At 53.3% G+C, this 57,501-nt stretch carries 57 protein-coding genes and 1 pseudogene (2 of these 58 only partly in view); 16 read left to right on the top strand and 42 right to left on the bottom strand.

What is annotated here, in order from left to right; translation table 11 throughout:
* Positions 1-1,445: the 3' portion of a phosphoenolpyruvate-protein phosphotransferase PtsI gene (gene ptsI, locus BEG40_RS07870; RefSeq protein WP_000623129.1), read on the top strand. Its footprint begins 283 nt before the window's first position; only the last 1,445 of its 1,728 coding nucleotides appear in the window; its start codon lies beyond the left edge, outside the window; its stop codon occupies positions 1,443-1,445.
* 40 nt (positions 1,446-1,485) lie between these two features.
* Positions 1,486-1,995 carry a PTS glucose transporter subunit IIA gene (gene crr, locus BEG40_RS07865; protein WP_000522247.1) on the top strand — a complete coding sequence of 170 codons (510 nt, stop codon included), beginning with the start codon at positions 1,486-1,488 and terminating at the stop codon, positions 1,993-1,995.
* A 42-nt stretch (positions 1,996-2,037) separates the two neighbouring features.
* On the opposite strand, the gene pdxK is transcribed toward crr, so the two are convergent.
* A complete protein-coding gene (gene pdxK / locus BEG40_RS07860; protein ID WP_105285184.1) occupies positions 2,038-2,889 on the bottom strand; it encodes a pyridoxine/pyridoxal/pyridoxamine kinase in 852 nt (283 codons plus the stop codon).
* Between the two features lie 104 nt (positions 2,890-2,993).
* Here pdxK and BEG40_RS07855 point away from each other — a divergent pair, with 104 nt between their 5' ends.
* Positions 2,994-3,362, top strand: a complete 369-nt coding sequence (locus BEG40_RS07855) for a YfeK family protein (RefSeq protein WP_105285183.1) — start codon at positions 2,994-2,996, stop codon at positions 3,360-3,362.
* Positions 3,363-3,364: 2 nt separating this feature from the next.
* Here the strand turns inward: BEG40_RS07855 and cysM are convergent, their stop codons facing one another.
* The 6 genes from cysM to ucpA all read right to left on the bottom strand — a co-directional run bounded on the left by cysM (position 3,365) and on the right by ucpA (position 9,170).
* Entirely contained in the window at positions 3,365-4,276 is a 912-nt protein-coding gene (gene cysM / locus BEG40_RS07850; protein WP_001295461.1) for a cysteine synthase B, read from the bottom strand.
* A 133-nt stretch (positions 4,277-4,409) separates the two neighbouring features.
* Positions 4,410-5,507 carry a sulfate/thiosulfate ABC transporter ATP-binding protein CysA gene (gene cysA, locus BEG40_RS07845; protein ID WP_105285182.1) on the bottom strand — a complete coding sequence of 366 codons (1,098 nt, stop codon included), beginning with the start codon at positions 5,505-5,507 and terminating at the stop codon, positions 4,410-4,412.
* On the bottom strand, positions 5,497-6,372 hold the full coding sequence (gene cysW, locus BEG40_RS07840) for a sulfate/thiosulfate ABC transporter permease CysW (protein ID WP_064526347.1): 876 nt from the start codon (positions 6,370-6,372) through the stop codon (positions 5,497-5,499). Before cysW ends, cysA begins: the two co-directional genes overlap by 11 nt.
* Positions 6,372-7,205: a sulfate/thiosulfate ABC transporter permease CysT gene (gene cysT, locus BEG40_RS07835; RefSeq protein ID WP_000458422.1), complete on the bottom strand. Its 834-nt coding sequence runs from the start codon at positions 7,203-7,205 to the stop codon at positions 6,372-6,374. The genes cysW and cysT overlap by 1 nt, the downstream gene beginning before the upstream one ends.
* A complete protein-coding gene (gene cysP / locus BEG40_RS07830; protein WP_105285181.1) occupies positions 7,205-8,221 on the bottom strand; it encodes a thiosulfate/sulfate ABC transporter substrate-binding protein CysP in 1,017 nt (338 codons plus the stop codon). Before cysP ends, cysT begins: the two co-directional genes overlap by 1 nt.
* A gap of 157 nt (positions 8,222-8,378) precedes the next feature.
* Positions 8,379-9,170, bottom strand: a complete 792-nt coding sequence (gene ucpA, locus BEG40_RS07825) for an SDR family oxidoreductase UcpA (RefSeq protein ID WP_000517454.1) — start codon at positions 9,168-9,170, stop codon at positions 8,379-8,381.
* Between the two features lie 229 nt (positions 9,171-9,399).
* Here ucpA and murQ point away from each other — a divergent pair, with 229 nt between their 5' ends.
* Positions 9,400-10,296, top strand: coding sequence for an N-acetylmuramic acid 6-phosphate etherase (murQ, locus tag BEG40_RS07820; RefSeq protein ID WP_001175639.1), 897 nt, complete (start codon positions 9,400-9,402; stop codon positions 10,294-10,296).
* 3 nt (positions 10,297-10,299) lie between these two features.
* A complete protein-coding gene (murP, locus tag BEG40_RS07815) occupies positions 10,300-11,724 on the top strand; it encodes a PTS N-acetylmuramic acid transporter subunit IIBC (protein ID WP_105285180.1) in 1,425 nt (474 codons plus the stop codon).
* Between the two features lie 146 nt (positions 11,725-11,870).
* Here murP and yfeX read toward each other — a convergent pair whose 3' ends face one another.
* The 4 genes from yfeX to BEG40_RS07795 form a co-directional block, all read right to left on the bottom strand.
* Positions 11,871-12,770 carry a porphyrinogen peroxidase gene (gene yfeX, locus BEG40_RS07810; protein ID WP_000084590.1) on the bottom strand — a complete coding sequence of 300 codons (900 nt, stop codon included), beginning with the start codon at positions 12,768-12,770 and terminating at the stop codon, positions 11,871-11,873.
* Between the two features lie 95 nt (positions 12,771-12,865).
* Positions 12,866-13,441, bottom strand: coding sequence for an RpoE-regulated lipoprotein (locus tag BEG40_RS07805; RefSeq protein WP_000838931.1), 576 nt, complete (start codon positions 13,439-13,441; stop codon positions 12,866-12,868).
* A 206-nt stretch (positions 13,442-13,647) separates the two neighbouring features.
* The gene (locus BEG40_RS07800; protein ID WP_010356932.1) at positions 13,648-14,097 is read right to left on the bottom strand and encodes a DUF2919 domain-containing protein; all 450 of its coding nucleotides are present in this window, start codon (positions 14,095-14,097) and stop codon (positions 13,648-13,650) included.
* The gene (locus BEG40_RS07795; protein WP_000406000.1) at positions 14,084-14,509 is read right to left on the bottom strand and encodes a GNAT family acetyltransferase; all 426 of its coding nucleotides are present in this window, start codon (positions 14,507-14,509) and stop codon (positions 14,084-14,086) included. Before BEG40_RS07795 ends, BEG40_RS07800 begins: the two co-directional genes overlap by 14 nt.
* 213 nt (positions 14,510-14,722) lie before the next feature.
* On the opposite strand from BEG40_RS07795, the gene amiA reads away from it, so the two are divergent.
* Both amiA and hemF read left to right on the top strand, forming a co-directional pair.
* On the top strand, positions 14,723-15,592 hold the full coding sequence (gene amiA / locus BEG40_RS07790; RefSeq protein WP_000102902.1) for an N-acetylmuramoyl-L-alanine amidase AmiA: 870 nt from the start codon (positions 14,723-14,725) through the stop codon (positions 15,590-15,592).
* A gap of 3 nt (positions 15,593-15,595) precedes the next feature.
* The gene (hemF, locus tag BEG40_RS07785) at positions 15,596-16,495 is read left to right on the top strand and encodes an oxygen-dependent coproporphyrinogen oxidase (protein WP_000801361.1); all 900 of its coding nucleotides are present in this window, start codon (positions 15,596-15,598) and stop codon (positions 16,493-16,495) included.
* 5 nt (positions 16,496-16,500) lie between these two features.
* Here the strand turns inward: hemF and eutR are convergent, their stop codons facing one another.
* The 18 genes and pseudogenes from eutR to maeB form a co-directional block, all read right to left on the bottom strand.
* The gene (gene eutR, locus BEG40_RS07780; RefSeq protein ID WP_000753695.1) at positions 16,501-17,553 is read right to left on the bottom strand and encodes an HTH-type transcriptional regulator EutR; all 1,053 of its coding nucleotides are present in this window, start codon (positions 17,551-17,553) and stop codon (positions 16,501-16,503) included.
* Positions 17,554-17,598: 45 nt separating this feature from the next.
* The gene (eutK, locus tag BEG40_RS07775; RefSeq protein WP_105285179.1) at positions 17,599-18,087 is read right to left on the bottom strand and encodes an ethanolamine utilization microcompartment protein EutK; all 489 of its coding nucleotides are present in this window, start codon (positions 18,085-18,087) and stop codon (positions 17,599-17,601) included.
* A 12-nt stretch (positions 18,088-18,099) separates the two neighbouring features.
* Positions 18,100-18,759, bottom strand: a complete 660-nt coding sequence (gene eutL / locus BEG40_RS07770; protein ID WP_001111028.1) for an ethanolamine utilization microcompartment protein EutL — start codon at positions 18,757-18,759, stop codon at positions 18,100-18,102.
* 9 nt (positions 18,760-18,768) lie between these two features.
* On the bottom strand, positions 18,769-19,656 hold the full coding sequence (eutC, locus tag BEG40_RS07765; protein ID WP_105285178.1) for an ethanolamine ammonia-lyase subunit beta: 888 nt from the start codon (positions 19,654-19,656) through the stop codon (positions 18,769-18,771).
* Between the two features lie 20 nt (positions 19,657-19,676).
* The gene (gene eutB, locus BEG40_RS07760; protein ID WP_105285177.1) at positions 19,677-21,038 is read right to left on the bottom strand and encodes an ethanolamine ammonia-lyase subunit alpha; all 1,362 of its coding nucleotides are present in this window, start codon (positions 21,036-21,038) and stop codon (positions 19,677-19,679) included.
* A gap of 11 nt (positions 21,039-21,049) precedes the next feature.
* Positions 21,050-22,453: an ethanolamine ammonia-lyase reactivating factor EutA gene (eutA, locus tag BEG40_RS07755; RefSeq protein ID WP_000107570.1), complete on the bottom strand. Its 1,404-nt coding sequence runs from the start codon at positions 22,451-22,453 to the stop codon at positions 21,050-21,052.
* On the bottom strand, positions 22,450-23,676 hold the full coding sequence (gene eutH, locus BEG40_RS07750) for an ethanolamine utilization protein EutH (protein WP_000512383.1): 1,227 nt from the start codon (positions 23,674-23,676) through the stop codon (positions 22,450-22,452). Before eutH ends, eutA begins: the two co-directional genes overlap by 4 nt.
* Before the next feature lie 116 nt (positions 23,677-23,792).
* Positions 23,793-24,977, bottom strand: a complete 1,185-nt coding sequence (gene eutG / locus BEG40_RS07745; RefSeq protein WP_105285176.1) for an ethanolamine utilization ethanol dehydrogenase EutG — start codon at positions 24,975-24,977, stop codon at positions 23,793-23,795.
* Positions 24,970-25,803 carry an ethanolamine utilization protein EutJ gene (gene eutJ, locus BEG40_RS07740; RefSeq protein WP_105285175.1) on the bottom strand — a complete coding sequence of 278 codons (834 nt, stop codon included), beginning with the start codon at positions 25,801-25,803 and terminating at the stop codon, positions 24,970-24,972. The genes eutG and eutJ overlap by 8 nt, the downstream gene beginning before the upstream one ends.
* Before the next feature lie 10 nt (positions 25,804-25,813).
* A complete protein-coding gene (locus BEG40_RS07735) occupies positions 25,814-27,217 on the bottom strand; it encodes an aldehyde dehydrogenase family protein (protein WP_105285174.1) in 1,404 nt (467 codons plus the stop codon).
* 11 nt (positions 27,218-27,228) lie between these two features.
* Positions 27,229-27,516 carry an ethanolamine utilization microcompartment protein EutN gene (gene eutN, locus BEG40_RS07730; protein WP_105285173.1) on the bottom strand — a complete coding sequence of 96 codons (288 nt, stop codon included), beginning with the start codon at positions 27,514-27,516 and terminating at the stop codon, positions 27,229-27,231.
* Positions 27,517-27,622: 106 nt separating this feature from the next.
* A complete protein-coding gene (eutM, locus tag BEG40_RS07725) occupies positions 27,623-27,916 on the bottom strand; it encodes an ethanolamine utilization microcompartment protein EutM (RefSeq protein ID WP_042058949.1) in 294 nt (97 codons plus the stop codon).
* A 38-nt stretch (positions 27,917-27,954) separates the two neighbouring features.
* Positions 27,955-28,971 carry a phosphate acetyltransferase gene (gene pta / locus BEG40_RS07720; protein WP_105285172.1) on the bottom strand — a complete coding sequence of 339 codons (1,017 nt, stop codon included), beginning with the start codon at positions 28,969-28,971 and terminating at the stop codon, positions 27,955-27,957.
* Positions 28,968-29,771, bottom strand: coding sequence for an ethanolamine utilization cob(I)yrinic acid a,c-diamide adenosyltransferase EutT (gene eutT / locus BEG40_RS07715; RefSeq protein ID WP_105285171.1), 804 nt, complete (start codon positions 29,769-29,771; stop codon positions 28,968-28,970). Before eutT ends, pta begins: the two co-directional genes overlap by 4 nt.
* The gene (eutQ, locus tag BEG40_RS07710) at positions 29,768-30,469 is read right to left on the bottom strand and encodes an ethanolamine utilization acetate kinase EutQ (RefSeq protein WP_105285170.1); all 702 of its coding nucleotides are present in this window, start codon (positions 30,467-30,469) and stop codon (positions 29,768-29,770) included. Before eutQ ends, eutT begins: the two co-directional genes overlap by 4 nt.
* A pseudogene (gene eutP / locus BEG40_RS07705) lies at positions 30,444-30,923 on the bottom strand (ethanolamine utilization acetate kinase EutP). Before eutP ends, eutQ begins: the two are co-directional and overlap by 26 nt.
* Positions 30,924-30,935: 12 nt before the next feature.
* Positions 30,936-31,271, bottom strand: a complete 336-nt coding sequence (gene eutS, locus BEG40_RS07700; protein ID WP_000356956.1) for an ethanolamine utilization microcompartment protein EutS — start codon at positions 31,269-31,271, stop codon at positions 30,936-30,938.
* Between the two features lie 290 nt (positions 31,272-31,561).
* On the bottom strand, positions 31,562-33,841 hold the full coding sequence (gene maeB / locus BEG40_RS07695) for an NADP-dependent oxaloacetate-decarboxylating malate dehydrogenase (RefSeq protein ID WP_000342665.1): 2,280 nt from the start codon (positions 33,839-33,841) through the stop codon (positions 31,562-31,564).
* 285 nt (positions 33,842-34,126) lie between these two features.
* On the opposite strand from maeB, the gene tal reads away from it, so the two are divergent.
* Together tal and tkt are read left to right on the top strand one after the other, a co-directional pair.
* Positions 34,127-35,077: a transaldolase gene (tal, locus tag BEG40_RS07690; protein ID WP_105285169.1), complete on the top strand. Its 951-nt coding sequence runs from the start codon at positions 34,127-34,129 to the stop codon at positions 35,075-35,077.
* Positions 35,078-35,096: 19 nt separating this feature from the next.
* Positions 35,097-37,100, top strand: coding sequence for a transketolase (gene tkt / locus BEG40_RS07685; RefSeq protein WP_105285168.1), 2,004 nt, complete (start codon positions 35,097-35,099; stop codon positions 37,098-37,100).
* Positions 37,101-37,203: 103 nt separating this feature from the next.
* Here tkt and BEG40_RS07680 read toward each other — a convergent pair whose 3' ends face one another.
* The 3 genes from BEG40_RS07680 to aegA form a co-directional block, all read right to left on the bottom strand.
* Entirely contained in the window at positions 37,204-38,247 is a 1,044-nt protein-coding gene (locus BEG40_RS07680; protein WP_105285167.1) for a DUF1176 domain-containing protein, read from the bottom strand.
* Positions 38,248-38,372: 125 nt separating this feature from the next.
* Positions 38,373-38,948, bottom strand: a complete 576-nt coding sequence (nudK, locus tag BEG40_RS07675; protein ID WP_010350316.1) for a GDP-mannose pyrophosphatase NudK — start codon at positions 38,946-38,948, stop codon at positions 38,373-38,375.
* A 67-nt stretch (positions 38,949-39,015) separates the two neighbouring features.
* Entirely contained in the window at positions 39,016-40,995 is a 1,980-nt protein-coding gene (aegA, locus tag BEG40_RS07670; RefSeq protein ID WP_105285166.1) for a formate-dependent uric acid utilization protein AegA, read from the bottom strand.
* Positions 40,996-41,200: 205 nt separating this feature from the next.
* Here aegA and narQ point away from each other — a divergent pair, with 205 nt between their 5' ends.
* Together narQ and acrD are read left to right on the top strand one after the other, a co-directional pair.
* Positions 41,201-42,901, top strand: coding sequence for a nitrate/nitrite two-component system sensor histidine kinase NarQ (gene narQ, locus BEG40_RS07665; protein WP_024212552.1), 1,701 nt, complete (start codon positions 41,201-41,203; stop codon positions 42,899-42,901).
* A gap of 163 nt (positions 42,902-43,064) precedes the next feature.
* Positions 43,065-46,178, top strand: a complete 3,114-nt coding sequence (acrD, locus tag BEG40_RS07660; RefSeq protein ID WP_001263109.1) for a multidrug efflux RND transporter permease AcrD — start codon at positions 43,065-43,067, stop codon at positions 46,176-46,178.
* Positions 46,179-46,276: 98 nt separating this feature from the next.
* On the opposite strand, the gene ypfM is transcribed toward acrD, so the two are convergent.
* Positions 46,277-46,336 carry a protein YpfM gene (ypfM, locus tag BEG40_RS07655; protein WP_001386977.1) on the bottom strand — a complete coding sequence of 20 codons (60 nt, stop codon included), beginning with the start codon at positions 46,334-46,336 and terminating at the stop codon, positions 46,277-46,279.
* A gap of 378 nt (positions 46,337-46,714) precedes the next feature.
* Between ypfM and BEG40_RS07650 the strand changes: the two genes are divergently transcribed.
* The 3 genes from BEG40_RS07650 to BEG40_RS07640 are packed head-to-tail and all read left to right on the top strand — an operon-like array spanning position 46,715 to position 48,431.
* Positions 46,715-47,065, top strand: coding sequence for an ArsC family reductase (locus tag BEG40_RS07650; protein WP_000258261.1), 351 nt, complete (start codon positions 46,715-46,717; stop codon positions 47,063-47,065).
* 10 nt (positions 47,066-47,075) lie between these two features.
* Complete coding sequence (gene dapE / locus BEG40_RS07645) at positions 47,076-48,203, top strand: succinyl-diaminopimelate desuccinylase (protein WP_001277781.1); 1,128 nt, start codon at positions 47,076-47,078, stop codon at positions 48,201-48,203.
* 27 nt (positions 48,204-48,230) lie between these two features.
* Positions 48,231-48,431 (top strand): YpfN family protein, encoded by a 201-nt coding sequence (locus BEG40_RS07640; RefSeq protein ID WP_000383836.1) that lies wholly within the window; start codon positions 48,231-48,233, stop codon positions 48,429-48,431.
* 128 nt (positions 48,432-48,559) lie between these two features.
* On the opposite strand, the gene ypfH is transcribed toward BEG40_RS07640, so the two are convergent.
* The 8 genes from ypfH to dapA all read right to left on the bottom strand — a co-directional run bounded on the left by ypfH (position 48,560) and on the right by dapA (position 56,007).
* Positions 48,560-49,258, bottom strand: a complete 699-nt coding sequence (gene ypfH, locus BEG40_RS07635; protein WP_105285165.1) for an esterase — start codon at positions 49,256-49,258, stop codon at positions 48,560-48,562.
* 73 nt (positions 49,259-49,331) lie between these two features.
* Entirely contained in the window at positions 49,332-51,347 is a 2,016-nt protein-coding gene (gene tmcA / locus BEG40_RS07630; protein ID WP_105285164.1) for a tRNA cytosine(34) acetyltransferase TmcA, read from the bottom strand.
* 14 nt (positions 51,348-51,361) lie between these two features.
* On the bottom strand, positions 51,362-52,225 hold the full coding sequence (gene ypfJ, locus BEG40_RS07625; RefSeq protein ID WP_001267512.1) for a KPN_02809 family neutral zinc metallopeptidase: 864 nt from the start codon (positions 52,223-52,225) through the stop codon (positions 51,362-51,364).
* Between the two features lie 146 nt (positions 52,226-52,371).
* Positions 52,372-52,770, bottom strand: a complete 399-nt coding sequence (gene vapC / locus BEG40_RS07620) for a type II toxin-antitoxin system tRNA(fMet)-specific endonuclease VapC (RefSeq protein WP_016158766.1) — start codon at positions 52,768-52,770, stop codon at positions 52,372-52,374.
* Complete coding sequence (gene vapB, locus BEG40_RS07615) at positions 52,770-52,997, bottom strand: toxin-antitoxin system antitoxin VapB (protein ID WP_000450525.1); 228 nt, start codon at positions 52,995-52,997, stop codon at positions 52,770-52,772. Before vapB ends, vapC begins: the two co-directional genes overlap by 1 nt.
* A 154-nt stretch (positions 52,998-53,151) precedes the next feature.
* Positions 53,152-53,865, bottom strand: coding sequence for a phosphoribosylaminoimidazolesuccinocarboxamide synthase (purC, locus tag BEG40_RS07610; protein ID WP_001295467.1), 714 nt, complete (start codon positions 53,863-53,865; stop codon positions 53,152-53,154).
* A 212-nt stretch (positions 53,866-54,077) separates the two neighbouring features.
* On the bottom strand, positions 54,078-55,112 hold the full coding sequence (gene bamC, locus BEG40_RS07605; RefSeq protein ID WP_010344578.1) for an outer membrane protein assembly factor BamC: 1,035 nt from the start codon (positions 55,110-55,112) through the stop codon (positions 54,078-54,080).
* 16 nt (positions 55,113-55,128) lie between these two features.
* Positions 55,129-56,007 carry a 4-hydroxy-tetrahydrodipicolinate synthase gene (gene dapA / locus BEG40_RS07600; protein WP_010349870.1) on the bottom strand — a complete coding sequence of 293 codons (879 nt, stop codon included), beginning with the start codon at positions 56,005-56,007 and terminating at the stop codon, positions 55,129-55,131.
* A 146-nt stretch (positions 56,008-56,153) separates the two neighbouring features.
* Between dapA and BEG40_RS07595 the strand changes: the two genes are divergently transcribed.
* The gene (locus BEG40_RS07595; protein WP_000176182.1) at positions 56,154-56,726 is read left to right on the top strand and encodes a glycine cleavage system transcriptional repressor; all 573 of its coding nucleotides are present in this window, start codon (positions 56,154-56,156) and stop codon (positions 56,724-56,726) included.
* Entirely contained in the window at positions 56,726-57,196 is a 471-nt protein-coding gene (gene bcp, locus BEG40_RS07590) for a thioredoxin-dependent thiol peroxidase (protein WP_105285163.1), read from the top strand. The genes BEG40_RS07595 and bcp overlap by 1 nt, the downstream gene beginning before the upstream one ends.
* A gap of 75 nt (positions 57,197-57,271) precedes the next feature.
* Here bcp and BEG40_RS07585 read toward each other — a convergent pair whose 3' ends face one another.
* Positions 57,272-57,501 carry the end of an AI-2E family transporter gene (locus BEG40_RS07585; RefSeq protein ID WP_000892038.1) on the bottom strand. It continues 832 nt past the right edge of the window, so only the last 230 of its 1,062 coding nucleotides appear in the window; its start codon lies off the right edge, out of view; the stop codon is at positions 57,272-57,274.

Here is a 57,501-nt window from a genome sequence, read left to right as displayed (position 1 = left end):
ATAAGCACATGACGGCTGACGCAGCTGCTCATGAAGTTATTGAAGGTCAGGCTTCTGCCCTGGAAGAACTGGATGATGAATACCTGAAAGAGCGTGCGGCTGACGTGCGTGATATCGGTAAGCGCCTGCTGCGCAACATCCTGGGTCTGAAGATTATCGATCTGAGCGCCATTCAGGATGAAGTCATTCTGGTTGCCGCTGACCTGACACCGTCCGAAACCGCACAGTTGAACCTGAAGAAGGTACTGGGTTTCATCACCGACGCGGGTGGCCGTACTTCCCACACTTCTATTATGGCGCGTTCTCTGGAGCTGCCGGCCATCGTGGGTACTGGTAGCGTCACTTCGCAGGTGAAAAATGACGACTATCTGATTCTGGATGCCGTAAATAATCAGGTTTACGTCAATCCAACCAACGAAGTTATCGATAAATTGCGCGCTGTTCAGGAGCAAGTTGCTTCTGAAAAAGCAGAGCTTGCTAAACTGAAAGATCTCCCGGCTATTACGCTGGACGGTCACCAGGTAGAAGTGTGCGCTAACATCGGTACTGTTCGTGATGTTGAAGGTGCAGAACGTAACGGCGCTGAAGGCGTTGGTCTGTATCGTACCGAATTCTTGTTCATGGACCGCGACGCGCTGCCAACAGAAGAAGAACAGTTTGCTGCCTATAAAGCAGTGGCTGAAGCGTGTGGTTCGCAGGCTGTTATCGTTCGTACCATGGACATTGGCGGCGACAAAGAGCTGCCGTACATGAACTTCCCGAAAGAAGAGAACCCGTTCCTCGGCTGGCGTGCTATCCGTATCGCGATGGATCGCAAAGAGATCCTGCGCGATCAGCTCCGCGCTATCCTGCGTGCCTCTGCTTTCGGTAAATTGCGCATCATGTTCCCGATGATCATCTCTGTCGAAGAAGTACGCGCTCTGCGCAAAGAGATTGAAATCTACAAACAGGAACTGCGCGACGAAGGTAAAGCGTTTGACGAATCAATTGAAATTGGCGTGATGGTGGAAACACCGGCTGCCGCAACAATTGCGCGTCATTTAGCCAAAGAAGTTGATTTCTTTAGTATCGGCACCAATGATTTAACGCAGTACACTCTGGCAGTTGACCGTGGTAATGATATGATTTCACACCTTTACCAGCCAATGTCACCGTCCGTGCTGAACTTGATCAAGCAAGTTATTGATGCTTCTCATGCTGAAGGCAAATGGACTGGCATGTGTGGTGAGCTTGCTGGCGATGAACGTGCTACACTTCTGTTGCTGGGGATGGGTCTGGACGAATTCTCTATGAGCGCCATTTCTATCCCGCGCATTAAGAAGATTATCCGTAACACGAACTTCGAAGATGCGAAGGTGTTAGCAGAGCAGGCTCTTGCTCAACCGACAACGGACGAGTTAATGACGCTGGTTAACAAGTTCATTGAAGAAAAAACAATCTGCTAATCCACGAGATGCGGCCCAATTTACTGCTTAGGAGAAGATCATGGGTTTGTTCGATAAACTGAAATCTCTGGTTTCCGATGACAAAAAGGATACCGGAACTATTGAGATCATTGCTCCGCTCTCTGGCGAGATCGTCAATATCGAAGACGTGCCGGATGTCGTTTTTGCGGAAAAAATCGTTGGTGATGGCATTGCTATCAAACCGACTGGTAACAAAATGGTCGCTCCGGTTGACGGCACCATTGGTAAAATCTTTGAAACCAACCACGCGTTCTCTATCGAATCCGATAGCGGCGTTGAGCTGTTCGTCCACTTCGGTATCGACACCGTTGAACTGAAAGGCGAAGGCTTCAAGCGTATTGCTGAAGAAGGTCAGCGCGTGAAAGTTGGCGATACGGTTATTGAATTCGATCTGCCGCTGCTGGAAGAGAAAGCCAAGTCTACCCTGACTCCGGTTGTTATCTCCAACATGGACGAAATCAAAGAACTGATCAAACTGTCCGGTAGCGTAACTGTGGGTGAAACCCCGGTTATCCGCATCAAGAAGTAATTCTTGCCGCAATGAAAAATGGCGCCCATCGGCGCCATTTTTTTATGCTTCTAACAGCAGCGGCAAAATCAATTCATCGCTCTCATGCTGCTGTGTATAACGCATTACCTCCAGCACACGTAAGCCCGCGCTATGCACTGCGTCGGTTAACGCCTTCCCTTTCAGTAATCCACTAATAAGCTGGGCGCAAAACAGATCGCCAGTACCTTTCAGGTCGGTTTTTACCCGTGAATGGGAAATGACATTCACGCTATCGGCACTGACCACCACCACCTGCATCTCCTGATGTTCTTCATTACCGGAGGCGCTGGTAACCACCACCCATTTTAATGTCTCTGAAAGCAGGCTTTTTGCAGCAGCAATGGCGCTGTCGAGGTCACGACAATTTTTACCGGTCAGGATTTCCAGCTCAAAGATATTTGGCGTAATCCCCTGCGCCAGCGGCAGTAAATATTGCCGATACGCATCGGGAAGATCAGCTTTGACGTAAATACCGCTATCAATATCGCCAATCACCGGATCAACCATAATCAGCAAGTCAGGATGCTCTTCGCGTAAGGCTGTCAGCCATTCGGCAAGGATTTTGATTTGCGATGCTGTCCCCATATAGCCCGTGGTAACAGCGCGAAGTTGGCGCAGCGCATCACGCTCCTGAAGCGCACGCAAATAGCCGCTAAACCATTCGTCCGGAATCGCACCACCATAGAATGTGTCATAATGCGGCGTATTGCTCAGCAACACGGTCGGCACGGCAAAGACATTCAGGCCGTTCTGTTTAATCGCAGGCACGGCGATGCTGTTGCCTACGCTGCCATACACCACCTGCGACTGCACGGCGACGATATCCGCCTGCAGCGCCCTGCTCTTATCGTTAAACAACAACAAACTACTCATTTAGTTTTTTCTCCTTGCCGATGATCCCCATCGTATTCCAACCGAAACTTTACCTGATTCTGGCAGTCAAATCGGCTAACACAAAACAAGGATAAGGTAATTCAATGAAGAAAATCATTTGTCTGGTCATTACGCTGTTAATGGCACTCCCCGCTTACGCGAAGTTAACAGCCCATGAAGAAGCCCGCATCAACGCCATGCTCGAGGGATTAGCACAGAAAAAGGATTTGATATTTGTGCGCAACGGCGATGAACACACCTGCGATGAAGCGGTTTCCCATCTGCGTCTGAAGCTGGGCAATACCCGTAATCGTATTGATACTGCCGAGCAATTTATTGATAAGGTTGCCTCGTCATCATCGATTACCGGAAAGCCTTACATTGTGAAGATCACTGGTAAGAGCGATGAAAACGCGCAACCTTTTTTACATACGTTAATTGCCCAGACGGATAAAACAGTACCTGCGCAATAAACTCAAATCCCCGCCCCCTGGCTAAAGTGCTCTTCGCCAAATACGCCAGTGGAAAGGTAGCGATCGCCGCGATCGCAGATGATCGCTACCACCACCGCGCCAGGGTTGGCTTTTGCCACGCGTAGCGCGCCTGCAACGGCACCGCCGGAGCTAACACCGCAGAAAATACCTTCCCGCACCGCCAGTTCGCGCATGGTGTTTTCCGCATCGCGCTGATGAATATCCAGCACCTCATCCACCAGCGAGGCGTTGAAAATCCCCGGCAGATATTCCGCTGGCCAGCGGCGAATCCCCGGAATGCTGCTGCCCTCTTCTGGCTGCAGGCCAACAATGGTCACCGGTTTGGATTGTTCACGCATAAACCGTGACACACCGGTAATGGTGCCGGTTGTCCCCATGCTGGAAACAAAATGGGTAATGCGCCCACCGGTCTGCTGCCAGATTTCCGGCCCGGTGGTGGTGTAATGGGCGTAGGGGTTATCGGGGTTGTTGAACTGATCAAGCAACTTGCCTTCGCCCCGGTTCGCCATTTCCAGCGCCAGATCGCGCGCACCTTCCATGCCCTGTTCTTTGGTGACAAGAATCAGCTCCGCACCGTAGGCACGCATCGCCGCTCGGCGTTCCTGGCTCATATTGTCGGGCATCAGCAATTTCATGCGATAGCCTTTTAGCGCCGCAATCATTGCCAAAGCAATGCCGGTGTTACCGCTGGTGGCTTCAATTAACACATCGCCCGGTTTAATTTCTCCGCGTTTTTCCGCCTCGACAATCATCGATAGTGCCGCGCGATCTTTCACCGAACCTGCCGGATTATTACCTTCCAGCTTTAACCAGACTTCACTGCCGTTATTCGGCCCCATTCGCTGTAATTTCACCAGAGGCGTATTGCCAATTGTTTGTTCTAATGTACTCACGATCTCTGTCCATACGTGGTGTTGCCTGATGCGACGCTTGCGTGTCTTATCAGGCCTACAGGTTACAAACCTTGCCATTAAAAAGCCCGGATCGCGGGAAGCGCCTCCGGGCGTTTAACATTCACTCAACCTATCAGGCGCTTTGTGCGAGGGCAAGTTCCTCATCGCGGGTTTCAATACGCTCGTCGCCGTTATACAGCCGCGCATGTTGCAGCCCGACGAACAAACGATCGCCGCGCTGCGGAGCATCGTCACCACGCATAACCACAGTTAGCGGGTCGTCATACCATCCCAGCGGCTGCACCACTAATTGGGTGTAGTGGCCTTTCGGGCTGGCTTCCAGTACCTGAACCGGCAGCGGCGAATCGAGGCTGGTACGGCGGCTGATATCCACTTCCCACGGGCGCAGGAAGAGATCCACCGGCCCCTGATACGCAGGCGTATATCCCAGCGGCCAGCGATGTGCGCCAACGTGGAACTGCCCGCCGCGAATGGTTCCCTGCAGGCGGTTCACTTCGCCCATAAATTCGAGCACAAAACGGGTCGCAGGTTCGCGCCATACCTGATCCGGCTCATCGGCCTGTTCGATATTGCCCTGGCTCATCACCACCACGCGGTTGGCGACTTCCATCGCCTCTTCCTGGTCGTGGGTGACGAATACGCTGGTGAATTTCAATTCTTCATGCAGTTGACGCAGCCAGCGACGTAGCTCTTTACGTACCTGCGCATCCAACGCGCCAAACGGTTCATCGAGCAGCAGAATTTGCGGTTCAACGGCAAGTGCGCGCGCCAGTGCCACACGCTGCTTCTGACCGCCGGAAAGCTGCGCCGGATAACGATCCGCCAGATGCGCAAGCTGAACCATTTCCAGCAATTTTGTCACCTTCGCTTTGATGGCTGCCGCATTCGGGCGCTCACGACGCGGCAGCACCGTCAGGCCAAAGGCGATGTTGTCGAACACGGTCATATGGCGGAACAGCGCGTAATGCTGGAACACAAAACCGACTTTACGATCGCGCGCGTGCAAGCGGCTGACGTCGGTGCCGTGGAAGCGGATATGCCCGCTGGTTTGATGTTCCAGCCCGGCAATAATACGCAGCAGCGTGGTTTTCCCGGAACCGGACGGCCCCAGCAGCGCGACCATCTGACCTGAAGGAATATCCAGTGAGATATCGTTCAGCACCTGGGTGCGACCAAACGACTTCTTAATATTGGCAATCTCAATGCTCATGATGTTCCTCCTGCTGCGCGCGTTTTTCCTGATTCTCCAGGCGCCACTGCAACATACTCTTTAAAAACAGGGTGATAATCGCCATCAGCGTCAACAGCGCAGCAGCGGTAAAGGAGCCGACGGTGTTGTAGTCCTGCTCCAGCAATTCAATCTGTAACGGCAGCGAAAGTGTTTCGCCGCGAATCGAGCCGGAAACCACCGACACCGCGCCAAACTCGCCAATCGCGCGGGCGTTGGTCAGCACCACGCCATAAAGCAGCGCCCAGCGAATATTCGGCAATGTGACGCGGCGGAACATCTGCCAGCCGGACGCGCCAAGCAAAATCGCCGCTTCGTCTTCCTGGCTGCCCTGGCTTAACATCACCGGCACCAGCTCGCGCACCACAAACGGACACGTCACGAAGATGGTGACCAGCACCATTCCCGGCCACGAGAACATAATTTGCAGGTTATGCTCGTCGAGCCAACCGCCCAGCGGGCCGTTGGAGCCGTAGAACAGCAGATACACCAGGCCTGCGACCACCGGAGAGACGGCAAACGGGATATCCAGCAGCGTCAGCAGCAACTGACGCCCAGGAAAATCAAAACGTGTCACCAACCAGGCCAGCAGAATGCCGAACACCAGATTTACCGGTACGGCAATCAGCGCAATCATCACCGTCAGCCAGATGGCGTGCAGCATGTCCGGGTCGGCCAGATTCTGTAAAACCGGCATCAACCCTTTGCTGAATGCCTGCACGAAGATGTAAATCATCGGCACCAGCAGGATGAACGCCGAAACCAGCATCCCGATGCCAATCAGAAACCATTTGCCCCAGTTAATCGGGCGCGCGTCATAACGCTTCAACTGTGTCACTTCCGCCATTAATGACCTACCACACGCCGACCAAAGCGACTTTGCAGAGTGTTAATTGAGAACAGCAGCAGCAGGGATGCCGCGAGGATCACCGAGGCAATCGCGCTCGCCGCCGGGTAATCAAACTCCTGTAATCGCACAAAAATCATCAGCGACGTCACTTCCGTCTTCCAGGCGATATTCCCGGCGATAAAAATCACCGCGCCAAACTCACCAAGACTGCGGGTAAACGACAGCGCCACGCCCGCCACCAGTGCCGGAGAAAGTTCCGGCAGCACTACTTTGCAGAAACTCTGCCAGCGCGTTGCACCGAGCGTTTCCGCCGCTTCTTCATATTCCGGGCCTAACTCTTCCAGCACTGGCTGCACCGTGCGCACCACAAACGGGATGCTGGTAAAGGCCATCGCCACCGCAATCCCCAGCCAGGTGTAGGTGACTTTGATATCAAATTTTGCCAGCCACTCGCCGTAAAAGCCGTTCACGGAAAAGAGCGAGGCCAGCGTTAAACCCGCGACCGCCGTCGGTAGCGCAAAGGGTAAATCCATCAGCGCATCAAGCAGAGTGCGCCCCGGAAAGCGGTAGCGGGTTAAGATCCACGCCATCAGCAGACCGAAAACACCGTTAAAAATCGACGCCACAAACGCCGACAGCAACGTTACTTTGTAGGCCGCGACCACCTGCGGGTTGGTGACCACCTCCCAGTACTGCGCCCAGCTCATCTCAGAAAGCTGCATCACCAGCGCGGAGAGCGGCAGCAGCAAAATCAGGCAGACAAACAGCAGACTGGTGCCGAGGCTTAAGGTAAAGCCCGGCAGCACGCGTCTGGAGGAGACGGCAAACATCAGTTACGCCCCGCCGCTAACAGCTTGTCTAACTCGCCGCCGCTGGTGAAGTGGGTTTTCATCACTTCCGGCCAGGAGCCAAATTTATCTTCCACGCGGAACAGCTCGGTCTGCGGGAATTTGTCTTTCAGTTTGTCCATGACTTCCGGGTTATTTACGCGATAGTAGTAGTCGGTGATGATGGTTTGCGCCTGCGGGCTGTAGAGCCAGTTCAGATAGGCTTTTGCTGCTTTTTCCGTGCCGTTGGCCTGCACGTTTTTATCCACCCACGCCACCGGGAATTCCGCCAGAATGTTGGTTTTCGGAATCACCACTTCAAAGCCCTGCGCTTCATACTGCTTACGGATGTTGTTCACTTCCGATTCGAAGCTGATCAGCACATCGCCCAGACCGCGCTCGGCAAAGGTGGTGGTCGCGCCACGACCGCCGGTATCGAACACTTCAACGTTCTTCAGGAACTGGGTCATAAACTGTTCGGTTTTGGCTTTATCGCCACCGTCAGCTTTATCCGCTGCGCCCCACGCGGCTAAATAGGTGTAACGCGCATTCCCTGAAGTTTTCGGATTCGGGAAAATCAGCTTCACATCAGTTCGCACCAGATCGTTCCAGTCGTGGATATTCTTCGGGTTGCCCTTACGCACCAGGAATCCCATCGTGGAGTAGAACTGCGAACTGTTATTCGGCAAACGCGACTGCCAGTCGGCCGGGATCAGCTTGCCTTTATCGTGCAGGATCTGCACGTCAGTCACCTGGTTATAAGTGACAACGTCTGCTTTTAAGCCCTGCAAAATTGCCAGCGCCTGTTTTGATGACCCGGCATGAGATTGTTTAATCGTCAGTTTGTCGCCAGCGTTATCTTTTGCCCACTGCTGTTCAAACGGGGTATTCAGGGCGGCAAACAGCTCGCGGGAGACGTCATAAGAACTGTTCAGCAGTTCCGTTGCCTGCACGTGACCAGCCAGCAGCAGAGAAGCGACCAGCGCGAGAGAGTTCTTTTTCAGTAAGTTAACGGCCATTGCGCACCCTTATATATTTAATGACTTTCTAATAGCCATCATATTTATAACGGGCATGAAAGGAGTAACGGTTTTATATACCGTTTGGTGATTTGGAAGTTGAAAAGGGAATAAGACGAAATCCTCCCCACACATGCAGGGAGGAAACAGAGGTGAATCAGATGCCGACGCTGACCGTCTCCGGCAGTGTGCTGCCACCATCGATCACATTCTGTGTACCGGTTAAATAGCTGGATTCATCCGACGCGAGGAAGGCCGCCAGCTCACCGACTTCCAGCGGATCGGCGAGGCGACGCAGCGGGATTGCTTTCGCCATTTCAGTCAGTACCGATTCCGGATCTTGCGGATTTGACTGGCGGGCAATACTTTCCGCCATTGGCGTGCGAACGTATCCAGGGCAGATTGCGTTAACGCGAATCCCCGACTGCGCGTACTCCACTGCCAGCGATTTGGTCAGCCCCACAATCGCCGCTTTCGTTAAGGCATACGCCGTTTCGCCCGGATCGGCCACCATATCGCCGGTGACCGAAGACATCATCACAATGCGACCATCTTTGCGGGCAATCATTTCCGGCAGCACCGCTTTCGTGACGTTCCACACGCCTTTAATATTGATATCAATATGGAAATCGCGATCGTCATCGCTCATTTCAAGAAAACTACCCAGACGGCAAACACCTGCGTTATTCACCAGAATATCAATGCGCCCTTCTTTTTCCTTCGCGCGCTTGATCGCTGCCGTAACTGACGCCGGGTCGCGTACATCAGCAATTACCGCCGTACAGCGATGGCCACGACCACACAGCTCATCCGCCAGCTTTTCAATCTCAGGGGAGATATCCAGCAAGATTAGGTTTGCGCCATGACGCGCAAAGGTTCTGGCAATTCCTTCACCAATGCCTTGCGATGCGCCCGTAATCAGTGCTGTCTTGCCCGTGAGTTTACCCATTTCAAGTTTCTCCTTTTGAATACAGAGCATTACGCTCTATTGTCCCTACCATACCTGAATAACAGATCAATGCTGAGGAGTGGATCTAAATTCAGGAAAATCTTAAGTAAAATCTCCCATAACCACAACTCTGTCATTGTATGCATTCCCTGCTGTACATAATCAGGCAGGGAGATATGATTCACTCCATATGAAATTATTCGAAGGCAAATATTTAAGGTGATTGTATATGCAACTTGAAAAAATGATTACTGAAGGTTCGAACAGTGCCTCGGCTGAAATCGACCGCGTATCGACGCTGGAAATGTGCCGAATTATCAATGATGAAGATAAAACCGTTCCATTGGCCGTTGAGCGAGTACTGCCGGATATCGCAGCGGCGATTGATGTCATCCACGCCCAGGTGAGCGGTGGTGGTCGTCTGATTTATCTCGGTGCCGGGACTTCCGGTCGGCTGGGGATTCTGGATGCCAGCGAGTGCCCCCCAACCTACGGCGTGAAACCGGGTCTGGTGGTTGGTTTGATTGCTGGCGGCGAATATGCCATTCAGCACGCGGTGGAAGGCGCGGAAGACAGCCGGGAAGGCGGCGTCAACGATCTGAAAAATATTGCTTTAACGGCGCAGGATGTGGTTGTCGGTATTGCTGCCAGTGGTCGCACGCCGTATGTGATTGCCGGGCTGGAATACGCTCGCCAGTTAGGCTGCCGCACGGTCGGTATTTCCTGTAATCCCGGTAGTGCTGTTTCAACAACCGCAGAGTTTGCTATTACGCCAGTCGTCGGGGCTGAAGTGGTTACCGGTTCTTCGCGGATGAAAGCAGGTACGGCGCAGAAACTGGTGCTCAACATGCTCTCCACCGGGCTGATGATTAAGTCAGGAAAAGTGTTCGGCAACCTGATGGTCGATGTGGTCGCCACCAACGAAAAACTACACGTGCGCCAGGTCAATATTGTCAAAAACGCGACCGGATGTAGCGCGGAACAGGCGGAAGCGGCGCTAATTGCCTGCGATCGCCACTGCAAAACAGCGATTGTAATGGTCTTGAAAAATCTCGATGCCGCAGAAGCGAAAAAACGCCTGGCGCAGCATGGGGGTTTTATTCGTAAGGCTCTGGAAAAGGAATAACCTATGGCTAAAGAGATCAGCAGTGAGCTTCTGAACACCATTCTTACCCGCGTCGGCGGCGCGGGTAATATCGCCAGTTGTGGTCACTGTATGACGCGTCTGCGTCTCGGTGTGCATGACAGTTCACTGGTTGATCCTGATATCAAAACGCTGGAAGGGGTGAAGGGTGTCATTTTGACCAGCGATCAAGTACAGGTGGTATTTGGGTCGGGCAAAGCGCATCGTGCCGCAAAAGCAATGAGCGAGTTGTTGGGTGAAACACCTGTGCAGGATGCCGCAGAAATCGCCGCCCAGAACAAACGTCAGTTAAAAGCCAGACAAACCTCTGGCGTGCAGCAATTTCTCGCCAAATTCGCCACTATCTTTACGCCGCTAATTCCTGGATTTATTGCCGCCGGTCTATTGCTGGGGATTGCGACGTTAATTGCTACGGTGATGCACGTTCCGGCAGATGCCCAGGGAACGCTGCCCGACGCACTGAATTTTATGAAGGTATTCAGCAAAGGCTTATTCACCTTCCTGGTGATTCTGGTGGGCTATAACGCCGCTCAGGCCTTCGGCGGCACGGGTGTAAATGGCGCAATTATCGCCGCACTCTTTCTGCTCGGTTATAACCCAGCAGCCACCACCGGTTACTACGCTGGTTTTCACGATTTCTTCGGCCTGCCTATCGATCCGCGCGGCAATATTATCGGCGTACTGATTGCCGCCTGGGTCTGCGCCCGCATTGAAGGTATGGTGCGTCAATTTATGCCGGACGATCTCGACATGCTGTTGACGTCGTTAATCACTCTGCTAATCACCGCCACGCTGGCATATCTGGTGATTATGCCGCTGGGAGGCTGGTTATTCGAAGGCATGTCCTGGCTGTTTATGCATCTGAACAGTAATCCACTTGGTTGTGCTGTACTTGCCGGGCTGTTCCTGATTGCCGTGGTGTTTGGCGTGCATCAGGGCTTTATTCCCGTTTATCTTGCCTTGATGGACAGCCAGGGTTTCAACAGTCTATTCCCGATCCTTTCAATGGCAGGCGCGGGTCAGGTGGGCGCGGCACTGGCGCTTTACTGGCGCGCGCAGCCGCACAGTGCCTTACGCAGCCAGGTGCGCGGGGCGATTATTCCTGGTTTGCTGGGCGTGGGTGAACCGTTGATTTACGGTGTAACCCTGCCCCGCATGAAACCGTTTGTTACCGCTTGTTTAGGCGGCGCAGCAGGTGGATTGTTTATTGGTCTGATCGCATGGTGGGGTCTGCCGATGGGACTAAACAGTGCCTTTGGGCCGTCTGGCCTGGTGGCGTTGCCGCTGATGACTTCGGCACAAGGTATCCTTCCGGCAATGGCGGTTTACGCTGGCGGGATTCTGGTGGCATGGATTAGCGGGTTCATTTTCACCACGCTCTTTGGCTGCCGTAACGTCAATCTGGACTAAGCCGTAACTTAGAAACAAAACAGCCCGATACGCTACGCTTATCGGGCCTGCAGGTTAACTGCAATTTATTGAATTTGAACGATCATACAAGCCGGATAAAGCATTTACGCCGCTCCGGCAAGACGCTACAGGTGCGTGAGTAAAACTTACAGCGCCATCAGTTTGTCCAGCGACGGCGCGAAGTAATAGCCGCCAGTGACCGGTTTGGTGAAACGTAACATTGCATCACGTTTGCCATCGGTATCGCCAAACATGCTCAGCAGCTGCTGCTCAATGTTGTGCAGACGTGCGCAGTAAGCGCAGAAGTACAGACCGTGCGTGCCGCTGGCGGTGCCGTATGGCAAGCTCTGGCGAACAATCTTCAGCCCTTTACCGTCTTCTTTCAGATCAACGCGGGTCAGGTGAGAAGTTTCCGGGCGTTCGTCGCCGTCAATCTCTTCGTTGGCCTCTTTGGTACGACCGATCATCATCTCCTGATCATGAACGCTCATACGGTTAAGCTGCTTCAGGTTATGTTCCCAACGCTGTACAAACACATAACTACCGCCTGCATCCACGCCGTCTTTGATAACCGCCACTTCGCGACGCGTCTCTTCACCCGCCGGGTTTTCTGTACCGTCAACAAAGCCGCTCAGGTCACGTTCCTCAACCCAACGGAAGCCGTGGATCTCCTCTTTCACTTCAATGCAGTCACCAAAGGCTTCCATCGCCGCCTGGGCGACAGAGAAGTTTACGTCATGACGCAGAGAAAGAATGTGGATCAACACATCAAACTGGGTCGTTGGCGCAAGACCTTTACCGTAACCCGGGAAATCTTTCAGCTCTTCGGCACCCACGCCGCCGCTCAGAGCACGCCAGGTGTTGTTGCCAAAGGCAACCACCGCGCCGAGATGCGCATCCGGGAATTTTGCTTCAAAGGTTGCCAGTTTATCGGCAAAGGTTTTACTGGCCGCACGCAGGGCATCAACTTCCCCTTTAACGTTGGCTTCAATCCAAATCGCTGCGCGGCAATGTTCTGGCAAAATGCCACTCTGAACCTGAGACATTGTTCCTCCTGAAAATAAGAATGCCACGCAATCCGTGGCATTGTTGGGCGCTATCTTACGTGTTTTTTTGCGGCGGCGGTTTGTTCAGACGCAAATTAACGCCGCCAGATAATTTTACTGACTTTCCAGTTTTTCAGGGTATCGTCTGAAGGCATTAACCCTTCAGGACCACTCCACTCACCGCTGAACTGGTAGCTAATATGTTGGCTGCCTTCGGCTTTACATTCCACAGCACGATTATCATCACCGTCGGCTTTTTGGCAATTGCCAAATGCTTTGCTGTAAAGGTCGCTAAACGGTGTTCCGATTTTAACACCCGTGTCAGCAGGAATATCGCTATCAAGCACATCAATGCGGCTGATTGTGCCCTGATCGCCATTAATCACCATCGCCACGTTGTCGCCTTTCATTACTTCGAAAAAGCGCACAACATTACCGTTCGCAGTTTTCATTCCGCTGCGCAGGCGATAATCACCATCAAGCGCATCGGCAATGGCTTGTTCTTGTAGCGGCGTAGACGCCGTTAACTCACCCACCCCCTGCTCGCTCACTTTGGTGGACGACCCAAACCAGTTCCACGGGTTAGCGGCAGACCAGTTAACTGACGACATGGTGGAACAGCCGGTCAGCATCAACGGCATAGCGCATAACAATAAACGCAGCGATTTCATGTCACTTCCTTTGGTTATTCAATAACGTTGCTTGGAGTGCAAATTTGCAAAAAAGTGCCGTTAGAAGCTGATGACAAACACAGAATTGCCTGATGCGCTACGCTTATCAGGCCTGTTTTTTCCTGCAATGTATTGAATTTGCGAAAATTTGTAGGCTGAATAAGCCGTTCACGCCGCATCCGGCATAAACAAAGCGCGCCTCTGCGCTATTCTTTTTCTTCATTAAAACAGGCACGTAAGCGTCGATTGGTCAAAAGCCAGATTAACGCCACAATATCTGCCACCACCAGCGCCAGACCGATACCGCTAACAGATTCACCGTTCAGCCACAGCCACGGTTGCCAGCAAAGCAAAACGAACTGCGCCAACAGCAACAGAAAATAGAGCACATGCCAGATACGGGGAAACGTAGCCCGCCGACCACTCAGCAAAAACGCCAGCACCGCCGGAATGCCGGGAATCAACCCCAGCCAGAAATTATCGTGATCGGGATAAAACAGATTCAGCAGCGCAGTCCCCTGCTCGCGCGATGCACCGGCAATCACAAACAGTACCCAGGTTCGCGCCTGTAGCAAAAGCACAATCCAGAAGAGAAAAGGTAAACGCAGGCGTCCGTGCGCATCATAATGGACAGGATGAAACTCAGTACTCTTCATCTTCAATCAAACGCTTACCCAGACTCAGCACATCGGCGTGTTCATATCCCAGACGTTCATACATCCCAAGCACCATGTCGTTATCTTCCGGCACGTTGATCTGAATTTTCGGGCAACCACGAGCAATCAGCTTTTTCTCCAGCCGATTAAGCAGCGCATTGGCAATCCCACGCCCGCGAAACTCAGGATGCACGCCAAGATAATAAGCAGATCCGCGATGCCCGTCATAACCCCCCATCACCGTTCCGACCACTTCACCGTTCACCTCAGCGACCAGAAACAAACTGACGTCATGGTTCATCTTGCGCTCGATGTCCATTTCCGGATCATTCCACGGACGCAGCAAGTCGCAACGCTCCCAAAGGGTGATGACCTCTTCGAAATCTTCCTGGCGAAATACGCGTATCTCCATGGTATTCGTTACCTTTTTGCGGGTTAAAAGGGTGATTATGGCGTGAACGGTTGAATTAGCCAATATCTGACGAAAATCGGTTGAAAAAGTGGCATAATGGGGAGTTGTCAACTATTGAAATGAAAAGTAAAACAATTCTCAACAGCAAACGGTCGTAACGGATTACGCGATACGATATAACATCTGGAACTTTATTATTACAACTCAGGCCGTATGAGCACTTTTAAACCACTAAAAACACTCACTTCGCGCCGCCAGGTGCTGAAAGCCGGATTGGCTGCCCTGACGTTGTCAGGAATGTCGCAAGCCATCGCCAAAGAAGAACCTTTAAAAACCAGTAACGGACATAGCAAGCCAAAAGCCAAAAAAGCTGGCGGCAAACGTGTCGTTGTTCTCGATCCAGGCCACGGCGGGATTGATACCGGAGCGATCGGTCGCAACGGTTCGAAAGAAAAACACGTGGTGCTGGCGATTGCTAAAAACGTCCGTTCCATTTTGCGCAATCATGGCATTGATGCGCGTTTAACGCGTTCTGGCGATACGTTTATCCCACTGTACGATCGCGTTGAAATCGCCCATAAACATGGCGCGGATCTGTTTATGTCAATTCACGCCGACGGCTTTACCAACCCAAAAGCCGCTGGTGCATCAGTCTTTGCCCTCTCTAACCGTGGCGCAAGTAGTGCGATGGCAAAATATTTGTCGGAACGCGAAAACCGTGCCGATGAAGTCGCCGGGAAAAAAGCGACTGACAGGGATCATCTATTGCAACAAGTGCTGTTTGATCTGGTGCAAACAGATACCATTAAAAACAGCCTGACGCTTGGCTCGCATATCCTGAAGAAGATTAAGCCGGTGCATAAACTTCACAGCCGCAACACTGAACAAGCCGCGTTTGTGGTGTTGAAATCACCGTCGGTTCCTTCAGTGCTGGTGGAAACTTCGTTTATCACCAACCCGGAAGAAGAGCGACTGTTAGGCACGGCGGCGTTTCGTCAGAAAATCGCCACAGCGATTGCTGAAGGCGTGATCAGTTATTTTCACTGGTTCGACAACCAGAAAGCACATTCGAAAAAGCGATAAGTTATGAAACCCGACGCACACCAGGTTAAACAGTTTCTGCTCAACCTTCAGGACACAATTTGCCAGCAGCTGACCGCCGTCGATGGCGCAGAGTTTGTCGAAGATAGCTGGCAGCGCGAAGCTGGTGGCGGCGGGCGTAGCCGGGTGTTGCGTAATGGTGGAGTTTTCGAACAGGCGGGCGTTAACTTTTCTCACGTCCACGGTGATGCGATGCCGGCTTCCGCCACCGCTCATCGCCCGGAACTTGCCGGGCGCAGTTTTGAGGCGATGGGCGTTTCGCTGGTCGTGCATCCGCATAACCCGTATGTCCCCACCAGCCACGCGAATGTGCGCTTTTTTATTGCCGAAAAACCAGGCGCCGATCCTGTCTGGTGGTTTGGCGGTGGCTTCGACTTAACCCCCTTCTATGGCTTTGAAGAAGACGCCATTCTCTGGCACCGCACCGCCCGCGACCTGTGCCTGCCATTTGGTGAAGACGTTTATCCACGTTATAAAAAGTGGTGCGACGATTACTTCTACCTCAAACATCGTAACGAACAGCGCGGCATTGGCGGGCTGTTCTTTGATGATCTGAACACGCCAGACTTCAACCACTGTTTTGCCTTTATGCAGGCGGTAGGCAAAGGCTACACCGACGCATACTTGCCTATTGTTGAGCGACGTAAAGCGATGGAATACGGCGAGCGCGAGCGTAATTTCCAGCTCTACCGTCGCGGGCGTTATGTCGAATTCAACCTGGTCTGGGATCGCGGTACGCTGTTTGGCTTGCAAACCGGCGGGCGCACCGAATCAATCCTGATGTCAATGCCGCCGCTGGTACGCTGGGAGTACGATTATCAACCGGAAGAAGGCAGCCCGGAAGCGGCGTTGAGCGAGTTTATTAAGGTCAGGGATTGGGTATGATTTCCTCACCCCAACTCCTGCATCCGCTGATGCAGCGTCAGTGACGGCTTCTCGGCAAACAGTTGCTGATAATCCGTGGCAAATTGCCCCAGATGCCAGAATCCCCACTGCATGGCGGCGTCTTTTACCGTTGTGCTTTGCGACCACGGGCTTATCAGTTCACGTCGCACGGCGTTCAGACGAATGCGTTTCAGCCACGCGTTCGGGCCAATGCCTAAAATAGCGTGAAACGCGTTTTGTAACGTACGGCGACTGACATGCAGTTGATTGCACAAGTCCAGCACCGTTACCGGTTCGGACATGTTTTCCAGCACATATTCGCGGGCGCGGGAAAGCAAACGGCGGTAACTCTGATGACTAATGCTTTCCGCCGTCACCATTGGCTGCGCTTCTTCCAGCATCGCCCCCATCGCCAGCAGCAAATTGTCACCCAGCACTTTACGCACCGCAGGCTGATGCAAATTTTCTGGATTCTCGCAAAACGTCGCCAGCGCCTGTTGCACAAAGCCCCACAGCGCGGCTTTATGCTGTTCTTTCACTTCCAGCGCCGACTGGCTACGCAGCATATGTAATACCCGATCAGGATTATGCAAAAAGTTAGCCTGCCGGGTAATGACATCTTCAGAAAGCACCACGCCAAGAATGGTGTAATCGTCCGGCGTACTTAATTCAAACTCGGTGCCACCAGGGCGTGTGGCAATTTCTGCGCTTCCCAGACATTGCGAACCGATAAATCCCTGTTCGCCACGCGTCGCCGGAATGCCAAACCAGAAAGAGTTCGGCCAGACCAAGCACGACTGACGCAGCGCCAGACCGGTGTATTCACGGAAAACCTGAATATCATCAAGCAGGATTTCCGTAAATTCACCATGAAACTTGCCCGGATGGAGCTGATCGTAAATCTGCTGCCAGGCGGTAATCGTCAAAGCATGTTCATAGACATCCGTTGTCTGTCGTTGATGAACATTATCCACTTCGACCTTCGGCGTGAGCTTCAGGTTTTCGGGTAAGGGTTCATGATAAAGATGGTGCAAATTGGCTGTACGGGTCTTTTTCATGATGTTAATGCCGGATGTTGTATGACATCCGGCACCTCCGACAGGTTAATGGGGCTTGAGACGATAACGACTACTGCGTTTACGCAACGTCCCGGCAGAAAAGAGCTGTTCGAGCGCATTTCTGGCTTTTTCCAGCGGCCAGCCAAAGTGGGCAGCCACTTCTCCTGCCGTCATTCCCTGACGTACTGATGTTAACAGCGCCAACAACTCGTCAGCAGATCCCTCGGCAATAGCGGACGCATCAGGTTGCTTCGGCTGGCGCTTAAAGCCTGTAACCAGCCACTGGGTGTCATCATCAGGCCGACCAATCTCCTTACGGCTGATGACACGCCCGGTACGCATCGCGGCGGCACAACCTGCGTCCAGCGCCGCACGACACGCCGCCAAATCGCCTTCCACCACCAGCGTTAAGCGACCAAGGTCAAGCACTTCGTGACTGAGCAGACGCACGTTAGCCGCTTTGAGCATGGCATCCGCTGCATCTATCGCGGCGACCATGCCGTCCACTTCCAGCAATCCCAGTGCATTGATCATCGGCAACCTCCGTTACGCACGCTGGATTGGATTACGCGCGATTTCCAGCACGGCATCGGTAAAGGCGTTGCAGGCCGCTTTACACGCTGCCTGGCTACCGGTTAAAAATGCCGCTGAATAGTTGGTTTCTGACGGTGGCGGTACATAGGTCACCAGTTGCACGTCAGCCGATTTCAACGCCGCATCGATGCCGTAGGTCGCTTCCAGCGGCGGTGCCACCAGATACGCCAGCGGATCGCCGAGCGTAATTCCGGCGGTTGATGAGAGATAAGAACCGGTACGCGAAACTACATGAGCGAGGAATGCCGTATCTTGCTTATCGTTCGCCCACTGGAACGCCGCGCCATTTTCAATATGCGCAACCATCGCATCCAGACCGGCACGCACTTCCGCCGGGTTTGGCCCACCAAGCATAATCAACACTTCACCGGCAGTCGGTGACGGACCGTGCGCCGCGCCGGCATACAGCGAGCGACCATACACCACTTCCACCATCGCCTGTTTGGTCGCTTCGTCAGCGGCAATGTAGGTAACATCATCAGAGTCGGCAGAAATCAACCCGAGACTACGAATATGCGGCGGTAATTTCAGTTCACGCGCAAAATCAGCGTTAACGGAGGCAATCACCCGCATGGCGGTGACCGACGGTCGAATCAAATCTAAAGCTGGCATGATGCCTCCTTATCGGGTCATGTTGATGCCGGATGCTTTCTGCTCCAGCATACGTTTCGCCAAATCCACAATGACGGCTGCGGCTTCAACCGGCGGCGTACCGCCCTGGTGAATGTTAGAGATACAGGTGCGGTCGGCCTCAACGGTGGTCGCCATACGCGGTGAGTAAACGGCGTAGCAGGAGAGGCTTTCTGACTGCCCTAACCCCGGGCGTTCGCCCACCAGCAGAATCACCACTTTCGCGCCGAGAAGTTCGCCAATCTGGTCTTCAATCTTCACGCGACCATAACGCACGAAGAACGGCGTACCGACTTTCAGTCCCGCATGTTGCAGACCCGCCATCAGCGGCGGCAGGATCTCTTCATAGTTCACGGTGATCGCGTCAGTAGACAGGCCATCGGAGACAACGACCTGTACGTCCGGATTAGCAACGCACTGTGCTTTCAGGGCTTCAACGGCTTCCGCACACAGACGACGCCCCATGTCCGGGCGAGTCAGGTAGAGATTTTTGTCGATGATTTCAGAGCGTACTTCCAGCAGCCCCTGCGCTTTCACCCACTCTTCCGGCACTTCTTTCAGGACGGTGTCTTTCGAACGTGAGTGGTCGGCCAGGAAACGCAGCAGCGCCTGAGTACGCGGACGCGGACCGGCACGACCGGTACAAACGCGAGCCACAGTGCTGCGGCGCAGTTCTGTTAATACGTCTGCGCGATGCGGATTTTCCACGCCAATCCATGCCTTCGCTTCAGCGGAACCTAAATCCAGCGCGCAGCTTTCAGAGGTCACCGGCGCAGCGCACGTTGTGGTGGCGCATTTTGTTTCCGCTGGCGCGGCATCCGCCTGTCCCATTGACGCCATCACGCTGCGTACAATTTCTTCAATCTGTTTTTGATCCATGATGTGTTATCTCCGCGTCATCAGAAGAACAGTGACGGATCGCCCGCCCGTTTGGTCAGGCGACCGTTTGCCATAATGCCCATGCTTTCCAGCCAGCGTTCAAACTCCGGTGACGGACGCAGGTTGAGTAACTGACGCACTGTGGCGGTGTCATGGAAGGCGGTGGTCTGATAGTTGAGCATGATGTCATCGCCCAGCGGCATCCCCATGATGTAGTTGCAGCCTGCGGTGGCGAGCAGGATCATCAGGTTTTCGTTGAGGTTCTGGTCAGCGTCAGCGTGGTTGGTGTAGCAGCAGTCACAGCCCATAGAGATGCCGCTCAGCTTGCCCATAAAGTGATCTTCTAAGCCCGCGCGGATAATCTGTCGGTCGTTGTAGAGATACTCCGGCCCGATAAAGCCGACCACGGTGTTGACGATAAACGGATCATAATGACGCGCCAGCCCGTAGTTACGCGCTTCCATCGTCACCTGATCTGCACCAAAGTTAGCGCCAGCGGAGAGCGCAGAACCTTGTCCGGTTTCGAAGTAGAGGCAGTTTTCCCCGGCAATACGGTTGAACTCCGCGCCCACTGCGCGCGCTTCGTCAAGCATCGCCAGTTCCACGCCAAACTCTTTCAGCCCTTTTTCGCTGCCGCAGATACTCTGGAAAATCAGCCCGCCTGGTGCGCCACGACGAATCGCTTCTATCTGGGTGGTGACATGCGCCAGCACGCAGCCCTGGGTTGGAATATTGAATTTGTCGATCACACCGTAAATGGTATCCAGCACACGGCTTAAGTTTTCCACGTCGTCCGTCACCGGGTTGACGCCAATCACCGCATCGCCTACCCCAAAGGAAAGCCCTTCGTAGATTTGCGCGGCGATACTTTGCACATCGTCACGGGTGTCGTTTGGCTGCAAACGGGCGCTAAAAGTGCCTGGGATACCGATGGTGGTATTGGCCTTTTTGATCACCGGCATTTTCTTCGCGCCGTAGATCAGATCCGCGTTGGAGCAAATCTTCGCCACCGCAGCGACCACTTCCGAGGTCAGCCCTTTGCGGGTAAAAGCAATGTCGTCCACGCTGGTCTCGTCGCTCAGCACATACTCGCGCAGCTCGCTGATACTCCAGTTTTTAATCTGGTTGTAGGCCGTTTCGTTAACGTCGTCCTGAATCAGCCGCGTGACGCAGTCCTCTTCATAAGCAATCACCGGATTATTGCGGATATCCGCCACCGTCATTTCCGACAACACCTGCTTTGCCGCCACCCGCTCCTGTGAGCTTGCCGCTGCAACGCCCGCCAGCACATCCCCCGAACGCAGTTCGTTGGCTTTAGCCAGTACCTCTTTTACATCCTTAAACTGATATACATTGCCGAACAATGTGGTCTTTAGTTTCATAAGTCGTTCCCTCAGGAAGGAAATGCGAGTGATTTCACCGTCACCGGCACAACCGATCCGCCAAAAAGAGGCGTACCAATGTCGATATAGTCCCCCGCACGGACAATCACTTCGTCAATGACTGCCAACGGGAGTTGTTGTAGCTGTGGGCGCAACAACATGCCCAGAGCTTTACCAAAGTCCTGCCCGGCTACCACCAGCAGGGGATGCGGATTCGGAAAACGCGCGACGAAATCGACCAGCGCGTTGATAACCGTCAGTACCGAGGCGTAACGCACCGGAAGTCCGGCGGGAAGCGCCAGCACGTACGCGTCAGTTTTGGGGCAAAGATCAAGCTGAATCAGCGCCTGTTGCCAGGCATTCACCAGATCCGTTTCATCAATCGGGATCGCCACCGGCAGATTGCGCAGCGGCAGTTGTACGCCCTCCAACCAGATAGTGCTGCCCGAGAGCGAAAGGGTATGCGCGCCCGCGCCAATCACCGTGGCGCGCACGGTTTGCGCCGGAAACTGCACGTTCATCTCACGCAGACGCGGATGCTCATGCAGCGCCGTTGCCAGCAACGGGCCGATATCGGCAAAACAGAACGGGTCGGCGGGCTGGTGGCGATAACATTCGCCCACGCCGCCGGAGAGCGTAATGATTTCGGGCGTAACACCTGCCGGCAGCAAACCGGTTTGCATCAATGCCTGCGCGAGCGGCGAGAGCGTTCCGTCAATCACTTCGACAATCAGTTCTGCCATCCGGCGGGTAACCTGCACCAGTTGCGCACCGGTCAGCGAACGGGCGTCGGTGCCTGCGCCGAAGCACTCATCCACAATCATCTGCCCCGGTTTATGGGCGTAAACCACGCGTCCCTGGCTGTCGGTTTCCAACAGGCGACCGCCAACGTTCAGGCAGGCAGTCCCGCTGATTTTTCCAGCTTCGAACAGGGCGTAGTTCGCGGTGCCACCGCCGATGTCGATATTCAGTACCCGACACAGCCGTTGTTCAGAGAGGGTTTGCGCCCCGGCACCGTGGCCTGCAATCACCGATTCGAGATGCGGTCCGGCGCTGGCAACCACAAAATCGCCCAGCGACCGGGAGAGCGTCATCACCGCCGGACGGGCGTTGCGGGTTTTCGCGCTTTCGCCGGTGATGATGATGGCGCCGGAATCGACGCTTTCCGGCGCGATGCCCGCAGCCTGATATTGCTCGAGGATTAAGGTTTTCAGTTCCGCTTCTTTTAAACCGCCCTGTTTATCGACAGGGGTAAAGAACACCGGGCTTTGCCAGCTAATTTCGCGTTTGATAAATTCGTAGCGCGGCACCTGCGACACCGCCGCACGGTTAACCAGTTCCAGATGGGAGAAGATCACCTGAGTGGTAGTGGTGCCGATATCGATACCGACGCTCAGTAGCTGGCGAGTGCTCACGATTGCGCCTCCGCTGCGTTTTTAGCCGTTGCTGCATCGTCTTTTGGCACCAGCATCATCGCCACGCCAATCGCCGTGACGCCGCCAATCAACTTGCCGACAATCATCGGGAAGATCATGGCGTTCATGTTGGCAGCCGCGAAGCCTAAATGGTCGCCCAGGGCGAAGGCTGCGGAAACGGCGAAGGCGCAGTTGATGACTTTGCCGCGAGTATCCATCTGCTTCATCATGCCGAACATCGGGATATTGTTGGCAAGCGTCGCCACCATGCCTGCTGCCGCGATATTGTTCATATTCAGCACCTTACCGACGCTCATCAGCGGTTTTTCAAACCAGCGGGTCAGTAGCAGTACCATCGGATACGCGCCAAGCAGGACGCAGGAGATCGAGCCGATAACTTCAATCGCGCGCATCACTTCACCAGGTTTGTCACCAGGCGCCATAAAGATCGGATCAAGACCGGGGATCAGTTCCCAACCGAGGAGGAATTTCACCACCGCAGCGGCAAGACCGAGGGTGATTAATGCAACGAGAAATTTGGCGAAGATCTGGAAGCCGTTGATCATTTTTTCCGGGATGAACTTCAGCCCCAGCGCCACCAGCACCGCAACGATAAGTACCGGGATCATGTTCATCAGGATCAGCGCGAAGGTGAACTCCACCGGCTGACCGTTGATCTGTACGCCGGAGTACATTGCCACCAGGCCACCGGCAATACAGCCAATCGGAATAGTCACAATGCCCGCCAGAACGCCGAGCGCCAGGTAACGACGATCTGAGGGTTCGATAATGCCGAGCGCCACCGGAATGGAAAACACAATCGTTGGCCCCATCATCGATCCGAGAATTAACCCAGAGTATAGCCACGCTGCTACGTCACCGCCCGCCAGCTCTTTGGCGAGGAAGAAGCCGCCCATATCACACGCCAGCAGTGTTCCGGCAAACATGGAAGGGTTTGCGCCGAGCATTTCATAAACGGGGATGATTACCGGCCCAAGTACATGCGCCAGTACCGGTGCCAGCGCGGTCATACCGACCATCGCCAGACCCAGTGCGCCCATCGCCATAAAGCCTTCTTCGAACTGCCCGCCGGATCCTTCGATGCTTTTACCGAACTTACCGAGGAAACGAGCAGAACCGCCGAACTGCGACAGGATCCTGTCTACGGCCGCTATCAGCATAAAGAACATCATGATGTACATGATGATTTCGTTAATTCCCATCGCCTTTACTCCCTGTTAGTTGTTATTTATTGTCGGATGCGGCGTAAACGCCTTATCCGCCCTACATGTGCAATCCCCCAGGCCGGATAAGACGCGGCAAGCGTCGCATCCGGCATTTATTGTGCTGCTGCGTACAGGCCGACAATCTGTTCCAGGCTGGCGGTACGCGGATTGCTGCGCAGACAAATATCTTCCAGCGCGGCCTGTGCCCATGCGCCGTAATGCGCAGATGTCGCACCAACATCGCCCAGTCGTTTACTAATCCCGACTTCTGCAATCAGCTCACTAACCGCGTTAATAGCATCACGCTCGTCGGATTTTTTAGTTCGCAGCGCCCTGCCTACCTGGCTAAAACGTTCGCGGCATACCATCCGGTTAAACTCCATCACCGTTGGCAGCAGCATGGCATTCGCCAGACCGTGCGGAATATGCAGCGCCGCCCCCGGCTGATGCGCCATCGCGTGGCATAACCCAAGCCCCGCACTGGAAAACGCCATTCCCGCCATACATGAAGCCAGCAACATGCTCTCTCGCGCGGCAAGGTCATGACCGTAACCCACCGCTTTCGGCAACGATTTACCAATCATCGCAATAGCGCCAATCGCCAGACTGTCGGTAAACGGTGTGGCGTTCAGTGCGCTATACGCTTCAATGGCATGGGTTAACGCGTCGATGCCGGTCATCGCCGTCACATGCGACGGCACGCCTTCGGTTAGCGCGGCGTCGAGGATCGCCACATCCGGCATCAGCGAGGCATGTGCTAACACCTGCTTGCGCCCGCTCACCGCGTCGATAATCACCGTTACGTTGGTCGTTTCAGAGCCGGTTCCGGCGGTAGTAGGAATGGCTATCAGCGGCAGGCGCGGTTGCAGAACGCTGGTTTCTGACATCTCTGCCAGCGTGCTATCGGGATTCGTCACCAGCAACGCCACGGCTTTCGCCGCATCGAGCACCGATCCACCGCCAAACGCAATCACCCCATCACACCCCGATTCACGCAGTTGCGCTACAGCCGCACACACGTCGGTAATGCACGGTTCGCCCACCGGACATGGCCAGAGCGTCATGGCGATACCTTTTACCGCCAGGCTACGCGTCAGCCCAGCGGTCATTCCCGCCTGATGCAAAAAGCTGTCTGCCATCACGAACAGATGTTTCAACCCGCGCGTTTGCGCTTGCTGTCCGCAACTGCTCACCGCGCCCGAACCGCAAAGCGTCACCGGTGGAACGCTAAATGTTTTTACCCGTTGCAGATTCAGGGTATCGAACGCCTGAAAGAGCGCCGTTTGCAATTCATGCATAGATCCCCTCCGCCTTCTCTCGCCCGCTACTGGCAATCGCCAACGGGGTCATAAACAGACTGTGCTGCGGTAAATGCACCTGTAATGCCGGGAATTGTTTGCGAAACAGCTCCGCCACGCCCGGTTGCATACAGGAGCCGCCCGCCAGCCATAAATCGGCAATGCCCTGCCCCGCAATGTGTCGCTCAACAATATCTGCCATTTTTTCGTACACCGGTTTCACCGCAGGCCAAATCTCTTCGCCGTGACCCCGCTTGTACTGCTCCGCCTCTTCCAGCGGAATACGACGATTTCCGGCGAGAGTCAGAGAGATGTGATGCCCGCCGGTGGCTTCATCCGCCGAGTAGGTCACTTTGCCCTGTTTCACGATGGCAATACCGGTGGTGCCGCCACCGATATCCACTACGCCGGCGTTATCCAGTTGCAGCAAATCCGCCACCGCCGTTGGCTCATCCAGCACATGGCTCACTTCCAGTCCGGCAGATTCCAGCACGTTGATGGAAATACGCGGGTCAGTACCCGGAGGAAATGACGTCGCCGCATGGCTAAAACGGCGACCGAATTGCTGCTCGAGGGCGTCGAGATGGCGACGAACAATGGTGACCGCACCGAAGAAATCCCAGACGATGCCGTCGCGAACCACATCAGCCCAGTCGAGGCATACCGCCACCGGCTGACCTTCGCGGTCAACGACCATCGACACCACATCGCAGGTGCCCAGATCCACCCCCAGCCACAGCGGAGATTTCGTCGCAGCAGGCGTCTGGTTACACAGCGTTGCCGCAGTTTGCAGTCGAGGGGTGAGCCATTGTTCGTCGTGCGCCATCTGTTACTCCTTAAACAATGCGAAACGCATCGACTAATACACAACGACGCAGACGGACAAACGTCCGTGCGCTGGTTACCCCTTCACCGGTTGGCGTGGTGATGGTCATGGTGGTCCAGCCTTCCCCACCCAACCCCAGCCCGGCAATGCACGGTCCGTTCTTGACGAAAATGCTGGTATCAATGGCGTTCGCCATCTGGTTCATATTGTCGATGTTGCGCGAGTGCATTGCCGCCGTGTGGTGGCAACCGCCTTCCAGTTTCACCGCCAGCGCAATGGCATCCGCCACGTTGGCGACACGCACCACCGGCAGCACCGGCATCATCAGTTCGGTCACGGCAAACGGATGTTCTGCGGTGGTTTCCACAAACAGTAATCGTGTTTCTTGCGGAACGTTCAGGCCGATTGCCGCCGCGATTTTCGCCGCATCGCGACCAACCCAGTCACGGCTGACGGTGCCTTTTCCGCGCTCGTCGATATTTTTCAGCAACACCGGTTGCAGCTGCTGCGCCTGTTCTGCGGTCAGTTTCACCGCGTGCTGGCCTTGCATCAGACGCATCAGTTCATCGGCTACGCTATCAACAACAATCAGTACCTTTTCGTCGGCACAAATGATGTTGTTATCGAAAGAAGCGCCTTTGACGATGGACTGAGCGGCACGGGCGAGGTCGGCGGTTTCATCCACCACTACCGGTGGGTTGCCTGCACCTGCGGCTATCAGACGTTTATTGGTGTGTTTACGCGCCGCTTCCACCACCGCCTCGCCGCCGGTCACTACCAGCAGGCCAATGCCCGGAAACTTAAACAAGCGTTGCGCGGTTTCGATATCTGGATTTGCCACAGTCACCAGTAAGTTTTCTGGCCCGCCTGCGGCGACAATCGCCTGGTTGAGCAGCGTAATCGCCCGCTGGGAGACTTTTTTCGCCGCCGGATGCGGGGCAAAAATGACGCTGTTGCCCGCAGCAATCAGGTTGATGGCGTTATTAATCACGGTTGCCGCCGGGTTTGTGGACGGCGTTACCGAAGCCACCACGCCCCAGGGCGCGTTTTCAATTAGGGTCAGGCCGTTGTCGCCAGTCAGCACCTGCGGAGAGAGGCACTCAACGCCTGGTGTGCCGCGCGCCTGAGCAACGTTTTTGGCAAATTTATCTTCAACGCGGCCCATACCGGTTTCACTGACGGCAAGTTCCGCTAACTCTCTGGCGTGTTTTTCGCCTGCTTCACGAATGGCAGCAATGGCTAACTGGCGCATCGCCACGCTTTTTAAGCCTTGCTGGGCAACTTTAGCTGCCGCAACGGCGTCATCCAGGGAAGCAAAAACGCCCATTTCATGAATGGCGGCGGACGGCGAGTCACTGCTTTGCATTTTCAGCAGTACCGCTTTCACCACCTGTTCAATATCCTGTTGATTCATGATGTTCTGCCTTATTTGTGGAAAATTACCTGACCGCCAGACACCACTTCATCGACGATGCCAATCACGCACAGATCGACCGGTGACGTTTCGCTTTTATGCGCCTGGCGGGCGGAACTGCCGCTCACCAGCAACACCCACTCCCCGGTTCCCGCACCGATATTGTCAATGGAGACGGCACACTGCCCGTCAGGATTTCCCTGTGAATCAATCATTTCCACCATCAGCAATTTGTCATGCGCCAGTCCGTGATGGCGTACGGTACAAACAATTTGTCCAGTGACGACTGCCAGTTTCATACCCGCCTCCGTGGCGTATTTCAGGTAAAAGCTCCCCCTACCCTCCGTGGAAGGTAAAATGAAAAAGGAGAGAGCGTGACGCCCGAGTCGACGTCACACAGGGTGATTACAGGTTGCTGCTGTCGCCTTTCAGGCCAATCGGGAAGACTTCTTCCAGGTCGCTGTGCGGACGCGGGATAACGTGTACAGATACCAGCTCGCCAATACGCTGTGCCGCTGCGGCACCGGCATCGGTCGCCGCTTTACAGGCTGCAACATCACCGCGAACCATTGCAGTACACAGGCCGCCGCCAATCTGCTTCACGCCGACCAGTTTGACGCGCGCAGCTTTCACCATCGCGTCAGAAGCCTCAATCAGTGCAACCAGGCCCCGGGTTTCGATCATTCCTAATGCTTCCATTGTGTTTTCCTCTTTATAAGGGTCCAGAACGGGACCGTTCATTCAACCAGTGTTTGTAAACTGCTTTCGCGGTTCACTTCTGTCTGGCGCGGTACGGCTGCCACCAGCGCCAGCTCGATAATTTCCTGCACGCTACAACCACGAGAGAGATCGTGCAGCGGCGCGGCAAGTCCTTGTATCAACGGTCCGACGGCACGATATCCGCCGAGTCGTTGTGCGATTTTGTAGCCAATATTTCCTGCCTCCAGCGACGGAAAAACCATTACATTCGCTTTGCCCTGTAACGGGCTGGCAGGCGCTTTTTGCGCCGCGACATCCGGCACGAAGGCGGCGTCAAACTGTAATTCTCCATCCACCACCAGCTGTGGCGCGCGTTCCCGGACGATTTCGGTCGCCTGCTGAACGTTAGCAACGCAAGGGTGACGGGCGCTGCCGTTACTGGAAAACGACAGCATCGCCACGCGCGGCTCTTCTCCGGTGATGGCACGCCAGGTTTCGGCGCTGGCAAGGGCGATATCCGCCAGTTGCGCTGCCGTCGGCTGTGGCACCACACTACAATCGGCAAAGCCCAACGCGGGGCCGCTGTACTGCGGCAGCATCAGGAAAATGGAGGAAAGCGTTTTACAGCCCGGCTGCAAACCAATAATGCGTAATCCGGCACGCAGCACATTCGCCGTGGAAGAGAGATTACCCGCGATACAGACATCCGCTTTACCGGCACTGACCATTGCGGCGGCGAACATCAGCGGCTCGGTGAGTTTATCCAGCGCGTCCGGCGGCGTTTTATCGCCTGCACGGGCGAGCCAGCGATGGGCAAATTCTTCTCGCATTGCGAGGTTGCCATGTGGATCAATCACCTGCAGCCCGTCCATCGCCACGCCGTGACTGAGCGCAAACTGACGAAGTTCAAACGGATTGGCGACCAGAACAGGCGACGCCAGACCTTGTTGATGTAAATATTGCGCGGCTTTCAGTACACGCGGGTCTAACGCGTCCGGAAATACCACTCTGGCGGGCGCTCGCAACGCCAGTTCACGACAACGTTCAATAATCATTGCGTTTCTCCCAGTCGTTGTTGGATCTGTTTCACCGTTAGCGGTTGTTTCGCTACGCTCAGGATCATCATCACGTAAACCGTGCTGGAAAGGCGGTTCAGCGCCTGCATGATGTCCGGGCGTAATACTTCAAAACTGCGGGTGATAAACACCTGCGCCGCTACCGTCTCGGTTTCACGCACTTTGGTGCGTAGAAGATTCAGCAACGCCGCATCGCGTCCGTGGCTGGCTTCCGGCACCAGATGATCGTGATCGAGATAACGCAGAGGCTGGTGGGAAAGCCGATGCAGGTCTTCGTCAGAAAGCCCGACAATCGCCTGGCAGCCCAGCGGTTCCCCCAGCGCATCGGCGCGCATAATGTTGCCAAGACGCGAACGGATATCCGCCAGCCACGGCTGCCACGGTTCCGCCAGTTCAATTTGCAGCCACACGGCCAGCGCAATGGTGCTGTCGAGAACAGCGCGAAAACCGAGGCGCGGATCGCTTTTAGCGACCATTTTTTCCGCCGACAGATGAGTCAGCGTGTCTGGCTTTTTCACCACCGGCTGGTGGCACAGTTCGCAGCACGCCTGCGGATGTTCATCGCTACTGGTCAGCCCGTGAACGCGTTGCGGCTGCTGCTGTTCATCGTCAACAAACAGGCTGCCCTGCTCGTCAATGAACTTGATGCGCAGATGGCGGCTTTCCAGTAACTCCCGGGCAGAGGGCGTCAGGCGACTGTGCGCAGGGAGATGGATCTCTGCGCCTTCGCTGAGCGTATGGTTCGCTCTTAGCCATGCTTCGGTAATGAAATCTTTCATAGGGATTGCCAGTTCGCCGGCCAGGCGACATACAGGAATTTCACGCTGGATGTCGTACCAAATTCGATGCTGGAACCCTTCGGGATAAACATCACGTCACCCGCTTTGGCGATCATGGTTTCGCCTTCGTGGCGAACGTGCAGTTCACCTTCCAGTACCATGTCGATTTCGTCGTAGTTCAGCTTCCACGGGAAGAAGGCGTTATCCCACTGCATAAAACCCGCAGCCATGCTGCTGCCGTCATCTCCGGTAACCAGATCGGTCAACCCGACGCATTGAGGTTCCGCGCCATCAAAGCGACCAAACTTGACACTGCCGCCATCAATAACTTTGATGCCGCCTTTGCCCGTCACCGATTTAAAACTCGGCTGCATTGCGCTCTGCTCCAGCGACTGATTTTCCTTCATCACTTTTTCCATCAGCTGCGCAACCAGGCTTTCGGTAAACTGGCCTTCCGGCAGTTGGGCGATGATAGTTTCGCGAATGCGCTGGCTTTCGGTTTTATCGGCAGGCGCGCTGGCAGGAACGGACGCCGTTACCGGTGTCAATTCATCGCATTCGTTGATGGTAAACCCCAGTAGATCCGCTACTTCGCGCGCTTCCGGGGTAATAATGCTGGCGCGCAGAACCACGGACAGTGCCTGTTCGCCGCGCGCATGTGCTTCACGAATATCATTCGCTGTGATGAGTTTTTTCACCTGCTTCCTCCTGTTCGGTGAGAGATGCCAGATAATCCACCAGTTGCTGCACGCTTTGCGGGTCGTGGCTGTTTAACTCGAAAATCGGCTCTTCAAAGCCAGTCTCGCGCAATAACTGTCGCGTTGCGGCGACGTCAGCATCCGGCATGTCCGTTTTACTGATGACGGCGATTCGCCGTTTAGTGACGCCAATATCCAGCAACCCGGCAGGTAATCGACTTTCCGGGTCATTCGCGCCATGGACATATATCAGCATGTCCACATCCTGTAGCGTGGTAATTAAGGCGTGATACCAGCGGGGATGGCTAAAATATTCACCTGGCGTATCAATATCACCCTTATTATTAAATTCCACAGCCTACGTTTTTCGCGCGAGGGTATAATCTCCCTGCAACGCATTAAATAACGTTGTCTTTCCTGCCCCGACAGCACCCACAAACGCAATTCGTTTCATGAATGCCTCGCATTAACTTTTGGTCATTTCACAAAGCGTATAATTTAATAAGCGCCCTAAACCACTGACGGTTTGTGATAACGCTTCTTCTACCGCGCCCACCGAGCCATAAATCACCAGTGCGCCGCTAAAACGGTCAAGAAAACCGATATGCACATCGGCGGCTTTCAGTGCTAAATCGCCGGCAATCATCGCTGTTTCACCGGGAGTTAGCGTCATAATGCCGATTGCGCCAGCATCGGGAACACCGATTTTCTTCGCCAGCTCCTCGCCGGGATGCGCAATTAAATGCGCCAGCGTGACCTGTTTACCGGGAACAAATTCCTGAATGATGCGTTCTTTATCCATGAGTCGCCGCCTGTGAAAAATCTGGCGCTATCGTGACAATTTTTCGTCAGAGTAAATAACAAAATTCGGCAAGGGAGTTTAAAAGGTGAGGTAGATCACTAAGAATTGAGAGATATTTTATCTAATGCATAAATTTTCATGTACAGCACATGAATATAATTAAATTGATATTGATTTATTTTTATAGGGCGCACTTTATTATTCGAAAAACAAGTAATAATCCCTTCTGATATATTGCGATAAACTGCTTACCCTGAATATTCAGGGTAAGCGTAAGAGTTAAGAAAGAATTACAGCGGCTGGGTTTGCGCTTCAACCACGGCCAGCGCCACCATGTTGACGATACGACGTACCGATGCGATTGGCGTTAATACATGAACCGGTTTCGCCACGCCCATCAGCACCGGGCCGACGGTAACACCTTCTGAGCTAGAAACGCGTAGTAAGTTGTAACTAATGCGGGCGGCTTCCATATTCGGCATCACCAGAATATTAGCGGAACCTTTCAAGGTGCTGTCCGGCATCCGGTCGTTGCGAATCGCTTCCACCAGCGCCGCATCACCGTGCATTTCGCCATCAATCATCAGTTCTGGCGCACGCTCCCTGACCAGTTCCAGAGCTTTACGCATTTTGCTGGACGACGGGCAGTTTGAAGAACCGAAGTTGGAGTGCGACAGTAAGGCAACGCGAGGCTCAATACCGAAACGACGGACAGTTTCTGCCGCCATCAGCGTGATCTCCGCCAGCTCTTCTGCGTCTGGATCATCGTTGACGTAAGTGTCAGCAATAAAGGTGTTACCACTCGGCAGCAGCAGCGCGTTCATTGCGCCAGCGGTGTGAACGCCATCGCGATAACCAAACACATTTTTCACCACGCCGAAGTGTTCGTGATAATCCCCCACCGTACCGCAGATCATCGCATCGGCTTCACCACGCTGAACCATAATCGCGCCGATCACTGTCGGGTTACCGATCAGCGCACGCTGCGCCTGTTCCTGGGTGACCCCACGACGTTTCATGATCTGGAAGTATTCGCTCCAGTACTCTTTAAAGCGCGGATCGGATTCGTTATTGACGATCTCAAAATCAACGCCTGCTTTGATCTGCAAGCCCAGTTTCTGAATACGCATTTCGATCACGTTCGGACGACCAATAAGAATCGGTTTCGCCAGTCCCAGCGTTACCAGTTCCTGAGTCGCGTGCAAAACGCGCGCCTCTTCCCCTTCCGGCAGCACCACGCGCTTCGGCGCTTTGCGAGCCTGGGAGAAGATCGGCTTCATAAACAGGTTGGTTTTGTAAACGAACTCGGTCAGTTTGTCGATGTAGACGTCAAAATCGGCAATCGGACGCGTCGCCACACCAGACTCCATTGCCGCTTTTGCCACCGCTGGCGCAATCTTGACGATCAGACGCGGATCGAACGGTTTAGGAATGATGTATTCCGGGCCAAAGCTCAGATCCTGATCGCCATAGGCAGAAGCAACCACTTCGCTCTGTTCCGCATGAGCCAGTTCAGCAATCGCACGTACCGCCGCCAGTTTCATCTCTTCATTAATAGCGGTTGCGCCAACGTCCAGTGCGCCACGGAAAATGAACGGGAAGCAAAGGACGTTGTTAACCTGGTTCGGGTAGTCGGAACGACCAGTACAGATGATGGCATCCGGGCGCACTTCTTTCGCCAGCGGCGGCAGAATTTCCGGTTCCGGATTCGCCAGCGCCAGGATCATCGGCGCGCGAGCCATTTTCTTCACCATCTCCTGTGTCAGCACTTTCGGACCGGAACAGCCAAGGAAAATATCCGCGCCTTCAATTACATCGTCGAGGGTACGTTTACCGTCATCCACCACCGCGTAAGCGGCTTTGGTTTCCGCCATGTTCGGCTCTCGCCCCTGATAGATAACGCCTTTCGAGTCACAAACCACGATGTTATGTTTTTGCAGCCCCAGTGCCACCAGCAGGTTCATACAGGCGATTGCGGCCGCCCCCGCGCCGGAAACCACCATCCGCACGTCGGAGATGTTTTTCTCTACCACGCGCAATCCGTTGAGGATAGCGGCGGTGCTGATGATTGCCGTTCCGTGCTGGTCGTCGTGGAATACCGGAATGTTCATTCGCTGGCGCAGTTTTTGCTCAATATAGAAGCATTCTGGCGCTTTAATGTCTTCGAGGTTGATGCCGCCAAAGGTCGGTTCCAGCGCAGCGACCACTTCGATAAATTTGTCCGGGTCCAACTCATCGACTTCAATGTCAAACACATCAATCCCGGCGAATTTCTTAAACAGAACGCCCTTGCCTTCCATCACCGGTTTGCCTGCCAGCGCGCCAATGTTGCCTAACCCCAGCACCGCCGTACCGTTGGAGATCACCGCCACCAGGTTACCGCGCGCAGTATATTTGTAGGCTTTTAACGGATCTTTCTCGATTTCAAGACAAGGCGCGGCGACGCCAGGTGAGTAGGCCAGCGCCAGATCGCGCTGCGTTGCCAGAGGTTTAGTAGGAGAAACCTGGATTTTTCCTGGAACTGGAAATTCATGGAAATCAAGTGCACTTTGTTTTAACTGGTCATCCATTTGGTTGTTCCTTTCACGTAACGTTCACAAAAATGAGCGGGCAACTGCCTCAGCCCACAACATGGCGCACATTATTACCTTGCCGGAGCTTTCAGACTTTGAGCAAGTCCAAACTCTCCTCATCAAAATAATATTTTGGCAATAATCCTATAACACTGATGTTACCTGCTTAATCCAGCAATACCATGCCTGTCTGCTATGCTTTTTTGATGCGATTAGCGAAATTTCTCAGAAGTGTGAATTAACGCACTCACCTAACACTTTACTTTTCAAGGAGTATTTCCTATGAACGAGTTAGACGGCATCAAACAGTTCACCACTGTCGTGGCAGACAGCGGCGATATTGAGTCCATTCGCCATTATCATCCTCAGGACGCCACCACCAATCCTTCGTTATTACTCAAGGCTGCCGGATTATCACAATATGAGCATTTAATAGACGATGCTATCGCCTGGGGTAAAAAAAATGGTCAAACGCAGGAACAACAAGTGGTAGCTGCCTGCGATAAGCTGGCGGTCAATTTCGGTACAGAAATTCTCAAAATCGTACCCGGTCGTGTATCGACAGAAGTTGACGCACGCCTCTCTTTTGATAAAGAAAAGAGTATTGAGAAAGCGCGTCATCTGGTGGATTTGTACCAGCAGCAGGGCGTTGAGAAATCACGCATTCTGATCAAACTGGCTTCAACCTGGGAAGGAATTCGCGCGGCAGAAGAGCTGGAAAAAGAAGGTATTAATTGCAATTTGACGCTGCTGTTTTCCTTTGCACAGGCGCGCGCCTGTGCAGAAGCTGGCGTTTTTCTGATTTCGCCGTTTGTCGGGCGTATTTATGACTGGTATCAGGCGCGCAAGCCGCTGGCCCCGTATGTGGTGGAAGAAGATCCGGGCGTCAAATCGGTGCGTAATATCTACGACTATTTCAAGCAGCACCGCTATGAAACCATTGTGATGGGCGCAAGTTTCCGCCGTACCGAGCAAATCCTCGCTTTAACCGGTTGCGATCGTCTGACTATCGCACCGAACTTGCTGAAAGAGTTGCAGGAAAAAGTCTCGCCAGTCGTCCGCAAATTGATCCCGCCTTCTCAGACGTTCCCACGCCCTGCCCCCATGAGCGAAGCGGAGTTCCGTTGGGAGCACAATCAGGATGCGATGGCAGTAGAAAAACTGTCTGAAGGCATCCGCCTGTTCGCCGTTGATCAACGCAAACTGGAAGATCTTCTTGCCGCCAAACTATAAACCAGCCACGGAGTGTTATATGTCCCGAAAAGACCTTGCCAATGCGATTCGCGCGCTCAGTATGGATGCGGTGCAAAAAGCCAATTCTGGTCATCCCGGCGCGCCAATGGGCATGGCCGATATTGCCGAAGTGCTGTGGAACGACTTTCTTAAACATAACCCCACCGACCCGACCTGGTATGATCGCGACCGCTTTATTCTCTCCAACGGTCACGCGTCGATGCTGCTCTACAGTTTGCTGCATCTGACCGGTTACGACCTGCCGCTGGAAGAGCTGAAGAACTTCCGTCAGTTGCATTCGAAAACCCCAGGACATCCGGAGCTTGGCTATACGCCAGGCGTAGAAACCACCACGGGACCGCTGGGGCAAGGGCTGGCGAACGCGGTCGGACTGGCGATAGCGGAGCGCACGCTGGCGGCGCAGTTTAACCAACCGGACCATGAGATTGTCGATCACTTCACTTATGTGTTTATGGGCGACGGTTGCCTGATGGAAGGTATTTCCCACGAAGTCTGTTCGCTGGCGGGAACGCTGGGGCTGGGCAAGTTGATTGGCTTTTACGACCACAACGGTATTTCCATTGATGGTGAAACCGAAGGCTGGTTTACCGACGATACGGCAAAACGCTTTGAAGCCTATCACTGGCATGTTGTCCATGAAATCGACGGTCACGATCCGCAGGCGGTGAAGCAAGCGATTCTCGAAGCGCAAAGCGTGAAAGATAAACCGTCGTTGATTATCTGCCGCACGGTAATTGGCTTTGGTTCGCCTAATAAAGCGGGTAAAGAAGAGGCGCACGGCGCACCGTTGGGTGAAGAAGAAGTGGCGCTGGCACGGCAAAAACTGGGCTGGCACCATCCGCCATTTGAGATCCCCAAAGAGATTTATCACGCCTGGGATGCCCGCGAAAAAGGCGAAAAAGCGCAGCAGAGCTGGAATGAGAAGTTTGCCGCGTATAAAAAGGCTCATCCGCAACTGGCAGAAGAGTTTACCCGCCGGATGAGTGGTGGTTTGCCGAAAGAGTGGGAGAAAACGACTCAGAAATATATCAATGAGTTGCAGGCAAATCCGGCGAAAATCGCTACCCGTAAGGCGTCGCAAAATACGCTTAACGCTTACGGCCCCATGCTGCCGGAACTGCTCGGCGGTTCGGCGGATCTGGCGCCCAGTAACCTCACCATCTGGAAAGGTTCTGTGTCGCTGAAGGAAGATCTGGCAGGGAATTATATTCACTACGGAGTGCGTGAATTTGGTATGACCGCCATCGCCAACGGTATCGCGCACCACGGTGGATTTGTACCGTATACCGCGACGTTCCTGATGTTTGTTGAATACGCCCGCAACGCCGCGCGGATGGCGGCGCTGATGAAAGCGCGGCAGATTATGGTTTATACCCATGACTCGATTGGTCTGGGCGAAGATGGCCCGACGCACCAGGCGGTTGAGCAACTGGCCAGTTTGCGCTTAACACCGAATTTCAGCACCTGGCGACCGTGCGATCAGGTGGAAGCAGCGGTGGGCTGGAAGCTGGCGGTTGAGCGCCACAACGGGCCGACGGCGCTGATCCTCTCAAGGCAGAATCTGGCGCAGGTGGAACGTACGCCGGATCAGGTAAAAGAGATTGCCCGTGGCGGTTATGTGCTGAAAGACAGCGGCGGCAAGCCGGATATTATTTTGATTGCTACCGGTTCAGAGATGGAAATCACCCTGCAAGCGGCGGAGAAATTAGCGGGAGAAGGTCGCAATGTTCGCGTGGTTTCCCTGCCCTCGACCGATATTTTCGACGCCCAGGATGAGGAATATCGGGAGTCGGTGTTGCCTTCTAACGTTGCGGCTCGCGTGGCAGTGGAAGCAGGCATCGCCGACTACTGGTACAAATACGTCGGCCTGAAAGGTGCGATTGTCGGGATGACGGGTTATGGCGAATCTGCTCCGGCGGATAAATTGTTCCCGTTCTTTGGCTTTACCGCCGAGAATATTGTGGCAAAAGCGCATAAGGTGCTGGGAGTGAAAAGTGCCTGATGCCGGTTTGCCTGATGCGACGCTAACGCGTCTTATTAGGCCTACAAACCGCGCCGGACCGTAGGGCGGATAAGGCGTTTACGCCGCATCCGCCAGATGGCACTCAACGCGTGATCCAAAGCGTAGGCCAGGCATCTGGCCCATGCCAGTTATCGCAGGTGGGTTCGGCAGCGTAACGCACCAGACGAAAACGCTGGCCGTCAAAGCGCCAGCGAGTCTGAATACCACAATCACTTAATCCACGGCCTTTCGCTAATGTCACCAGTTCACGCGATTTTTCATCAAATGTCGCGTTCATCAGCTCCAGTTCATTCGTTTCCTGACCGTTGTTGAACGGCAAACGTAACCGTACCGGACGCGAGGCCAGCGGCTTTTTACGCGACACTATCCACGCCAGATCAATGATGTTATAGGCGCCCGCCTCACAGCTAATCATCATCAATGCTTTATCATCGGTCAGCGCAGTGACATTCACCTCACGACGCAACGGATCAAGCGAACAACGCAGACCATTCATCCGCCAGTTTCCATAATCCAGCAAATCGTTACGTTCTTCGAGTGAGAGTGGTGTCGGCGTTGGGTTAACTACCGCAACCTCTTTCAGCGCAGGCGCAGGCGGCACGCTGAGTGGCGGCTCATCCCCTTTCTTGATCCACGCAGTTTCACTACCCACGCGCTTTTGCTGGGCATCAATAAACAACAACGCCGCTTTTAATCCATTAAGAGAAATGGTCTGAGCGCCGTCGCGTAAGGTAATTGCCTTCCCTTCCTGAATCATCTGCAAAAACGCGGTGATGGTCTCTGTATCATCGGTCACTAATAACCACGGCGAAATCCGCCACTTGTCCCCGCTTAACGCCAGCGGCTCACCATCTAACAGCAGTCGTGGCGCTATCGCCTCTTCCGACGCATCCGGCGACTTCAACCCGCCGCGCTCAATACGCAAAACGGCATCGGTATGCGCCCCAGCACTGCGACTGAGAGTCATCACCAGTCCATTATGATTGCCTGTGTTGCGCGCTACGCAGAAATTTTGGTTGTTACAGGTGACCTGCCAGTCAGAAAACGTCCGTTGCGCTGGTGCTGCCCACGCTAAAGACGTCGGCAACAAAGCGAAAAAAAAGAGAAGGAAAATGCGATAGCGCATGGACGGTACGACCCCAGAAGTTCAAACAAACAGCACAAGTCGTATCTTCGTTGCGCAGGTAGCGCGGCTCAATCGGATTTATCGGATTGAGCCAATAATAAACAACGAAATATTATTGTTATTTTTCAGTCCATTAAATGTGACGATTGCAAATAGTTAAGCAATAACACCGTCTTACCGTCACGTATCTCGCCGGTTTTGATCATCTCCAGCGCCTGGCTGAACGGCAGCTCGAGCACTTCAATATCTTCATCTTCGACGCCGCCCCCCGCGTTAGCACGCTGACTGTCACTGTATTCGGCGATAAAAAAGTGGATTAGCTCGGTCACACCACCAGGCGACATGTACAGTTCAAATAATTTGCGTACTTCGCCAACCTCATAGCCCGTCTCTTCAATCGCTTCTTTGCGAATGCACACTTCGGGTTCGTCGTTGTCCAGCAACCCGGCACAAGTTTCAATCAATTGCCCGCTTTCATTGCCATTAACCCAGGTAGCGACGCGGAACTGACGAATCAGAACTACAGTCTTTTTCTTCGCGTTGTACAGGAGGATCGTCGCGCCATTGCCGCGATCGTAAACTTCACGTTTATGGCGGATAACTTCGCCATCTTTGCGGGTGAGATCGTAGGTAATGTTGTGCAGGGTGAAATAGTTATCGGAGAGAATTTTGTCTTTGATGAGGGTGATTTGTTGCGTCATACCGACTCCACAGCGCGAAATGAACAATTATCTTACGCTGTGAAGTCGGGTTTGTCTGCGGATGGAATTAGTGAGATTTGACTGATTTTATCCCCAGCCAGTCAATAATTCCCTGCGCCGCATGGCGCCCTTCCGCCATTGCAGTCACCACCAGATCCGCACCGCGCACGGCATCGCCACCAGCGAAGATTTTCGGGTTCGTCGTCTGGTAACGGTACTGACTTTCAACATCAGCCACGATGCGCCCCCATTTATCCACCGTTACACCGTGTGACTGAAGCCACGGCATATCATGCGGATTAAAACCAAACGCCATAATCACCGCGTCGGCTGGCATGACAAATTCACTGCCTTCCACCGGCACCGGACGCCGACGCCCTTGTGCATCCGGCTCGCCAAGACGCGTACGCAGGAAACGAATCCCGCAGACGTGACCTTGCTCATTCAGCTCAAGCGCCACTGGCTGGACGTTAAATTCGAAGTTAGCCCCCTCTTCGCGGGCGTTCTTCACCTCTTTTTTCGAACCGGGCATGTTAGCTTCGTCACGACGATAGGCACAGGTGACGTTACTTGCGCCGTGGCGCAGTGCGGTGCGCACACAGTCCATCGCGGTGTCGCCACCGCCCAGTACCACGACATTTAGCCCGGCGGTATTGATAAACGGCTCTTCCGGTAGCTCTTCAAGCCCCATCACCTGTTTAGTGTTGGCGATGAGGAACGGCAGAGCATCATAAACGCCCGGCGCATCTTCATTGGGTAAGCCCGCTTTCATGGAACGGTAAGTGCCGACGCCAACGAAGACTGCGTCGTACTGTTCGAGCAGCGAATCCAAAGAGACATCTTTACCCACTTCACAATTGAGTTTGAAGTGAATCCCCATTGCGCTGAAGATTTCCCGACGGCGCGCCATCAGCGATTTATCCAGTTTGAAAGAAGGAATGCCAAAGGTGAGCAAGCCACCGATTTCTGGATGGCGATCGTATACCGTCACCTCCACGCCGTTGCGTGTCAGGACGTCCGCACAGGCCAGCCCTGCCGGACCCGCACCGATAATCGCCACTCGCTTGTCCACTTTGGTGACATGGCTTAAGTCAGGACGCCAGCCTTTCGCCAGCGCCTGATCTGAAATGTAGCGTTCAATATTGCCGATAGTCACCGCACCGTGTTCGTCGCGAATAGTGCAGGCACCTTCACACAAACGGTCTTGCGGACAGACGCGTCCGGTAATTTCCGGCAGGGTGTTGGTCTGGTGAGAAAGCTCGACGGCGGCGTCGATATTTCCGCCTTTCACCAGTTCTATCCACTGCGGAATATGGTTATGCAGCGGACAGGTCCATTCACAAACGCTGTGCTCGCCGCACTTCAGGCAGCGCGAGGCTTCCCGTTGTGCCTGGTCGGCGCGAAACGGCAGATAAATTTCATCAAAGCCGGTTTTGCGCGCTTCAATTGCCAGTTTATCCGGCTCGCCGCGCGCGGGCGTTGCCTGCATTTGCTCGACTTTACTCATTACCGGCATTTCTTGTGCCGCTGTACTGGTATGCCACGGTTGATGTTCCTGACGTGCAGTGCGCAAGCGGCGGGATTTCGCTATGCCGGAGAGTGCGGCGTCGGTGACCAGTTGCAGCGCATCCGCCGGGCAGTTTTCGACACAGGCGGAGCCGTTTTCTCGCCCTACGCACAGGTCGCATTTATGTGCCGTGGCTTTCACTTTACCCGCTGTGACGGGTGTCAGGACAATCTGCATGGTGCCAAACGGACAGGCCACCACACAGGATTTACAGCCAATACACTTTTGCTGATTGACCTGAATGCTGTCATCAACATGGCTGATTGCGCCATTGGGGCAGCTACGGGCACAGGGCGCATCTTCGCAATGGTGACAGGTCACTGCACTACGTTGCTGCTGATGTTTGATAACCGTAATTCGGGGATGAAAATGGTGTTGGCTCAGGACATGTTGCTCATCATTGTGAGCCATGACACAGGCAATTTCACAAGCATGACAACCCAGACATTGCTGACTGTTGGCCATAATAAAACGATTCATAACGACCTTCTTTTTTGGTTGTAAAAACCTTATTCTTTATATGAGTGTTGTTATTACCCGACTTGCAGGGGAATCGGCAATGTCCATGTGCCCAGAACAAGTAACTATTTCGCTATAAACTGTGGCAGATCAAATAATCCCATCACTGACTAAATTGCGTTTCAACAATCTGGAACATTAATGATTTTATGTGGAGAAGACGCGTGTGATTGTTAAACGACCCGTCTCGGCCAGTCTGGCCAGGGCCTTTTTTTACATTGTGCTGCTGTCGATTCTTTCCACGGGTATCGCTCTGCTAACTCTGGCGAGCAGTTTGCGCGACGCTGAGGCGATCAATATTGCCGGATCGCTGCGTATGCAGAGTTACCGCCTGGGCTACGACTTGCAAAGTGGCAGTCCACAACTCAATGCGCATCGTCAGCTGTTCCAGCAGGCACTGCATTCACCGGTATTAACCAATCTCAACGTCTGGTATGTGCCAGAGGCAGTAAAAACCCGCTATGCGCATCTGAATGCCAACTGGCTGGAGATGAATAATCGGCTCAGCAAGGGTGATTTGCCGTGGTATCAGGCCAATATCGATAATTATGTCAATCAGATAGACCTGTTCGTGCTGGCTTTACAGCACTACGCTGAGCGCAAAATGTTGCTGGTGGTGGCGATTTCGCTGGCTGGCGGCATCGGTATTTTCACACTGGTCTTTTTTACTCTGCGCCGCATACGCCATCAGGTCGTTGCCCCACTGAATCAGCTGGTTACCGCCAGTCAGCGTATTGAACACGGTCAGTTCGACTCACCGCCGCTGGATACCAGCCTGCCCAATGAGCTGGGACTGCTGGCCAAAACCTTTAACCAGATGTCGAGCGAACTGCATAAATTGTACCGTTCGCTGGAAGCGTCAGTAGAAGAAAAAACCCGCGATCTCCACGAGGCCAAGCGCCGTCTGGAGGTGTTGTATCAGTGTTCTCAGGCGCTGAACACCAGCCAGATTGATGTGCATTGTTTCCGCCATATTTTGCAGATTGTTCGCGACAATGAAGCGGCTGAATATCTGGAGTTAAATGTCGGTGAAAACTGGCGGATTAGCGAAGGAAAGCCCAACCCGCAACTGCCGATGCAGATTTTACCGGTGACGATGCAAGAGACAGTTTACGGCGAGCTGCACTGGCAAAACAGCAACGTGTCGGCCTCCGAACCGCTGCTTAATAGCGTTTCATCGATGCTGGGGCGCGGTTTGTACTTTAACCAGGCACAGAAGCATTTTCAGCAGTTGCTGCTGATGGAAGAACGCGCGACCATCGCCCGCGAATTGCACGACTCACTGGCTCAGGTGCTTTCTTATTTGCGTATCCAGTTAACATTACTGAAACGTTCGATACCGGAAGATAACGCCACCGCACAAAGTATCATGGCCGATTTTTCTCAGGCATTGAATGATGCGTATCGACAGTTACGCGAGCTGTTGACCACTTTCCGCCTGACGCTGCAGCAGGCGGATCTTCCCTCCGCGCTGCGGGAAATGCTGGATACGTTACAAAATCAAACCAGCGCCAAACTGACCCTCGACTGCCGCTTGCCAACCCTGGCACTGGATGCGCAAATGCAGGTGCATTTGTTGCAAATTATTCGCGAAGCGGTGCTGAATGCGATGAAGCACGCCAATGCCAGCGAAATCGCCGTTAGCTGCGTCACCGCGCCGGACGGCAATCACACGGTCTATATTCGTGATAACGGGATTGGCATCGGTGAACCGAAAGAACCTGAAGGCCATTATGGCTTGAATATTATGCGCGAGCGCGCGGAACGACTGGGCGGAACGCTGACTTTTTCACAACCTTCCGGTGGCGGCACGTTAGTGAGTATTAGCTTTCGCTCTGCGGCGGGTGAGGAAAGTCAACTGATGTAATACCTCTTGTTGACCAAAGAATACGGGCACTTAAGGTTCAGTATAAAAGGGAATGATAATTTACATTATCTCCTTTTTTTCTCCACGATTGGCTCGTACCTTGCCGCTACAGTGAAGCAAGTCAAGCCTACAACGATACGCAGAAACACGAGGTCCTCTTTTAATGGCGAATTTCTTTATTGATCGCCCCATTTTTGCCTGGGTACTGGCAATCCTGTTATGTCTGACAGGGACCCTGGCTATTTTTTCATTGCCCGTTGAACAATACCCGGATCTCGCGCCGCCGAACGTGCGAGTGACCGCTAACTATCCCGGCGCATCGGCCCAGACGCTGGAAAACACCGTGACCCAGGTTATCGAGCAGAATATGACTGGCCTCGATAACCTGATGTATATGTCGTCACAAAGCAGCGGCACCGGTCAGGCATCAGTCACCTTAAGTTTTAAAGCTGGCACCGACCCAGACGAGGCGGTGCAGCAGGTACAAAACCAGCTGCAATCGGCCATGCGTAAACTCCCACAGGCAGTACAAAACCAGGGCGTGACAGTACGTAAAACTGGCGATACTAACATCCTGACCATAGCCTTCGTCTCTACCGATGGTTCGATGGATAAGCAGGATATTGCCGACTACGTTGCCAGTAATATTCAGGACCCGTTAAGTCGCGTTAACGGCGTTGGTGATATCGACGCCTACGGTTCACAGTATTCGATGCGTATCTGGCTTGATCCGGCAAAACTGAACAGCTTCCAGATGACGGCTAAAGATGTAACCGACGCCATTGAATCACAGAACGCGCAGATTGCGGTCGGACAGCTTGGCGGTACACCTTCTGTCGATAAACAAGCATTGAACGCTACCATTAACGCCCAGTCGCTGTTGCAAACGCCTGAACAGTTCCGCGATATCACCTTGCGGGTAAATCAGGATGGTTCGGAAGTGAAACTGGGCGATGTTGCCACCGTCGAAATGGGGGCGGAGAAATACGATTATCTTAGCCGCTTTAATGGTAAGCCTGCCTCCGGTCTGGGGGTAAAACTGGCTTCCGGCGCGAACGAAATGGCCACAGCGAAGCTGGTACTGAACCGGCTCGACGAACTGGCGCAATACTTCCCTCCCGGGCTGGAATATAAGGTGGCGTATGAAACCACCTCGTTTGTTAAAGCCTCCATTGAAGACGTGGTGAAAACCCTGTTAGAAGCTATCGCGCTGGTTTTCCTCGTCATGTATCTGTTCCTGCAAAACTTCCGCGCTACGCTGATTCCAACTATCGCCGTGCCGGTGGTGTTGATGGGCACTTTCTCCGTGCTTTACGCCTTCGGTTACAGCGTCAACACCTTAACCATGTTCGCGATGGTGCTGGCGATTGGTCTACTGGTGGATGACGCCATTGTGGTGGTGGAAAACGTCGAACGTATTATGAGTGAGGAAGGACTCACTCCTCGCGAAGCCACACGTAAATCGATGGGGCAGATCCAGGGGGCACTAGTCGGGATTGCGATGGTTCTTTCGGCGGTATTTGTACCAATGGCTTTCTTCGGCGGCACCACCGGAGCTATCTATCGCCAGTTCTCTATTACCATTGTTGCGGCGATGGTGCTGTCGGTACTGGTGGCGATGATCCTCACTCCGGCGCTGTGTGCCACGCTACTTAAGCCACTGAAAAAAGGTGAGCATCACGGGCAGAAAGGCTTTTTTGCCTGGTTTAACCAGATGTTCAACCGTAACGCCGAACGCTACGAGAAAGGGGTGGCGAAAATTCTCCACCGCAGCCTGCGCTGGATTGTGATTTATGTCCTGCTGCTTGGCGGTATGGTGTTTCTGTTCCTGCGTCTGCCGACGTCCTTCCTGCCACTGGAAGACCGTGGCATGTTCACCACCTCGGTGCAGCTACCCAGCGGTTCGACCCAGCAACAGACGCTGAAAGTGGTGGAACAGATCGAGAAGTATTACTTCACTCATGAGAAAGACAACATCACGTCGGTGTTTGCCACGGTCGGTTCTGGCCCTGGCGGCAACGGGCAAAACGTGGCGCGAATGTTTATCCGCCTGAAAGACTGGAGTGAGCGCGACAGTAAAACCGGCACTTCGTTTGCCATTATCGAACGTGCAACGAAAGAATTTAATAAGATTAAAGAAGCCCGCGTTATCGCCAGCAGCCCGCCGGCAATCAGCGGTCTTGGCAGTTCTGCGGGTTTTGATATGGAGTTGCAGGATCACGCCGGAGCGGGTCACGATGCGCTGATGGCTGCACGTAACCAGTTGCTGGCGCTGGCGGCGGAAAATCCGGAATTAACCCGCGTGCGCCATAACGGTCTTGATGACAGTCCGCAGTTACAGATTGATATCGACCAGCGTAAAGCTCAGGCGCTGGGCGTTGCTATTGACGATATTAACGACACGCTGCAAACCGCGTGGGGTTCGAGCTATGTAAATGACTTTATGGATCGCGGTCGCGTGAAGAAAGTCTATGTGCAGGCCGCCGCGCCGTATCGGATGCTGCCGGATGATATCAACCTGTGGTATGTGCGTAACAAAGACGGTGGGATGGTGCCCTTCTCTGCCTTCGCGACCTCCCGCTGGGAGACAGGTTCGCCCCGTCTGGAACGTTATAACGGCTATTCCGCAGTGGAAATTGTCGGGGAGGCCGCACCGGGCGTCAGTACCGGTACGGCGATGGATATTATGGAATCGTTAGTGAAGCAGTTGCCAAACGGCTTTGGCCTGGAGTGGACGGCGATGTCGTATCAGGAACGGCTTTCTGGCGCGCAGGCTCCGGCGCTGTACGCCATTTCATTACTGGTGGTATTCCTGTGTCTGGCGGCGCTGTATGAAAGCTGGTCGGTGCCGTTCTCCGTAATGCTGGTCGTGCCGCTGGGGGTCATCGGCGCGCTGCTGGCAACCTGGATGCGCGGGCTGGAAAACGACGTTTACTTCCAGGTGGGTCTATTAACGGTCATTGGTTTATCGGCGAAAAACGCCATCCTCATTGTCGAGTTCGCTAACGAGATGAACCAAAAAGGTCACGACCTGTTTGAAGCGACGCTTTATGCCTGCCGCCAGCGTTTACGCCCGATACTGATGACCTCGCTGGCGTTTATCTTCGGCGTACTGCCGATGGCAATCAGCAGCGGTGCCGGTTCCGGTGGTCAACATGCAGTGGGTACTGGCGTAATGGGGGGAATGATCTCCGCCACCATTCTGGCGATTTACTTCGTGCCGCTGTTCTTTGTGCTGGTACGCCGTCGTTTCCCTCTGAAGCCACGTCCGGAATAAGCAATAAAAAAGGCGACATGCCAACGTGTCGCCTTTTTCAACTTTCTGATAAAGAACCTGTTCATCAGGTTCTTTCATTTTACCTTCTGTCCTGGCAATTACTTGCGAAGCATAACTTCGATAAAGTCTTTCCAGTTCCCCAGTTCACGTTCAATCATAACAACCTCTCTTATAATTATGGGTATTCTACGGAAACAATATACCGTGGTGAAGCTAATTTATTCGATTGCAGTGATTACTACCTCCGGGGCAAAACCTATGTAAATACTATGGCCCTGAGACAGGGATTTTTATGTGATGCAAAGCAACATTTCAACAGATTCATACGGATTCTAATACTTGCTTAATTCTGTTTGAAATACATACAGATACCTAGGGGAATATTCTTAATAATTGCATTCAAAATGCTCACAGTTATTTAATAATTGTTAAGTGAAACACCTTAATAATGTTATATTCCCTGATATTCATTTGCCGGGAAAATGTATTGACCGTTAAATGAGTATTTATTCTTATAAATCGAAAAAGGATTCATTATGGTTACACTTTACGGCATTAAAAATTGTGACACCATTAAAAAGGCTCGCCGTTGGCTGGAAACCAATAACATCGACTATCGTTTCCATGATTATCGCGTTGATGGGCTGGACAGCGAATTATTGAACGGTTTTATCAACGAATTAGGCTGGGAAGCGTTACTCAACACCCGTGGTACTACCTGGCGTAAACTGGACGATACCACGCGCAATAAAATCACCGATGCGGCTTCTGCGGCGGCATTAATGACAGAAATGCCTGCAATTATCAAACGCCCATTGCTCTGCGCGCCAGGGAAGCCTATGCTGCTGGGTTTCAGTGAATCCAGTTATCAGCAATTTTTCCTATGAGGTGTAGTCTATGTCGTGTCCGGTTATTGAGCTGACACAGCAGCTTATTCGCCGCCCATCCTTAAGTCCTGATGACGCAGGATGTCAGGCAATCATTACCGAACGTTTACAGGCGATCGGTTTTACCATCGAACGCATGGACTTTGCGGATACGCAGAATTTTTGGGCGTGGCGTGGACAGGGAGAAACGTTAGCCTTTGCCGGACATACCGACGTTGTACCGCCTGGCGATGCCGACCGTTGGATCAATCCACCATTTGAACCGACCATTCGCGACGGTATGTTATTCGGGCGCGGCGCGGCAGATATGAAAGGGTCGCTGGCGGCGATGGTGGTAGCAGCAGAACGCTTTGTCGCGCAACATCCCAACCATAAAGGTCGACTGGCGTTTCTGATCACCTCAGACGAAGAAGCCAGCGCCCACAACGGCACGGTCAAAGTGGTAGAAACCTTAATGGCACGCCGTGAACGGCTGGATTACTGCCTGGTTGGCGAACCGTCGAGTATCGAAGTGGTCGGTGATGTAGTGAAAAATGGCCGTCGCGGATCGTTGACCTGTAACCTTACTATTCATGGCGTGCAGGGGCATGTGGCCTACCCACACCTTGCAGATAACCCTGTACATCGTGCAGCCCCTTTCCTCAATGAGTTAGTGGCTATCGAGTGGGATCAGGGCAATGAATTTTTCCCGGCAACCAGTATGCAAATAGCCAATATTCAGGCAGGTACTGGCAGTAATAATGTCATTCCGGGTGAGCTGTTTGTACAGTTTAACTTCCGCTTTAGCACCGAACTTACTGATGAGATGATCAAAGCACAGGTGCTTGCCCTGCTTGAAAAACATCAACTGCGTTATACGGTCGATTGGTGGCTTTCCGGGCAGCCATTTTTGACTGCACGCGGTAAACTGGTGGATGCGGTCGTCAACGCGGTTGAGCACTATAATGAAATTAAACCGCAGCTACTGACCACTGGCGGAACGTCCGATGGGCGCTTTATTGCCCGCATGGGGGCGCAGGTGGTGGAACTTGGGCCGGTCAATGCCACTATTCATAAAATTAATGAATGTGTGAACGCTGCCGACCTGCAGCTACTTGCCCGTATGTATCAACGAATCATGGAACAGCTCGTCGCCTGATGAGTGGTTCTGCAAGAGGAAATAAGCATGGACTGGCTGGCTAAATATTGGTGGATTCTGGTGATTGTCTTTTTGGTAGGCGTCCTGCTGAATGTGATCAAAGATCTCAAGCGCGTCGACCATAAGAAATTTCTCGCCAACAAGCCGGAGCTTCCCCCACATCGTGATTTCAACGATAAATGGGACGATGACGACGACTGGCCGAAGAAGGATCAACCGAAGAAGTAAGCTGGAGGAGCCGGATAATGTCTGGCGCTCAACCGTAGGCCTGATAAGACGCGTCAGCGTCGCATCAGGCATCATAGCCGGATGCGGCGTGAACGCCTTATCCGGCCTACGCATCCGGCACCTGTCTTTTACATCATTTCAATCACATCATCATCGCCGGGCTTACCGCCGCTTAACGCTTCGTCGAAGTAATGTTTCGGAATGGTATAACGCAAGTGATCCAGGGCAAATTGCATACTGCGATTATCGATCGCATGACCTAAATCCTCCACGATATCCAGCGTCACATCTCCACCGGCGTTAATTAACGCTTCCTGTGCCGCGACCGCATGAGCCAGATTGATAACCGGATCTTCACCACCGTGGATCAGGTGAATTGTTGTAGCAGTAGAAGCTGTTTCCGGCAGGCTGGCATAGCGTCCGTTAAAGGCGATGACGCGTGAGGCAAGACCCGGTTCGGCTTTAATGCTCTCCAGCGCCATAATCGCGCCTTGTGAGAAACCGATCAGCGCCGTAGCGTTAGCCCCTACTCCGCTCTGTTTCTGCCAGTAGCGTACCGTCTCAATAAACGTCGGCATGATGGCATCCACCCGCGCCTGGCGATTCTCTTCCGTTACGCCCTGCACCGAAAACCATTGACGCCCCGCCGGATTACCGCTCGGCTCAGCACCACCGACACTTACCACCAGCGCATCTGGAAACAACGGTGCAAACCAGCTACCGATTTCCCCCATTGCCACCGGATTATCCCCGACACCGTGGAAAAGCAGTAACAACTGTTGGGCAGGTTTATCCGGGCTTTGAACAACAAAATGGTCATGTTTCATGGCGAACTCCTTAACTGATGTCATTAATTTTACGCCGCTGACTCACAATGACCATGGGAGAAAATTGAAGGAGTCAGTGAAAAAATTGCCATTGTGTTATGCAATTGCGCAGGCGTTCAGTGCGGACATCATCAAGTGCGAATAGCGCCTGCGCGGCTTCTTCGCGTTGGCGAACCAGCAATGCCTTACGGCCTGAAAGTTTAAGTGTGGTACATAACTGCGCGTCGCTGATGTTTTTCTGCAACCGTCCACGCAGCGCCGGTAATGCCAGTTCACTGGTTTGCAGCAGGCGTGTTAAACAACCTAACGACGTTAAAAGGGGGCGATGAGCGAAAGCAAAACCGGTCAGTTCAAGCCAGTCATCATCAGAAAGCATGATGTCGTTTAACGGATCAACCGGGATGCTTTCACCATTCCACTGCATGAGAATTTGCACGTCGCGGCGTAAACGATAATGCTCACGTTGTGCCAGTTGTTTACCCGCTTCGCTCATTGGTAACAGCGCCATCGCCGTATAACAGCCGCTGCTGGCTTCGCGATGATTGCCCATCCGTACCAGCACAAAACCGCAGCGTTGCCAGAAACGCCATAATTCCTCGGTGTAGCCAAAACTCACTGAAAGATAGTCGAGGCTATGCATGTATTGCACTGCGTCAGCAATAAGTTGCTGCCCTGTGCCTTCCCGCTGACGCGCCGGATGGACTGCAATGCGGCTGACACGCCGCCCGTGTAACGTCGCCGCCAGTGGATTGCTGCCGTGTGCCGCCAGCGACTGAGCTACCAGGTTGCCACGCGGGCGACGAAAACCTGCCCAGACCGCCTGACTCAGTTCTTCAGATAATCCCCCTTCATCCACCAGCCACAGCGCCCCGGCGATCTCGTTTTCGCCTGCCGCCTGTAAAAAATGTTGCCCCGGCGCGTCCATCATCCGTCGTAAATCCAGCGGCGAAGTCCGGTAGTGCGCACCAGACAATAACTGGTAAACCTTTAACGGCGTTTCTGGCTCGCTTCGCCATAAAGTCTGTTCAAATGCAGAAATGACGATGTTGCCTTGGGGTACGCGCGTGAAGGTTTCATCGTCAAAAACCAGTGCCTCGCTAACCACTTTTTCCAGAGGGCACCCCTGTGCCCAACGGATCGGCTGTTGCAATTCAAAACGCTGCAAATGCGGGAAGCGGGCGCAAAATTTCAGCAAAAAGCCACGTCCGGTGCCTTCATAGCCCTGCACCGTAGTGGTTAACAAAGTACGCGGAAAGCGTGATACCAGTTGATGTAATAGTGGGGCGGGTATTGCAGCAGCTTCATCGATGACCAGCCAGTCGGCTTTTTCTTCACTGAACAGCAATGCATCCGGCGCAACAAAACGAAACTTATCTCCGGCAAACTGGGCCAGCACATCCGTTGCGGCTCTCGCAGGCGCAGTGACTATCGCACTGCCCGCAATACGGGAAATGAGTTGCCCTGCCAGCGCCGACTTACCGCGTCCGCGCGCAGCAGTTACCGCTGCCACGCCCGGTGGCATAGTCAGAAGCTGCTGTAGTATCTGTTGTTGTTCCGGTTGCGGTGCGCCGGTAGCGGATTGCCAGTCAGAGCGGGGAACAAAATCCGCCAGCATTAGTGGCTGGTCTTGTCGCCAGAGAATAGCGTCGTCATCTGCCACAAGTACGCGTTTGAGATGCTGGACAAAATGCGGTGTAGCGATGGGACTGGCGCAATCACTCCAGCGCAGCGAATCAGCATCGGGATGGTTTTCCCATTCTTCCCATACAGGGAGTAACAAAACCAGCCAACTGCCCGCTTTCAGCGTTCCACCAAGCGCCGCAAAGGCTGCGGCATCAAAGCCCTGGCGGGCATCGAATACCGAATGCTGGAACTCGCGCCCAAGTAAAGTTTGTAGCGCCGCTGGCGTACAGTGGTTTTCAGAAGTTGGCTGCGGCGATACCCACAGCCAGTCGCCGGGTAATGCGTCACGCAATTTAAGCGCATGTTCACAACACCAGCACGCTTCCCCGCTCAACACCAACAGGCGGCGAATCCCTTCGCGTTTCATTTGCGCTGTTAATGTGTGTAGCGCGGTCAGTTCAGCCATCCCTGCCCCGAAAGTTAAATGCTTTTACCGAAAGTATTGCATTGTGCCGGATCGCCGCTGTCGAAACCACGTTTAAACCAGCTATAGCGTTGTTGGGATGTACCATGAGTAAAGCTGTCCGGCACTACCCGCCCCTGACTTTGCTGCTGTAAGCGGTCATCGCCGATGGCTTGCGCCGCATTCAGCGCCTCTTCCAGATCGCCAGTTTCCAGAACGCCTTGTTGCTGCATACTGTGCCCCCAGACACCGGCAAAGCAATCAGCCTGGAGTTCCATACGCACAGACAAGCGGTTCACTTCCGCTTGCGTCGCGTTTTGTTGCAATTGACGAACTTTCGGTTCAATGCCTAACAGTTTCTGCACATGATGACCGACTTCATGGGCGATAACGTATCCCTGAGCGAAATCACCATCCGCGCCCAGTTTGTCTTTCATGTCATCATAGAAAGAGAGATCGATATAGACCGTACCATCCGCCGGGCAATAGAACGGCCCCATAATGGACTGTCCGGCGCCGCAACCGGTGCGCGTCATTCCGCGATACATCACCAGCTTCGGTTGCTGATAAGTCTTACCCATTTTCTCGAATTGCTGCCCCCAGGTGTCTTCCGTGGTTGCCAGAATTACCGAGGTGAATTTTGCCGCTTCGTCTTCATTTGGGCTAATTGAGCGCGTTGATTGCTGTTGGGAAATCGGCTGTCCGGTCATCAACCCAGTTAAATCAACACCATAGTAGCCAGCGACCAGCACCACTACCAGTAAAATCAGCCCACCTTTACCGCTTGGCAGACGGAAACCGGGACCGCCCATTGACGGACCACCAGAGCTGTTTCGCCTGTCTTCAACATTGTCACTTTCACGACGCCCTTGCCAGCGCATAGATACCTCAACAATATATTCATTATAGTGATGATCGTAGGTGCTTCAGAGGAAGATTACCACAGAAAAACGGGAGGAAATGATGGAGGAATTAAGGCTTCATTCCTCGTTATATAATTTACGAATGTTAGAAGTAAAAGAGAATGTTAGCTCCAGTCTTCTAGTCTGATTCCCGCTACTCGCTCAAACTCTCGGGTATTGTTGGTAACCACAATCAAACCGCGACTGCGAGCATGTCCCGCTATCATCTGGTCAAAAGGTCCAACGGGCCTTCCCTGCCGGGCAAGCTCGGCTCTGATTTGCCCAGTATGCGTCGCAGCAGCACTATCATAATCAAGCACTTCCAAACGAGATACGAAACCTTCAATCACCGCTAAATTGCGTTCTGGCATCTGACTTTTTTCTGCCCCATAGATAAGCTCCATCAATGTTACAGAACTTATACACATCCGGCCAGAATTCAGGTTAAAGCGATCCCTGACATGTACTGGCTTATTCTTAATAGTGAAAATACAGATATTGGTATCCAGCATGAATTTCAGCATCAGAATGATTCCCTTTCCTGCATTGCGGGTTGATCACGGATATCCATAAAATCCGCACTCACATTTTCGCCATCAAACCAACTGTCCCAGGACTCACCAACGGGAGTAATGATTCTTGTACGACCAATCGCAATAATTTCTACTTTCTTAACGTCTTCTGGCAGAGCGACCGCTTTAGGTAATCTGACAGCCTGACTGCGATTACTTAAAAATACAGTAGTTTCCATAGCCCCCCCCTTCTTTGGGATATACGTTATGTATATACATTTTGGCTTGGTATTACTTTTCTGTCAAAGGGAGATAATGCGAAGTATTATAGCGGGAGTAACGAAGACATTTAGCCGGAGCATCCTCCGGCTGAAAAATAAGCAATCAGAAAAATCAGTCCAGCTGTACACCCAGGCGGCGGGCGACGGCTTCATAGGCTTCAATCAGGCCACCGAGGCTCTGGCGGAAACGGTCTTTGTCCATTTTCTCCAGCGTTTCTTTGTCCCACAGGCGGCTACCGTCCGGGGAGAACTCATCGCCCAGCACGACTTCGCCTTTGTACAGACCAAACTCCAGCTTGAAGTCGACCAGAATCAGACCGGCATCATCGAACAGTTTTTTCAGCACGTCGTTCGCTTTGTAAGTCAGCTCTTTCATACGCGCCAGATTCTCTTTGCTTACCCAGCCAAAAGTTTCGCAATAAGATTCGTTAACCATCGGGTCATGCATGGCGTCGTTTTTCAGGAACAGATCGAACAGCGGCGGGTTCAGCTCAATACCTTCTTCAATTCCAAGACGTTTCACCAGAGAGCCAGCAGCACGGTTACGTACGACACACTCGACCGGCACCATATCCAGCTTTTTCACCAGACATTCGGTATCGGAGAGCAGACGCTCCATTTGAGTCGGGATACCCGCTTCAGCCAGTTTGCTCATAATGAAGTAGTTGAACTTGTTGTTCACCATACCTTTGCGATCAAACTGCTCAATGCGCGCGCCATCACCTGCTGACGTATCATTGCGGAATTCGAGCACCAACAGATCCGGGTTTTCCGTGCTGTATACGGTTTTCGCTTTACCACGATACAACTCAGCTTGCTTTTGCATCTTTATCACTCCTGGGTGTGAATTAACGTTTTAAAATCTTTTGCTGTCTGGTGTGCCGGATGTTTTGCCGAATGCGGCGCGAACGCCTTACCCGACCTGTGTCCGACAAACAAATTTCGTGCGAATTAACGCTAAAATCGCGTTTTTCTGCCGACGCACACGTTTGCGTATCATATCAGAAAAAAGGGCCGGATTACTCCAGCCCTGTATTTTTACTTGCTAAACGCTGCCTGGAAGACAGATACCAGTGCGTCGTTTTGGCTTTGAGTCAGCGTATGACCTTTCGGATCGATGAACTGCAAGCTGCTGCGGTTATCTAAATCACCGACCTGCAGTTTATAGTCACCGGATGCAAGACCTGGATCGCTCGCGCCCAGTTCCTGCCAGTCGCTGTCAGACAACGGCTTATAGGTCACGGCCATACTGCCCTGCGAACGGGTGCTGTCGGTCACTTTCATGCCCACTTTTTCCAGCGCCGCTGGCAGACGTTGCCAAACCACGTTGAACGGCCCGCGAACGACCAGCATTGGTAAGCCTGTATCATCAGCAGCACTTTGTACGTCCATGGTGGTGGAAGCACGGTTTTGCGCCGCATTAGCCGCGTCGGTCACGGATTTATCCAGACCGGCGGAAATGACGTTCATCATCTCCGTGCTGTAACGCTGCATGGAAGCCGCGTCTGCAACCGGTTTGCCCGCCTGCTCCAGGTTCAGCAGTTTCACCGTTACCGCCTGCTGATAACCCTGCGGTTTAACAGAGATTTGATAACGACCGCGATACTGCTCGTCTTCGTCCAGACGGTTCCATTGCACCCAATCGGTAGTCAGCGTCTGACCAGCATCATCGCGTTGGGTAATGGTGTAGTTTTTCGCCTGCAGCACGCTAACAACCTGCGGCCACAAAGTATTACCACGACCATTTTCTACCAGCAGCGAGGCGGTGTCGCCCGTAAACTGGGTACGTGCGCCGGAAATCAGCGCCAACGGCTGGGCAGGTGGACGAATGTCCAGCGCCTTACCGACAGCACCGCTACCGTTGGTCACCGGTATTGCATAATCACCGGAAGTCACCGGCAAAATCATTCCTGCCGGGGCATGAAGCTCCGCAAGCGGTGCCGCTTCCAGATAGGCTTCATCACCACTCACCTGACGCTTATAGCGTGAGTCAGAACTACAGGCTGCGAGTAACAGAACAAGCGATACACCCGCAACCTTTGCCAGGCGCGACTTTTGAACAGAGTAAGCCATCAAATCTCCCTAAACTTTACAGCAAACCGGCATACTTAAGCGCCGCTCTGACCGTCTCACGACCACTGTCGGTGATTGGAGTCATTGGCAGGCGCAGCGTATCGGTCGCCACAAGACCCAGTTCCTTACATGCCCATTTCACCGGGATTGGATTGGGTTCGACAAATAGTTTGTTGTGTAATGGCATCAGACGCTGGTTAATAACGCGTGCCTCGGCAAAATGCCCTTCTGCCGCCAGTTTGCACATCTGAGCCATATCACGCGCTGCGACGTTAGCCGTAACGGAAATAACGCCATGACCACCTAACTGCATGAAGTCCAGCGTGCTCGCATCATCGCCGCTCAGCAGAACAAAATCGTCTGAAACCAGCTCTTTGATCTGGTTAACACGCGTTAAGTTCCCTGTTGCCTCTTTGATTCCGATAATATTTTTTACTTTCGCCAGACGGCCCACCGTTTCTGGTAGCAGATCGCAGCCAGTACGGGACGGCACATTATACAGGATTTGCGGCAGGTCAGTATGTTCAGCGATGGCTTTGAAATGCTGATACAGACCTTCCTGCGACGGGCGGTTGTAATAAGGGGTCACCGTCAGGCAGCCAACAATGCCACTGTCATTGAAACGCTGTGTCAGGCTAATGGCTTCCGCAGTAGCGTTAGCGCCAGTTCCGGCAATTACCGGAATACGCCCATCAGCCAGCTCCAGGGTCATCATCACCACATCAACATGTTCGTCATGATTCAGGGTAGCGGACTCACCAGTGGTGCCAACAGAAACAATCGCCGAAGTACCGCTGGCGACATGATAATCAATCAGTTTTTTTAAGCTAGCCCGACAGACATTACCTTTTTCATCCATCGGAGTAACAATCGCGACAATACTTCCCGTGAACATGGGCCATCCTCTGTGCAAACAAGTGTCTCAATGGTACGTTTGGTATGGCATTAAAAGCAAGCAGACAGAACCGTTCTGATTGTTGTATGCATGTTTTTTTTATGCTTTCCTTAAGAGCTACTCTCCCCCTTGAAGGAATAACCGGTTTGACACTGTCATCGCAACATTATCTGGTGATCACTGCGCTGGGTGCCGATCGCCCAGGAATTGTGAACACTATCACCCGTCATGTCAGTAGTTGCGGCTGTAATATTGAAGACAGTCGCCTGGCGATGCTGGGAGAAGAGTTCACCTTTATCATGCTGCTTTCCGGTTCATGGAACGCAATCACCTTGATCGAATCAACGTTACCGTTGAAAGGTGCCGAACTGGATCTTTTAATCGTGATGAAGCGCACGACGGCTCGTCCGCGTCCGCCGATGCCCGCATCTGTCTGGGTTCAGATCGATGTGGCAGATTCACCGCATTTAATTGAACGCTTTACCGCACTTTTTGACGCGCACCATATGAACATTGCGGAGCTAGTGTCTCGCACGCAACCTGCTGAAAATGAACGAGCTGCGCAACTACATATTCAGATAACCGCCCACAGCCCGGCGTCTGCGGACTCAGCAAATATTGAGCAAGCGTTCAAAGCACTATGTACAGAACTCAATGCGCAAGGCAGTATTAGCGTCGTCAATTATTCCCAACATGATGAACAGGATGGAGTTAAGTAATGAATCCACTGAAAGCCGGTGACATCGCACCGAAATTTAGCTTGCCGGATCAAGACGGAGAACAAGTTAATTTGACCGACTTCCAGGGACAGCGTGTTCTGGTTTATTTCTACCCGAAAGCCATGCCCCCCGGCTGTACCGTACAAGCTTGTGGCTTACGCGATAACATGGATGAGTTGAAAAAAGCCGGTGTTGATGTACTGGGTATTAGCACCGATAAACCCGAAAAACTCTTCCGTTTTGCGGAAAAAGAGCTGCTCAACTTTACGCTTCTGTCTGATGAGGACCACCAGGTGTGCGAACAATTCGGCGTCTGGGGAGAGAAGTCCTTCATGGGCAAAACTTACGATGGTATTCACCGCATCAGCTTCTTGATCGATGCTGACGGCAAAATCGAACATGTATTTGACGATTTCAAAACCAGCAATCACCACGACGTAGTGATTAACTGGCTGAAAGAACACGCCTGATTACTTTGCTCCATTCCGTGCTGGCTGCGCTTGCGGCCAGCACACCTCACATCCGGCGATGTAGCGGAATGAAGGTTAATCTTGCGCGATTTGGCCATCGGGCCAGGCATGGATTACCGCTTTAATTAGCGTAGCCAGAGGAATGGCAAAGAACACGCCCCAGAATCCCCACAACCCACCGAAGATCACCACCGATAAAATAATCACCAGCGGATGCAGGTTAACCGCTTCGGAGAACAACACCGGTACTAACAGGTTGCCATCCAGCGCCTGGATAATCAGATATACCGCGAAACAGCTCCAGA

The sequence above is a fragment of the Escherichia sp. MOD1-EC5495 genome (assembly GCF_002965965.1).
Taxonomy (GTDB): Bacteria; Pseudomonadota; Gammaproteobacteria; order Enterobacterales; family Enterobacteriaceae; genus Escherichia; species Escherichia ruysiae.
The sequence above is the reverse complement of the archived record's forward strand: the minus strand, read 5'-3'. Positions and strand labels throughout refer to the sequence as shown.

Coding starts and splice junctions, on each gene's coding strand:
- eutL (WP_001111028.1), bottom strand. CDS start 18,759: ATGCCAGCTTTAGATTTGATTCGACCGTCGGTCACCGCCATGCGGGTG.
- eutM (WP_042058949.1), bottom strand. CDS start 27,916: ATGGAAGCATTAGGAATGATCGAAACCCGGGGCCTGGTTGCACTGATT.
- murP (WP_105285180.1), top strand. CDS start 10,300: ATGGCTAAAGAGATCAGCAGTGAGCTTCTGAACACCATTCTTACCCGC.
- ucpA (WP_000517454.1), bottom strand. CDS start 9,170: ATGGGTAAACTCACGGGCAAGACAGCACTGATTACGGGCGCATCGCAA.
- dapE (WP_001277781.1), top strand. CDS start 47,076: ATGTCGTGTCCGGTTATTGAGCTGACACAGCAGCTTATTCGCCGCCCA.
- acrD (WP_001263109.1), top strand. CDS start 43,065: ATGGCGAATTTCTTTATTGATCGCCCCATTTTTGCCTGGGTACTGGCA.
- ypfH (WP_105285165.1), bottom strand. CDS start 49,258: ATGAAACATGACCATTTTGTTGTTCAAAGCCCGGATAAACCTGCCCAA.
- amiA (WP_000102902.1), top strand. CDS start 14,723: ATGAGCACTTTTAAACCACTAAAAACACTCACTTCGCGCCGCCAGGTG.
- yfeX (WP_000084590.1), bottom strand. CDS start 12,770: ATGTCTCAGGTTCAGAGTGGCATTTTGCCAGAACATTGCCGCGCAGCG.
- murQ (WP_001175639.1), top strand. CDS start 9,400: ATGCAACTTGAAAAAATGATTACTGAAGGTTCGAACAGTGCCTCGGCT.
- bamC (WP_010344578.1), bottom strand. CDS start 55,112: ATGGCTTACTCTGTTCAAAAGTCGCGCCTGGCAAAGGTTGCGGGTGTA.
- eutC (WP_105285178.1), bottom strand. CDS start 19,656: ATGGATCAAAAACAGATTGAAGAAATTGTACGCAGCGTGATGGCGTCA.
- eutB (WP_105285177.1), bottom strand. CDS start 21,038: ATGAAACTAAAGACCACATTGTTCGGCAATGTATATCAGTTTAAGGAT.
- eutR (WP_000753695.1), bottom strand. CDS start 17,553: ATGAAAAAGACCCGTACAGCCAATTTGCACCATCTTTATCATGAACCC.
- purC (WP_001295467.1), bottom strand. CDS start 53,865: ATGCAAAAGCAAGCTGAGTTGTATCGTGGTAAAGCGAAAACCGTATAC.
- vapC (WP_016158766.1), bottom strand. CDS start 52,770: ATGCTGAAATTCATGCTGGATACCAATATCTGTATTTTCACTATTAAG.
- nudK (WP_010350316.1), bottom strand. CDS start 38,948: ATGACGCAACAAATCACCCTCATCAAAGACAAAATTCTCTCCGATAAC.
- BEG40_RS07735 (WP_105285174.1), bottom strand. CDS start 27,217: ATGAATCAACAGGATATTGAACAGGTGGTGAAAGCGGTACTGCTGAAA.
- bcp (WP_105285163.1), top strand. CDS start 56,726: ATGAATCCACTGAAAGCCGGTGACATCGCACCGAAATTTAGCTTGCCG.
- eutS (WP_000356956.1), bottom strand. CDS start 31,271: ATGGATAAAGAACGCATCATTCAGGAATTTGTTCCCGGTAAACAGGTC.
- pta (WP_105285172.1), bottom strand. CDS start 28,971: ATGATTATTGAACGTTGTCGTGAACTGGCGTTGCGAGCGCCCGCCAGA.
- pdxK (WP_105285184.1), bottom strand. CDS start 2,889: ATGAGTAGTTTGTTGTTGTTTAACGATAAGAGCAGGGCGCTGCAGGCG.
- maeB (WP_000342665.1), bottom strand. CDS start 33,841: ATGGATGACCAGTTAAAACAAAGTGCACTTGATTTCCATGAATTTCCA.
- eutK (WP_105285179.1), bottom strand. CDS start 18,087: ATGATCAATGCACTGGGATTGCTGGAAGTGGACGGCATGGTCGCCGCG.
- vapB (WP_000450525.1), bottom strand. CDS start 52,997: ATGGAAACTACTGTATTTTTAAGTAATCGCAGTCAGGCTGTCAGATTA.
- cysP (WP_105285181.1), bottom strand. CDS start 8,221: ATGGCCGTTAACTTACTGAAAAAGAACTCTCTCGCGCTGGTCGCTTCT.
- aegA (WP_105285166.1), bottom strand. CDS start 40,995: ATGAATCGTTTTATTATGGCCAACAGTCAGCAATGTCTGGGTTGTCAT.
- eutG (WP_105285176.1), bottom strand. CDS start 24,977: ATGCATGAATTGCAAACGGCGCTCTTTCAGGCGTTCGATACCCTGAAT.
- BEG40_RS07855 (WP_105285183.1), top strand. CDS start 2,994: ATGAAGAAAATCATTTGTCTGGTCATTACGCTGTTAATGGCACTCCCC.
- eutH (WP_000512383.1), bottom strand. CDS start 23,676: ATGGGAATTAACGAAATCATCATGTACATCATGATGTTCTTTATGCTG.
- hemF (WP_000801361.1), top strand. CDS start 15,596: ATGAAACCCGACGCACACCAGGTTAAACAGTTTCTGCTCAACCTTCAG.
- BEG40_RS07800 (WP_010356932.1), bottom strand. CDS start 14,097: ATGAAGAGTACTGAGTTTCATCCTGTCCATTATGATGCGCACGGACGC.
- dapA (WP_010349870.1), bottom strand. CDS start 56,007: ATGTTCACGGGAAGTATTGTCGCGATTGTTACTCCGATGGATGAAAAA.
- tmcA (WP_105285164.1), bottom strand. CDS start 51,347: ATGGCTGAACTGACCGCGCTACACACATTAACAGCGCAAATGAAACGC.
- cysA (WP_105285182.1), bottom strand. CDS start 5,507: ATGAGCATTGAGATTGCCAATATTAAGAAGTCGTTTGGTCGCACCCAG.
- BEG40_RS07795 (WP_000406000.1), bottom strand. CDS start 14,509: ATGGAGATACGCGTATTTCGCCAGGAAGATTTCGAAGAGGTCATCACC.
- eutT (WP_105285171.1), bottom strand. CDS start 29,771: ATGAAAGATTTCATTACCGAAGCATGGCTAAGAGCGAACCATACGCTC.
- tkt (WP_105285168.1), top strand. CDS start 35,097: ATGTCCCGAAAAGACCTTGCCAATGCGATTCGCGCGCTCAGTATGGAT.
- tal (WP_105285169.1), top strand. CDS start 34,127: ATGAACGAGTTAGACGGCATCAAACAGTTCACCACTGTCGTGGCAGAC.
- crr (WP_000522247.1), top strand. CDS start 1,486: ATGGGTTTGTTCGATAAACTGAAATCTCTGGTTTCCGATGACAAAAAG.
- ypfJ (WP_001267512.1), bottom strand. CDS start 52,225: ATGCGCTGGCAAGGGCGTCGTGAAAGTGACAATGTTGAAGACAGGCGA.
- BEG40_RS07805 (WP_000838931.1), bottom strand. CDS start 13,441: ATGAAATCGCTGCGTTTATTGTTATGCGCTATGCCGTTGATGCTGACC.
- eutN (WP_105285173.1), bottom strand. CDS start 27,516: ATGAAACTGGCAGTCGTCACTGGACAAATTGTTTGTACCGTACGCCAT.
- eutJ (WP_105285175.1), bottom strand. CDS start 25,803: ATGGCGCACGACGAACAATGGCTCACCCCTCGACTGCAAACTGCGGCA.
- BEG40_RS07650 (WP_000258261.1), top strand. CDS start 46,715: ATGGTTACACTTTACGGCATTAAAAATTGTGACACCATTAAAAAGGCT.
- cysW (WP_064526347.1), bottom strand. CDS start 6,372: ATGGCGGAAGTGACACAGTTGAAGCGTTATGACGCGCGCCCGATTAAC.
- BEG40_RS07680 (WP_105285167.1), bottom strand. CDS start 38,247: ATGCGCTATCGCATTTTCCTTCTCTTTTTTTTCGCTTTGTTGCCGACG.
- cysT (WP_000458422.1), bottom strand. CDS start 7,205: ATGTTTGCCGTCTCCTCCAGACGCGTGCTGCCGGGCTTTACCTTAAGC.
- BEG40_RS07640 (WP_000383836.1), top strand. CDS start 48,231: ATGGACTGGCTGGCTAAATATTGGTGGATTCTGGTGATTGTCTTTTTG.